Origin of the sequence: Bifidobacterium sp. ESL0704 (assembly GCF_029392075.1) — a bacterium.
Classification (GTDB): domain Bacteria; phylum Actinomycetota; class Actinomycetes; order Actinomycetales; family Bifidobacteriaceae; genus Bifidobacterium.
On record NZ_CP113929.1, the window covers coordinates 634385 to 692055 of the forward strand.

General features: G+C 57.5%; 35 protein-coding genes and 1 other RNA gene (2 of these 36 running past the window's edge). 26 read left to right on the forward strand and 10 right to left on the reverse strand.

The genetic code is table 11. The features are described from left to right. Positions 1–44: the start of a UDP-galactopyranose mutase gene (gene glf, locus OZX64_RS02125; RefSeq protein ID WP_277173491.1), read on the reverse strand. The gene continues 1135 nt to the left of window position 1, outside the view; the window shows 44 of its 1179 coding nt (coding positions 1–44); the start codon lies at positions 42–44; the stop codon falls past the left edge of the window. 491 nt (positions 45–535) lie between these two features. On the opposite strand from glf, the gene ffs reads away from it, so the two are divergent. The 5 genes from ffs (at position 536) to OZX64_RS02150 (ending at position 12535) form a co-directional block, all read left to right on the forward strand. After that, positions 536–632, forward strand: an RNA gene (gene ffs / locus OZX64_RS02130) — signal recognition particle sRNA small type. Positions 633–668: 36 nt separating this feature from the next. Next, entirely contained in the window at positions 669–5387 is a 4719-nt protein-coding gene (locus OZX64_RS02135) for a PD-(D/E)XK nuclease family protein (RefSeq protein ID WP_277173493.1), read from the forward strand. Between the two features lie 58 nt (positions 5388–5445). After that, positions 5446–9924 (forward strand): UvrD-helicase domain-containing protein, encoded by a 4479-nt coding sequence (locus OZX64_RS02140; protein WP_277174934.1) that lies wholly within the window; start codon positions 5446–5448, stop codon positions 9922–9924. Positions 9925–10139: 215 nt separating this feature from the next. After that, positions 10140–10862: a GNAT family N-acetyltransferase gene (locus OZX64_RS02145; protein WP_277173495.1), complete on the forward strand. Its 723-nt coding sequence runs from the start codon at positions 10140–10142 to the stop codon at positions 10860–10862. A 323-nt stretch (positions 10863–11185) separates the two neighbouring features. Next, positions 11186–12535, forward strand: a complete 1350-nt coding sequence (locus OZX64_RS02150; RefSeq protein ID WP_348519413.1) for an MFS transporter — start codon at positions 11186–11188, stop codon at positions 12533–12535. Positions 12536–12901: 366 nt separating this feature from the next. Here OZX64_RS02150 and OZX64_RS02155 read toward each other — a convergent pair whose 3' ends face one another. Then, on the reverse strand, positions 12902–13879 hold the full coding sequence (locus OZX64_RS02155; RefSeq protein WP_277173497.1) for a hypothetical protein: 978 nt from the start codon (positions 13877–13879) through the stop codon (positions 12902–12904). A 357-nt stretch (positions 13880–14236) separates the two neighbouring features. On the opposite strand from OZX64_RS02155, the gene dapB reads away from it, so the two are divergent. The 4 genes from dapB (at position 14237) to OZX64_RS02175 (ending at position 19253) form a co-directional block, all read left to right on the forward strand. Continuing rightward, a complete protein-coding gene (gene dapB, locus OZX64_RS02160; protein ID WP_277173499.1) occupies positions 14237–14989 on the forward strand; it encodes a 4-hydroxy-tetrahydrodipicolinate reductase in 753 nt (250 codons plus the stop codon). A 44-nt stretch (positions 14990–15033) separates the two neighbouring features. Then, positions 15034–15945, forward strand: coding sequence for a 4-hydroxy-tetrahydrodipicolinate synthase (gene dapA / locus OZX64_RS02165; protein WP_277173501.1), 912 nt, complete (start codon positions 15034–15036; stop codon positions 15943–15945). A gap of 159 nt (positions 15946–16104) precedes the next feature. Continuing rightward, the gene (locus OZX64_RS02170) at positions 16105–18111 is read left to right on the forward strand and encodes a ribonuclease J (protein WP_277173503.1); all 2007 of its coding nucleotides are present in this window, start codon (positions 16105–16107) and stop codon (positions 18109–18111) included. A 299-nt stretch (positions 18112–18410) separates the two neighbouring features. Continuing rightward, complete coding sequence (locus tag OZX64_RS02175; RefSeq protein WP_277173505.1) at positions 18411–19253, forward strand: phosphatase PAP2 family protein; 843 nt, start codon at positions 18411–18413, stop codon at positions 19251–19253. A 319-nt stretch (positions 19254–19572) separates the two neighbouring features. Here OZX64_RS02175 and OZX64_RS02180 read toward each other — a convergent pair whose 3' ends face one another. Next, on the reverse strand, positions 19573–19857 hold the full coding sequence (locus OZX64_RS02180) for a hypothetical protein (protein ID WP_277156278.1): 285 nt from the start codon (positions 19855–19857) through the stop codon (positions 19573–19575). Further along, complete coding sequence (locus OZX64_RS02185) at positions 19848–20291, reverse strand: hypothetical protein (protein ID WP_277173507.1); 444 nt, start codon at positions 20289–20291, stop codon at positions 19848–19850. The genes OZX64_RS02180 and OZX64_RS02185 overlap by 10 nt, the downstream gene beginning before the upstream one ends. A 200-nt stretch (positions 20292–20491) precedes the next feature. Between OZX64_RS02185 and pepN the strand changes: the two genes are divergently transcribed. The 3 genes from pepN (at position 20492) to OZX64_RS02200 (ending at position 25676) form a co-directional block, all read left to right on the forward strand. Then, entirely contained in the window at positions 20492–23104 is a 2613-nt protein-coding gene (pepN, locus tag OZX64_RS02190) for an aminopeptidase N (protein ID WP_277173509.1), read from the forward strand. A gap of 443 nt (positions 23105–23547) precedes the next feature. Further along, on the forward strand, positions 23548–24936 hold the full coding sequence (gene glmM, locus OZX64_RS02195) for a phosphoglucosamine mutase (RefSeq protein ID WP_277145636.1): 1389 nt from the start codon (positions 23548–23550) through the stop codon (positions 24934–24936). Continuing rightward, positions 24936–25676 carry a peptide deformylase gene (locus OZX64_RS02200; protein WP_277173511.1) on the forward strand — a complete coding sequence of 247 codons (741 nt, stop codon included), beginning with the start codon at positions 24936–24938 and terminating at the stop codon, positions 25674–25676. The genes glmM and OZX64_RS02200 overlap by 1 nt, the downstream gene beginning before the upstream one ends. A gap of 319 nt (positions 25677–25995) precedes the next feature. Here the strand turns inward: OZX64_RS02200 and OZX64_RS02205 are convergent, their stop codons facing one another. Next, positions 25996–26997 carry a response regulator transcription factor gene (locus tag OZX64_RS02205; RefSeq protein ID WP_277173512.1) on the reverse strand — a complete coding sequence of 334 codons (1002 nt, stop codon included), beginning with the start codon at positions 26995–26997 and terminating at the stop codon, positions 25996–25998. A gap of 621 nt (positions 26998–27618) precedes the next feature. On the opposite strand from OZX64_RS02205, the gene OZX64_RS02210 reads away from it, so the two are divergent. Both OZX64_RS02210 and araA read left to right on the forward strand, forming a co-directional pair. Next, the gene (locus tag OZX64_RS02210) at positions 27619–29253 is read left to right on the forward strand and encodes an FGGY-family carbohydrate kinase (protein ID WP_277156267.1); all 1635 of its coding nucleotides are present in this window, start codon (positions 27619–27621) and stop codon (positions 29251–29253) included. Positions 29254–29356: 103 nt separating this feature from the next. Further along, positions 29357–30874, forward strand: coding sequence for an L-arabinose isomerase (gene araA / locus OZX64_RS02215; protein WP_277157461.1), 1518 nt, complete (start codon positions 29357–29359; stop codon positions 30872–30874). Positions 30875–31052: 178 nt separating this feature from the next. On the opposite strand, the gene OZX64_RS02220 is transcribed toward araA, so the two are convergent. After that, positions 31053–34214: a family 43 glycosylhydrolase gene (locus OZX64_RS02220; protein WP_277173514.1), complete on the reverse strand. Its 3162-nt coding sequence runs from the start codon at positions 34212–34214 to the stop codon at positions 31053–31055. Positions 34215–34685: 471 nt separating this feature from the next. Between OZX64_RS02220 and OZX64_RS02225 the strand changes: the two genes are divergently transcribed. The 8 genes from OZX64_RS02225 to OZX64_RS02260 all read left to right on the forward strand — a co-directional run bounded on the left by OZX64_RS02225 (position 34686) and on the right by OZX64_RS02260 (position 48055). Beyond that, positions 34686–36029 (forward strand): extracellular solute-binding protein, encoded by a 1344-nt coding sequence (locus OZX64_RS02225; protein ID WP_277173515.1) that lies wholly within the window; start codon positions 34686–34688, stop codon positions 36027–36029. Positions 36030–36223: 194 nt separating this feature from the next. After that, a complete protein-coding gene (locus OZX64_RS02230; protein ID WP_277173517.1) occupies positions 36224–38524 on the forward strand; it encodes a beta-galactosidase in 2301 nt (766 codons plus the stop codon). Between the two features lie 11 nt (positions 38525–38535). Further along, positions 38536–39597: a LacI family DNA-binding transcriptional regulator gene (locus OZX64_RS02235; RefSeq protein ID WP_277174936.1), complete on the forward strand. Its 1062-nt coding sequence runs from the start codon at positions 38536–38538 to the stop codon at positions 39595–39597. 216 nt (positions 39598–39813) lie between these two features. Beyond that, positions 39814–43869: an ATP-binding cassette domain-containing protein gene (locus tag OZX64_RS02240; protein ID WP_277173519.1), complete on the forward strand. Its 4056-nt coding sequence runs from the start codon at positions 39814–39816 to the stop codon at positions 43867–43869. A 255-nt stretch (positions 43870–44124) separates the two neighbouring features. Continuing rightward, positions 44125–45000, forward strand: a complete 876-nt coding sequence (locus OZX64_RS02245; protein WP_277173521.1) for an aldo/keto reductase — start codon at positions 44125–44127, stop codon at positions 44998–45000. 58 nt (positions 45001–45058) lie between these two features. Continuing rightward, positions 45059–45352 carry a hypothetical protein gene (locus OZX64_RS02250; protein ID WP_277173523.1) on the forward strand — a complete coding sequence of 98 codons (294 nt, stop codon included), beginning with the start codon at positions 45059–45061 and terminating at the stop codon, positions 45350–45352. Between the two features lie 40 nt (positions 45353–45392). After that, a complete protein-coding gene (locus OZX64_RS02255) occupies positions 45393–46508 on the forward strand; it encodes a Zn-dependent alcohol dehydrogenase (RefSeq protein ID WP_277173525.1) in 1116 nt (371 codons plus the stop codon). A 431-nt stretch (positions 46509–46939) separates the two neighbouring features. Then, a complete protein-coding gene (locus OZX64_RS02260; protein WP_277173527.1) occupies positions 46940–48055 on the forward strand; it encodes a Zn-dependent alcohol dehydrogenase in 1116 nt (371 codons plus the stop codon). 65 nt (positions 48056–48120) lie between these two features. On the opposite strand, the gene OZX64_RS02265 is transcribed toward OZX64_RS02260, so the two are convergent. Continuing rightward, complete coding sequence (locus OZX64_RS02265) at positions 48121–50022, reverse strand: DUF262 domain-containing protein (RefSeq protein ID WP_277173529.1); 1902 nt, start codon at positions 50020–50022, stop codon at positions 48121–48123. 137 nt (positions 50023–50159) lie between these two features. Here OZX64_RS02265 and dcm point away from each other — a divergent pair, with 137 nt between their 5' ends. From dcm to OZX64_RS02280, 3 genes are read left to right on the forward strand one after another with little or no spacing between them, the layout of a single operon-like run. Beyond that, positions 50160–50882, forward strand: coding sequence for a DNA (cytosine-5-)-methyltransferase (gene dcm / locus OZX64_RS02270; RefSeq protein WP_277173531.1), 723 nt, complete (start codon positions 50160–50162; stop codon positions 50880–50882). After that, entirely contained in the window at positions 50860–51459 is a 600-nt protein-coding gene (locus tag OZX64_RS02275; RefSeq protein WP_277173533.1) for a DNA cytosine methyltransferase, read from the forward strand. Before dcm ends, OZX64_RS02275 begins: the two co-directional genes overlap by 23 nt. Beyond that, positions 51456–52931 carry a Sau3AI family type II restriction endonuclease gene (locus OZX64_RS02280; protein ID WP_277173535.1) on the forward strand — a complete coding sequence of 492 codons (1476 nt, stop codon included), beginning with the start codon at positions 51456–51458 and terminating at the stop codon, positions 52929–52931. Before OZX64_RS02275 ends, OZX64_RS02280 begins: the two co-directional genes overlap by 4 nt. A gap of 185 nt (positions 52932–53116) precedes the next feature. Here OZX64_RS02280 and OZX64_RS02285 read toward each other — a convergent pair whose 3' ends face one another. Further along, positions 53117–54172 (reverse strand): Gfo/Idh/MocA family oxidoreductase, encoded by a 1056-nt coding sequence (locus tag OZX64_RS02285; protein WP_277173537.1) that lies wholly within the window; start codon positions 54170–54172, stop codon positions 53117–53119. Positions 54173–54580: 408 nt separating this feature from the next. Further along, positions 54581–55594 (reverse strand): bile acid:sodium symporter family protein, encoded by a 1014-nt coding sequence (locus OZX64_RS02290; RefSeq protein ID WP_277173539.1) that lies wholly within the window; start codon positions 55592–55594, stop codon positions 54581–54583. Between the two features lie 273 nt (positions 55595–55867). Here OZX64_RS02290 and vsr point away from each other — a divergent pair, with 273 nt between their 5' ends. Next, a complete protein-coding gene (gene vsr / locus OZX64_RS02295) occupies positions 55868–56320 on the forward strand; it encodes a DNA mismatch endonuclease Vsr (protein ID WP_277173541.1) in 453 nt (150 codons plus the stop codon). A gap of 647 nt (positions 56321–56967) precedes the next feature. On the opposite strand, the gene OZX64_RS02300 is transcribed toward vsr, so the two are convergent. After that, a protein-coding gene (locus tag OZX64_RS02300; RefSeq protein WP_277173543.1) for a DUF4391 domain-containing protein crosses the window boundary here: on the reverse strand, positions 56968–57671 show its 3' portion. The gene runs 52 nt beyond the window's last position; 704 of the gene's 756 nt are visible here — the last part of the coding sequence; its start codon lies beyond the right edge, outside the window; its stop codon occupies positions 56968–56970.

Genomic DNA, 57671 nt, shown 5'->3' on the forward strand with positions numbered 1-57671 from the left:
ACCACCAGATCGGGTAGTTGCGTATTGTTCTCGTTGCTGGCCATTCCGTGTCCTTTCAGCCTCTGCGGTCCATCGGCAAGGCGGTTCGTTGATTCATGCTGCGGCACTGTTGTGGCGCATATCGTCTCCATAGTACAAGCCGGTGGGTCCCCAGAACGGTGACTGTTTGGTGAGAACCGGCGGTTGATGCTTTCCATGCGGTTCGGCTGTTGGTCGGCAAGGCGACCAGGCATCACTAAACGTACGTGTTTTGGCAATATTCTCAGACTGATGACAGTTGAAGGCGCTAAATGTACCTGTTTCTGGAATATTCTTGGAATAATGACAGGTAGAGGACGCTAATGGGTTTGTTTGTGCAATATTCTCAAGCTGGTGACAGTTGGCGCCGCTAGATGGACGTGTTTTGGCAATATTCGCAGCATCGTGACAGTTGGAGGGCCGGCCTGTTGCGCCCAAGTGGGCCAAGAGGTTTCCAAGTGGGCCAAGAGGCTTCTTGAACAGGTGCGCGGTGTCGGTCCCGGCATGGGGTATACTGGTTAAGCCTTCACGTGGCGTTATGTCACCCAATCCCCCCAGGGCAGGAATGCAGCAAGGGTAAGTGGCCTCTGTCGGGTGCGTGAAGGTTTTCTTATACCCGCGCGACCATACCGGCCTTTAGACTTTGAACCATGGTTATGAGCGGGAACGATACGTTGGATTTCAGTGGTTACGTCGCAATGGATGCGGCGAAAACGATGCTGGATGATGCCTCCGAAACCCATGCCCGCACGCTTCTGGTGGCGGGCGCGCCGTGCTCGGGGAAAACCGGGTTCGCGCTGGCGGCAACGCTGGAAGGTATCTTGCGATTCGGTGACGGCAAGGTTTCCATGGCCGTTTCAGGCAGACAGGCGGCCGACAGGCTTTCCGACCGAATCATTCGTACCGTCAGCTCCACTTCCACCGCCCGGCCAGTGACCACGCTATCGGCCATCGCTTTCCGTCTGCTTTCGGCATGGAGGGAGGGCGGCCGTCAACCCCTGCCGAAACTCTTGAACGGGGCGGAGCAGGATGCCTTGTTGCGCCAAGTGGTTGCGGTGCATGTCGGCCATGCCAGAAGCGGGGAGTTGTGCGACACCTGCGAACTCATGCGCCAGTATTTCGCTGCGGATGACTGGGTCGATACCGTCTATGGCGAACGTGCGGGCGAGAGCGCCGATCGGCTGCATGGGGCTGGCTCTGGCAGGCAAGGCGCGAAGGCGGGTGGTGCGCAGGGGCTGCCTCGCTCGGTTTCGCAAGGTGCCGGTTCCAGCGATGTCCTGTTCGCGCGCGGGGTCAACGATGCGTTTGTCATGCAATTGCGTGATATGCTGGCCCGCATGGACGAGCTGGGCCTGGGGGCCTCGCGTGAGGACGAGGTCCTCCGCTCGCTGACGGACTTACAGGATGTCGAGGGCGAATACCGCCTGCGCGATGAGCGGCTTGGCGTCCAGTGGCGGTTGGCGTTCGCCTTGCGTCGTGAATACGTGCAGGCGGTGGTCGACGGCTATCCGGGCCAGTTCCGGCTTGATTCCTCCCGGCTGTTGGTTGAAGGTGCGCAGGCGGCCGCACAGGTCCCTGATGCCGTGCTGCCGGAATTTGTGGTAATTGACGACTTTCAGGATCTGACGCTGGCCGGGCTGTCGTTCCTGGAGGCGTTGGCACGACGTGGCGTGAGGCTGCTGTTGGTGGGCAATCCCGACGAAGCCGTACAGACCTTCCGTGGTTCCTACCCTGAGTATCTGTTCATGCGTGCGCAGCAGCCCCTGCTTTCGGCCGAATTGCTGACCTTGCCTGTGCGAAGGATCTGTCAGACCACGAGCGTTCCGGAAGGTTCTTGCGAATCGCAGGACGGGGGAAGCGGCGATGGTCCGCTGGATTCGACGGATGACAACGGCATCGCGGCAGCCGGCGTCTCCGGGGTCGTGGGGCACCGCAATGATGGCGAACCGGCTTTGCGCGATGATGCTGCCGCTTCGTCGTCATATCTTGATCTGCTTGCCTCGCGCGTTTCGCTTTCCATCGCCGCAAACGAGGATACTTCCGTTGCATTGCCCGACCGGCCGGGGAAATTGCCGCGTGTCTCGGCAAGTCTGCCCATCGAGACCTTGGAGGCGAACGATTCGAGGCCGGAGGACGGCAGCGTAGAGACCCTGCTGTACCGCAACCCGCGTGAGGAGCTGGACGACGTCGTCTGGCGCATCAAGGAAGCCCATCTTTCTTCCGGTTGTCAGTGGAACGATTTCGCGGTGATCGCCCACGACAACGATACGGTACGCGCGTTCGGCGAGCGGCTGCGAGGCGACGGGGTGCCGGTGCGTTATTCGGCGGTCACCAGGCCGCTGAAGGACGATCCGAGCGTGCAGGGCTTGTTCGCGTTGCTGGAATTGGCGAGGTTGCGCCACGACGGCATTGACGCTTCCGGCATGTCGTTGACGCAAACGGCGAGATATGTGCGCAGTCGCGTGCAGACGTTGTTGGAAAGCCCGTTGGTCTCTCTCCGTTCGTCTTCGGCGGCTTACACCTCGTCCCTTCCCGCGCGTCTGTCTCCGGTGGAATCGGTGATGAAGGCCGTCGCCTCGTTGGCACAGGTGGTCGGCGTGGAGGCGAACGGGGACAACGGTTCGTCGGATGGCGAGGAAATCGGGCAGTCTGTGGACGTCACCGCGCAACTGCCACATCTGCAAGCCGCTTGGAAGACGTTGCGAGATCGGCTGGTCGTGCAACGCAAGGAAGGCGATATCGAGGTCGATGACAGTCTTCTTGAAGGTGAAACCCGACAGGACGAGGCCGACATGCCTTTCGGCTTGGACGCGATGTATATCATGTTGGCATTCGATGAGCCAGAAAAGGACTCCGGAAAGAATGCCGTTGCCGACGAGCAGGAGGGCGACGACGCAATGGCGCACGCCGAAGCCGATGACACCGGCGATGCCTCAGCGGTTTTGGATTTGATCGGCAAGGTGGGCGGTGACCTCTATTCCCGTGCCTTCGCCCACGTCTGGGATTTGGTGGCTGCCGTCGAGCAGGGGTTGCGGGCCTTGCCCAGCAGTGAGCCCCAGTATGCGCTCGGGCTGGCTTGGGAGGCTTGCCACGTGGCCGAAGCTTGGCAGTGTCAGGCGCTCGCGAACAACGCCGATGGCCGCGCCGCCAACGACCGGCTCGACGTGATGATGCGGCTTTTCGCCTACGCGTCCGGAACGGGAGCGGAGCAAAGCGTCGGAGATTTCATTTCCAGCGTCCGTTCGATGCGCATTGAGGCTGATTCGTTGGCCAAGGTCGCGCCCGTCGACCAGGCGGTCACGCTCACCACGCCGGCCGGTGCGGCAGGTAGTCATTGGCGCTTCGTGTTCATCGCGGCAATCCAGCAGGATGTCTGGCCGAACCTTGCCGCGCGCAACACCATGTTCGGCGGCGAGAATCTTGCCGACATCGTCTTGCACGGCGGTATGCGAGACGAGCATGAGCCGGGCAGGGCAGGGGGCGATCCCGAACTCGCCCAGGTGCTTTCGGCCGAGCAGAAAAGCTTCCTGGTGGCGCTGACGAGGGCGGGCGAACGGGTGACGTTGAGCGCGGTGCTGAGCGACGATACCGTGCCTTCCGATTTCCTGTATACCTATGTGCCCGAACGCTTTGACCGCGTGCTTGATGCCGATCCGACGACCCGGGATTACACGCCGCTTGCGGATTCCGGACGCTTCGCCGGCCTTGACGCCGATCCTCGTGGGCTCGTGGCCGCCTCACGTATCGAGCTGATGCGTCAGAGCGATGCCATTGCAAACGAGAAGGGCAAGGGCGCCGATTCGCCTGACTTTGCGGCCGGGCCGTCGCCATCGGGCGCCATGCCCGATGCCGTGTCTTCGGCGCGCGTTCGGGATGCCGCCGTGTCGCTGGCACTGCTTGACGATGCCGGGCTTGAAGCGGCCGATCCCGAAAGCTGGCCGTATACCTTCGATACGCAAGACGAAACGAGTGTGCGTTCAGAGGCCGTGCAGCAAACGAATGTCCGGAAATCATCGCAATCCGATCAGCCTGTTTCATCCTCGGCCTCACAGGCTGTCCGGCCTCCACGCCATGCGTCGAACAATAATGATTCATCGTCTTTGGCTCCTACGGTGACGCTTTCCCCCTCGCAGGTCGACCGCATCTGGGCTTGCCCGGTCTGCTGGATGCTGGAAAGCCAGTTCGCCGGCCCGCGGCCGTCCAATGCGGCCACGAGTTTCGGCACCCTGATCCACAAGGTCGCCCAACTTGCCAGCGAAGCCGGCTTGGATGCCCCCGATTTTTTGGCACAAAAGCCCGAAAACGAACGTATCGAGGCGATTACGGCTCGCTTGATGGATATGTATCGTGAGCTTGCCGACGACCTGGGTGCCATCGATGACCCTGAGCAGCGCTATCGCGCGGAAAGCAAGGATGAGGGCGCGCGGCAGACGCTTGCCGATATCGCGACCTACTTTGTGACTTCAAACGACAAGGATTATCCCTACGCCAATCTCAAGAACTTCACTGTTGGCCGTCTGCAGCGGGCGGATAGCGAGTACGAGTTCGCGGCAAAGTTCGGGCTGGATGATATCTGTGCGGCCTATAACGCCATCGAGGGCATCGAGCCGATTGGTGTTGATGACCTGGCGGGCATTATGGGCGTGCTCAACGGCGGCTGGCCCGAGGCCATGAGCCTGGATCTGCAGGTGCGCCTGACCGGACGCATCGACCGTATGGAATGGCGGGATCTGGGCGACGGCAAAGAGCATATACGTCTGATTGATTGGAAAACCGGGCACAAGCATACAGCCAAGCAGATGTTCAACGATCTGCAGCTGGTCTGCTACCAACTCGGCCTGGCGTTCCCCGAGGCGAATCGTTCGCAGAACCACGGGGAAGGCGCGACTTCGACGGCTCTGCCCAACGCAGGATTGCATGGTGCCGAGGCGCTCAAGGCCATGCCCGACATCACCCAAAGCGCCTTGTTCGACGTCGATGAGGCCACGGCTCCGGCCTTGAGCTATCGAACCCCCGAAACGCTTTTCCAACCCCCGCTTTTCCATGGCGGAGCGTTGAACGGCACGGGTTTCACACCGCGCAGCCATTATTCCGACTTGCAAAAACTGGCGGATATTCCCGATTTGCCATCCGAGGCTCCACAAGGTGTGAGTGGGCATGCCTGGCAGGGGTTCCTCTCGTTGCGCGGTACCCAGGCGGTATGGGCGCTGACCATGATCTCGCGTATTTTCTATGCTGCGGCGGCCTCGCGTTCGAGTGTGTTGGTCGCCCGTCCTCAGCCCGACCACGTGGCTTGGTGCCATATGAAAACGGTGTGCCCGGCCTGTGCCGGTGAGGTGGATACGATCTATGAAGTCAGGAGGGGCTGAGATGACGGAAGAGGAGAACCTGAGCCGGTTCAACGACATCGACGGTGTGCATGTCGGTATGAAGCCGTCCGACGGCAATAACCGTGACGATGCGGGCCATGGGCCCACAGTCGCCGCGACCAATACCGACAGTCCCGAGCAGTCCGCGGTCATCAACGCGCCCGAGGACGCCGACGTACTCGTGGTCGCCGGTGCCGGGTCCGGCAAGACCTACACCATGACCCGCCGCATCATCAACCTGATCGAGGTCGGCGTGCCGCCCGAGAAGATCCTCGGCCTCACGTTCACGCGCAAGGCCGCCTCCGAGCTGCTGGGCCGCGTTTCGGGCGCCGTGGCCGAAAACGCCAGGACGGGCGAGGCTGCGGCGGCCGCTGCCGGCGCTTCGCACCGTGCCAACGTGTTCCTCAAACCCCAGGTCTCCACCTACGATGCCTTCTTCCAGTCCATTGTGCGTCAATACGGCCTTCTGGTCGGCTTTGACCAGAACACCCAGCCATTGAGCGAGGCCGGAGCCCACCAGCTTGCCGTCACCGTCATCGATGAGAACATGGACATCCTGCGCGGGCAGGGTTTCGGCGGTTTTTCCGATATCGTCACCAAGGTGCTGGGGCTTTCCAACGCCATCAGCGGTTCGATGATCGGCGAGCATTGCGTGAGCGTTCCCGATGCCATCGCCCGTATACGTGCGTGGGACCAGGCGTTCATCGCGCAAATGGACACCGCCATCGGCGATGAGGTGGTGCCGCAGGACGAACCGAAGCCCGGCAAACCCCCGAAGCGCAGGAAAAAGGACAGCGACGAGCGATTCGCCGAACGTATCGCCGAGTATCGTGCCACCTACCATGCCCTGGCCGTTTTCCGCAGTGCCGGAGCACGTGCCGTCGCGCAGAAACGTGAGATCCTGTTGACCTTGGTCGAGCGTTACCACGAGCGCAAACAGCAGCTCAATATGGCGGAATTCAACGATTTCACCGTCGCCGCCTATGCATTGATCACCCGTTTCCCCTCGATAGGCGAGCGTCTGCGTCATCGCTATACCCATGTCCTGCTTGACGAATATCAGGACACGTCCACCACCCAGGCTGCGCTGATTGCCGCCTTGTTCCATCCTTATGGTTCTGCATCGCGGTCAGGCTGTTCCGCGGTCAACGCCGTCGGCGATCCCTTCCAGTCCATCTATGCCTGGAGAGGTGCAAGCCCCGGAGCGTTCCGCATGTTCCAACGTGATTTCGGCATGGATGAGGCCGCCAGGCCGTTTTCGTTGAGCGTCACCCGACGCAATGCCAGAGTGGTTCTCGAGGCGGCCAACGACTTGACCCAACCGCTGCGTACGCCCCAGGCGATGCCGTCGAGCTCGCCGATGCATGAGGTGGCGGTGCCGGCGCTGACCACCATTGACGGGGCCAAGGAAGGCACGCTGGGTGTGCTTGGTTTCGATACGCTTGGCCAGGAAATCGACGCCGTCGCGCGTTTCGCCAAAACCTCCATCGCTAGGCACACGCCCAAAGATCCGGGCCGCAAGGACGTCCGCCCGCATGTGGCCGTCCTGTTTAGAGGCAAGAGCACCATGCCGCAATTCGCCGAAGGGCTGCGTAAAGCGGGACTGACGACGCTGACCGTCGGCTATTCGGCGCTCCTGGACCGTCCCGAAATCCGTGATGTGCTGGCCTTGCTGCATGTCATCGCCGATCACACGGACTCAGGTGCCCTGATGCGTCTTTTGGCAACGCCGCGCTTCGGGCTGGGCAGCCATGACCTGAACGCTTTGGCCAGGCTCGCCAGCCGTCGCAACGACGAATACCGGTTCCGTGCACTGGCCCAGGCCGGGCTGGTGCCGGCCGATGCCAAACCGGACCAGAGGGCGAAACTGGTCGCCGAGCATCGCGATCAGGTGCCCAACATGGTCTTTCTTGCCGATACTCTGAGCGACGACAAGCTTGTGGCGACCTTGGATTCGCCTCGTGTCGCCTCGCTTTTCAGCGCGTCCGGACTTGCCGCCATCCGTCATGCGGCGGGAGTTTTGCGGCAGGTCAATGCCGTTGTCAACCACGGTCTGGTCGAAATCATCGAAACCGCCGTCGAAGCGCTCGATCTCGATATCGACACGGTCGTGGCGCTTGCGCTTGAGGAATCTGGGAGCCGGGTCGAGCCCGCTTTGGCGCGTTCGCCGATGAACGCCCTGGTGGACTTGGTCAACACCTATACACGGGAAATCACGGAGGGGGCAACGCCTACGCTGCGCGGGTTCGTTTCCTGGGTGGATTCGCTCAAGACCATCCCCGACGAAACCGCGGCGGTTCCGGGCGACCCGGTCGACGTGGTGCTGATGACCATCCACCAGTCCAAGGGTCTCGAATGGGATTCCGTGGCCATTGTCGGCATGAAGGCCACGAGTTTCCCGTCCAATCAGGGCGACAAACTCAAGGTCGAATTGGATGAGAATCATATCGGCGGTTTGAAAGACGGCGTCTGGCAAGCCCCGCAATATCGTGAGACGGCCAATACCTGGCTTGATGACCCGGCGGCCGTGCCTGTGCCGGTACGTGCCGATGCCAATATCCTTCCCCGATTCCCGCACGATGCAGGTGTCGGCGACGATCCACTTGCGGCCCTGCAGGAGCTTTCCAGCGTGGAGACGATGGGCAACGAGTCCGAGGGGCTGATGCGGGTCTTCGACACGATTGATGAGGAAGACAATGCTTTTGGGACGGATGGAACCTCTGGAGCCGGCGGTAAGCCGTACCTTTCCCAACAGGAGGAATACGGCCGGCGGCTGCATGCCGACGAACGCCGGCTGGCCTACGTCGCCTTGACGCGTGCCCGCGAGGAGGTGCTGATGACCTACAGCCGTCACGCCGAACTCTCGCGAGATCCCGGTGCGGCCGGCACGGGTCACGATTCCAAACCGTCGAATTTCCTTACCGAGGTGCATGACGCTTTGGCATATAGGGATGATGTGGCCGTGGTCGAAGCCGAAACACAAACCTCCGCTGGCGATAATGACGATTTGACCGACATCGAAAGTGCGGATGCCGCGGATATATTGCAAAACGACAATCCGTCGATCGCTCATGTCGGCGATGCCGAAGCCGGGAATACGATCGGTGCCGATTCGTCGGTTCTCCGCACGTTATCGGAATTGAACGCGCCCAAGCCAGACGGCCTCTTCGTCGGCTCCCATGCCAAGGAATACGAACAGGCCGTTGTCGAGGAAGCTTGGCAAACGCCTCTTGACCGGGATGGGGAGCAAGCGGATGAGACGTTGCCGTGGCCTGCATCGTTGAGTGAGGGGATGGCGGCTCGGCTGCGTCGTTCGGCCGCGGTGGCCCGGCAGGCGCACGAGCGTCTTGTTGCGCAAGTCGAGGACGGCAAAGCCGGTAAGGATGGCAAAGCCGGTAAGGACGGCAAAGCCGGTAAGGACGGCAAAGCCGGTAAGGACGGCAAAGCAGGCAAAGCCGGTGATAACGCTAAGCGTGCCGTTGCGGGCGAAACTTGCGAAACTCCGACCGGCTCTGCAACCCGATCCGTCACGCAAGACGGGAACGATGCCGTCGCGCTTGCGGTTGACCGCATAGCCGCTGAGCTGCCCGAAGGCCAATCACTTGCCGAACGTACGCGTATGCTGTTAGCCGACAACGATCTGATGCCATCGATGCAAATCGTGCAAAACGGTGGCGATGGTGCTTTCGCGGCGGGAACCGAACGCTCTGGTGCCAAAGGTGGCGTCTGCGAAAACGTGAATGCTCTGGATGTCGAGGTGCGTCGTCGCGGCGAGCGTATTCTTGCCGGCCGTCGGCAGAATGTCACCTCGTTGCAGGCCAGTGCAGGCAATATGAGCAAGAAGGAGAGCCGGAATTATTGGCGCGCTCTTGTGCGTCCGATTCCCCGTGTCGCGTCGCCTGCCGCCGAAGCCGGTACGCGATTGCACGCATGGGCGCAACGCTTCGTCGATGCGTTCGGGGCCGATGAGGTTGCCGAGACACCCGCAGACGATGGCGTTTCGGCAATCGCCATCGGTGGCGTCAGTGAGACCCGTGCCTCGCTGATCGCCGATCTCGTCCAGGCCGAAACGCATCCGCAAGCCGGCCAAAGCGCGACGGACCGCAAAATCCTGACATGGCAGCGCCGACTGGTCGAAAGCCGTTGGGCGTCCCGGCGTCCGTATGCGGCCGAAGAGCAGATTGTCGTCGCGATTGCCGAACTCGGCGACCGCATTGTCAACGGCAAGCTCGACGCGGTGTTCTACGGCGGACTTGATGTCGACGACCCGACGAAACGGTTCACCATCGTCGATTGGAAAACCGGTAAGAGGCCGATGACGCAGGAGGATATCGACCGGAAACTGGCGCAGCTCGACATGTACCGGCTGATGTTTTCGCAAATGAAGAACATTCCGTTGGACAGCATCGACGCCACATTGTATTATCTTGACGTGGCCCGCGAGGATCGTCGTGAGGAGCATGCCAAGCCAAAATCCAAGCTTGAGATTTTGAGGGAGCTGAACGCCGGAATCCCGGTGGCCAGTGACGAAGATTAGGCATTTATGTCGACGATGTATGCCACCTGGTGATATATTGTGCGTTGTTTATGGCCGGTAGGGTTTACGTTCGTCAATACGGCGGATATGGCTCGTAGCGTAACACAATATGGGTATGATGTAGTGGTTTTGATTTTTGATTTGTCTCTTGAATGAGGCTTTTGCCCGGAATACGGGTTCTGTGTCGGTAGGGGCCGGCAGGTGACGGAGTATAGATGATTATGGAGGAACACGGACGTATGGAACATGTTGAGCAAGGCGATGCCGGAATCGGAGTGGTCTATTCCCCGATGATCTGGAGTGATGTAGAGGCCATCACCCGGCAGTTCGATGAGACCTGGGGCCATTATGCGCTGCTGGGTGACAATCAAAAGCTTTCGCTGCTTCTTTCCTACCATTTTGTGTTGCATTATATCGAGCCGGCGACGCGAGGCGAAATCGCGCACAAAAACGGCCAATTCATGGGGGTCGTGCTTTCGCGGGTCTCCGGCCAGCCGGTGATGTTCGGCAACGTTGCGCAGGAAATGGCGAAAATCGACGAACGGCTCAACTCGATTCCGGCTGGGCGCAAGGCGCTGATGGATACGGAACTGGGCTTCGAGATCGAGCGGCGTATGGAACGCCAGACCGGTATCAACGACAAGGCGCCCGCCGAAGTCGAGCTTTTCCTGGTGTCCTCGGCCTCCCGCGGCCAAGGCGTCGGCGGCCAGCTGTGGAGCCGCACCATGGAGTATTTCGAGCGCGCGCACGAGCCGATGTTCTACCTGCATACCGATTCGGATTGCGACGTGAGCTTCTACGATCGTCACGGGATGAAGCGCATCGCCGAACGGGAGGAACAACGCCATCCCGATGATGGCCGCGACCGCGGGATGGCCCCGACCAAGATGTTCATCTATGCCGGCGTTCCCGCAAAGGTCAAGCAGACCGTTTCATAAAGTCTGGCGGGGCGGCAGGTGTTGCTGTCGGTGTGATGCGGCAGCGGTTGCGTGCTGGCGGTTTGGCGTTCGACGGATTTCGGAAAGCGGCTTTGTGCCGCTTTCTGCGTATTGTGCAGGCGCACTGAGACGGCGTTTCGCACGGGAACCTCGGAGTTACGCTGCAGGCTTTCGTCCAATCGGGTTGGATAGACTGGATGTATACATTAACGGTATTGAATGATGTTTGACATGTCTTGCGATGATGTGATGGTTCCGGCATCGGAGAAACTGCGATTCTGATGCCTTCCTCATCCCGACTTGTCGGAAAGGGTTGATGGGCAGTGAGCAATACGGGTCGTAGCGTTCCGAGCCAGCGTCACCGGTCGCCGTATGGACGGCTTTTCGCCATTCCCGGTGCCAAGGCGTTCTGTATTTCCGGGGCGGTGGCCAGACTTCCGATTTCGATGATGAGCCTGGGAATCGTGCTTGCCCTGAACCACATGTACAACAACTGGACGATCGCCGGCACGATGAGTGCGGTCTACATCCTCGCCGTCGCCGTGGTCACGCCGTTCTATGCGAGGCTTTTCGACCGGTTCGGCCAACGCAAGGTGGGCTGGCCCGCGCTGGTCGTCTCCGTGCTGTTCATGCTGGTTTTCGCCTTTGCCGCTTGGGCCCGTGTCTCGATTCCGGTTCTGTTCGTGTTGGCCATCGCGATGGGCCTGACCCAGTTCGCATTCGGCGCCTTGGTGCGTACCCGCTGGGCATACGCCTTGCGCGATCCGAAAGATAGCGACTTGTTGGACACCGCCTATGCGCTCGAGGCCGGCATCGATGAAATGGTGTTTATTTTAGGGCCTATTCTTGCGGCAGGCCTGGCGACTTCCGTGAGTCCGGTTTCCCAGCTGTTCGTGCCTACCATCGCCTGCGCGATCGGGGGAGCGGTCTTCTTCTCGTTGAAAGACACCCAGCCTCCCGTCATCGAAAGCGTGACGGTCGCCGCCGCGCCTGAGACGGATGCCGATGTCAAGGCGGCTTCGGCCAACCACGGTGGCGAACTCGGGCTGCGCCTCGACGAGGACGGGGTGAGCCTCAAGCAGCTGCATACCCACGCCCCGAAACCCAAGAGCGTGTTGCTCTACGGCGGTGTCATCCCGCTGCTGGTCGTGTTCGTGGTCTTCAACATGAGCTTCAACGAGTTCGATGTCTCGGTCACCGCGATGATGAAGGCCATCGGCCGCAGCCAGTTCCTGGGCGTGCAGCTGGCCATGTTCGCTGTCGGCTCCTGCATCGGCGCGTTCATCTTCGGCTCGCACAAGCCCAAGGGCTCCAACTGGAAGCATATGGTAGTCTATCTGGCACTGCTCACCTGTGGCTACGTGCTGTGCCGTCTTTCTATGGACAACCTCATCCTGCTGGGTGTTTTTTCGGTGCTTTCCGGCCTGTGTGTCTCACCGCTCTTCGCCACCGGCAATCTCATTATCAAGGACATCGTCCCTCCCGCCAGCCTGACCGAGGGGCTCTCTTGGGTCACCACCGCCGGCACCGTCGGCACGTCCTTCGGTTCCTCGCTGGCCGGCATGGTGCTTGATGTCTCCAGCCCGCATGTCGGTCTGCTCCTGCCGATTGCCACCACGTTCATCGCCGTGCCCCTGGCCGTCCTTGGCTGGGCTTTGGCGCGTAGACGCTGAGACGTAGTGATATCCCGAGTTGCTGATGGCGATATGTGGTGTTCGGCGTCAGGGATACACGTTTCGTGTCCCAATGCTGCCGTTGTAAAGTCGCATTCGACGCAAGCCGCGGCCCACAATGTTCATTTCGCCTCATTTTCGTGTTGTTGGTGCCACCAAGTCCCCGTTTTTTGCCACATATAAGACCATATTTATTAAAAAGCCTCTGCTTGGTGCACCAAGCAGGCCAAAATTGAGTGAATTCACACTCATTCTTATATAATTCGGGGTCTTGGTGGCACCAAGACCCCGAAAACGAGTGTGAATTCGTTATAAAAGAAAAAATCGAGAATTGCATGATCCCGTGTATCGGTGATTTGCCGCTTTTTATCCGGTTTTTGTGGTTTTGTTGCCAGACGCTGCGAGACTGCTGCATCTCCTGTATCGTCGGCGAAGGAGAAGGTTGTCGCCATGCCTGATCATCTTTGCATCAGTGAATGGTTCATGTGCCAATACTCGTTTGCCTGATGCCTGTTGCAACGCGGAGATGATGGTTTTGAAGATATCCGAATACGTGCCGAATTCGACAAGATCATAGAAGTCTTGGGCGTAGACGGTGATGATCTTCCATCCCGCTTTTCTGAGTCGTTGCCTTTTATGTGTATCCGAGATTACCTGTGCCTTGTCGAAATGGTATTGTCCGTCATATTCAATTCCGATATGGTGTTTCGGCCATGCAAGATCAATCGACCAGTTATGTCCTTCTTCAGGATCGGCAACCTGGGCATTTACTTTCAAACCGCCTAATCCCAGTCTCGCCAGCTGTATCCGTAGACGACTTTCCATTGATGAATCCGTATTCTCTCGCATAAAACTCAATGAGGTCGCGCATTTCTTCAATTGTGGCGTATTCGGGTGCAGCTTGTCCATAAACATTTGAAAATCGCTGAGTGAAAGACGTCGAATGGCATGGTTCCCGCGCATCATGCTATCGCCAAGAACGATAAGCTCCGTCCAGTCGAGATAAGCGGCCATCTGCCACCAAACGAATACGGGCGGAACCGCTGAGATTGCTTCGTCGACATCAATGGGTTCAAAATGGATTCTTGATGTATGGCAGGAGATGAGTTCGGCATTGGGCAATCGGTCGGTGTTGCTCCTGTCGGTGAGGATATGGATCTTATCCTGGTTGATGCGGGAATGTGAGGGCAGCTCAATGCGTAACAATTTGAGTGCCGTGGTGTGACAGGCGATTATCCCTTTGCCGAATATTGTTGTTAGGCCGTGAAGGGAGTCTGCAGTTTCATTGCGGATGGCATCGAGCTGTTGGTAAGCGATGCTTTGTGTGTCATAAATGTTTGTCATGCATTCAAGCGTAAATGCTATTGCTTTCCGAGTGAAGCTAAAACGGGTACTGTGGTCGAATGCTCGGAGTTATCCACATTTCGGCGTGTCGTTCGATTCTAAATGTGAAAAGTGCAATTTTTGGGTGGTCTTGGTGCACCAAGCGCATCGATATCATATAAATCGGCATCAATTCTTTAAAAATAGGCCATCTTGGTGCACCAAGATGACGTTATTCTGGTAAATGACTCCTAAATCTGTTGAATTCCGCTCACTTGGTGGCACCAACATATACAAAATAACGGAAATGCGGGGAAGCGCGAGATTGTCGTTGTACGATTGACGATGAATTGATTTTTAGGCTGGAAGGTAGGAGTGATGATCAGAGTTTCAGTGGTCGGTGCGCAGGGACGCATGGGCGGCAGCGTGGTCGAGGCGGTCAACTCCGCAGATGATATGCAAATCGTCAATCAGGTCGGCGAGCATGACGATATCGCCGCCATCACGCCGGACAATACGGACGTGGCGGTGGAGTTCACCGTGCCGAGTGCCTCGCTAGGCAATGTCCTGAAACTTGTGGCCCAGGGCGTCGACGTCGTGGTGGGCACCACCGGTTGGACCGATGAGAAGCTCGATCAGGTCAAGACCGCGCTCGCCAAAGCCCCGCGCCGCGATCAGGCCGTCTTCATCGCCCCGAACTTTGCCATTTCCGCGGTCCTGGCCGACAAGTTCGCCGCGCAGGCCGCCAAATACTTCACTTCCGCCGAGGTCATCGAATTGCATCACCCCGACAAGGTCGACGCCCCTTCCGGCACCGCCATCCACACCGCCCAGGCGATTGCGCAGGCCCGCCAGCAGGCTGGTTGCGCCCCGATGCCCGACGGCACGCAGGGCGAGGCGGCTTCCCGCGGCCAGATCGTCGACGGCGTACACGTCCACGCGGTGCGTCTTCAGGGCCTCAATGCCCACGAGGAAGTGCTGCTGGGCAACACCGGCGAGCAGCTGGTCATCCGCGCCGACAGCTTCGACCGCGCCTCCTTCATGCCCGGCGTCCTGCTGGCGGTGCGCAATATCGCCTCCGGCTCCCATCCCGGCCTGACCGTCGGCCTCGACGCGTTCCTCGACCTTTAAGGTAGGGGCGTTAAGCGTCCCGCCCGCCAAGTAGCGTTAAAGCTATGAGTGAGTCTTCAATGCATCTACTTGATTCGGCGCCGTTTGGCCGTGTTATCCCCGCCATGGTGACGCCGATGCACGATGATGGTTCCATCGATTTTCAGTCTTCCGCGGCACTGGCCAAGCATTTGGTCGCCTCTGGTGCCGATGGCCTGTTGGTCAATGGCACGACCGGTGAATCCCCGGTCACCCACATGGATGAGAAGGTCAAGCTCGTTGAAGTGGTCAAGGAAGCCGTCGACGTGCCGGTGATTTCCGGCGCAGGTTCCAACGACACCGCCCATACGGTACGTATGGTCGAGCAGACGCAGGAGGCCGGCGCAGACGCGGTGCTGGTGGTCGCTCCTTATTATTCCCGTCCTTCGCAAGAGGGCATTTTCCGCCATTATCAGGCGGTCAACGAGTCGGCGGACAAGCCGATCATCGTTTACGACGTTCCCGGACGAACCGGTGTGCATCTTGAGCTTGAAACGTATCGTCGTCTCGCCGGGCTTGACCATATCAAGGCGGTCAAGGATGCCACGGGAGACATCGCAGGAGCCGTGCGCAAGCGTATGGAAACCGGTCTGACTTGGTATTCCGGTGATGACGCGCTCTTCCTGCCGTTCCTTTCCATCGGCGCCGTCGGTATTATTTCGGTAATTGCGCATGTCGCGTCGAACCCGATGCGTCAGCTTGCCGATGCTTTCGATCGCGGTGACATCCACGAAGCCCAGCGTCTTGCCGTCCGTCTGGCTCCGCTGGTCGACGCCATCAACGGCACCGGATTCCAGGGTGTGCTTGCCAAGGCCGCGCTGCACGAGCGTGGATGGCTTGACGAGACCACGATGCGCCTGCCGAATGTCGGTCCGGGCCAGCCGGAATTTGAGCGCGCCCATCAGGGTATGGTCGCTGCCGGTATCCTGGATGCCTAGGTTTTAAGAAGGTTTTGACGATACAGCAAGGCAAAAGCATCACTCATTGCAGCGGGGGAGTCGACGGCGCGTAAGCGTTCGCGGGCTTTCGTCCGCTGTTTTTATACCTCGTCCACACACAGGTGCGGACACTAAGAAAACAGAAAACAGTTAAAGAATATGACAGAAACAAAAGAAAAAACTACCGCCACGCATCGCCGTGGCAGCGCCAACAAGGCACGCGCTCGCAAAAGCGAAGAAGTTGCCCAGAATTCCGAGAAGCGCACGAGTGCCAAGAGCGGTGAGAAACGCACAAGCAGCAAGCGTAGCGAATCCCGTAGCTCCTCCCGTTCGGGTGGACGTCGTTCGGGCGGCTCGAATTCTTCGCGGAACACCCGTGGCGGAAGCCGTTCGGGCAGCCGCCGTTCCAACCCGCGCTCTGTTTCGCGCACTCCCGGCACCTCGCCCAACCAGGACGCCGTGCTGATTGCTCCACCGAAGTACCGCAAGGGCTCCATGCGTATCGTCCCGCTCGGAGGCTTGGGCGAAATCGGCCGCAACATGAACGTGGTCGAATACAACGGCCATCTGCTGTTGGTTGATTGCGGCGTGCTCTTCCCCGACGAGGCGCAGCCCGGCGTCGATCTCATCCTCCCTGATTTCAGCTATATCAAGGACAGGCTCGACGACGTCGAGGCGCTCGTATTGACCCACGGCCACGAAGACCATATCGGCGGTGTGCCCTACCTGCTGAATCTGCGTCCGGACATCCCGCTGATCGGCTCGAAGCTCACGCTCGCCTTTGTCAAGGCCAAGTGCGAGGAACACCATCAGAACCCGCGCTGCGTCGAGGTCAATGGCCGCGACAAGCTCAAGGTCGGCCCGTTCAACCTCGAATTCGTCGCCGTCACCCACTCCATTCCGGATGCCTTGGCTGTGTGCATCAGCACGCCTGCCGGCACCGTCATCGACACCGGCGATTTCAAGCTCGATCAGCTGCCGATCGACCACCGCATCACCGACTTGGTGGAATTCGGCAAGCTCGGCGAGAAGGGCGTCGACCTGGTGATGGTCGATTCCACCAACGCCGAGGTATCCGGCTTTGTTCGCCCGGAAAGCACCATCGGCCCCGAGCTCGAGCGTGCCTTCAGCGAGGCCACCCGCAAGATCATCGTCGCCTCCTTCTCCAGCCATGTCCACCGCGTCCAGCAGGTCGTCGACGCCGCGCACAAGGTTGGCCGCAAGGTCGTCTTCGTCGGCCGTTCGATGGTACGCAACATGTCCATCGCCGCCGATCTCGGCTATCTGCATATTCCCGAAGGCACCGTGGTCGATCTGAAGCAGGCCAAGGACATCCAGGACAACAAGCTTGTCTATATGTGCACTGGTTCGCAGGGCGAGCCGATGGCCGCGCTCGGCCGCATCGCCGACGGCACCCACCGTGACATCACCATCAACGAGTTCGACACCGTGGTGATGGCCAGCTCCCTGATTCCCGGCAACGAGAACGAGGTCTATGGCATGATCAACAAGCTCGTGCAGAAAGGCGCGCGCGTGGTCAACCGCGACAACGCGAAGATCCACGTCTCCGGCCACTCCAACGAAGGCGAGCTCACCTACTTCTACAACATCCTCAAGCCCAAGTGCGTCATGCCGATTCACGGCGAGAACCGCCACCTGGTCGCCAACGGCCTCGTCGCCGTCAAGACCGGCGTCGATCCGAAGAACGTCGTGCTTGCCGAGGACGGCGATGTCGTCGATCTTTATCACGGCCAGGCCGCGGTCGTCGGATCCGTGCCATGCGCCTACGTCTACGTCGATGGAGACACCGTCGGCGAGCTGACCGACGAGGAGCTCGAGAAGCGCAAGATTCTCGGCACCGAAGGCTTCGTCTCCATCTTCGCCGTGGTCGACACCGACGCCAAGAACGTCATCTCGGGCCCGAAGGTCTACATGAACGCAATCCCCGATGACGAGAGCGATCTCGACAAGGTGCGTCGCCAGATCGTCGGCCAGCTCGAGGACGCGATGATGCAGGGCACCCACGACACCCACAAGCTCCAGCAGATCATGCGCCGCACCATCGGCGGCTGGGTCTCCCGTCAGCTTCATCGCAAGCCGATGATCGTCCCGGTCATCGCCGATGTCGCCCACGACGTCATCGACGGCACTCCGTCTGGCAGGTGAGGCTGAGCTGAGCATCGGCCGCTTGCGGTGTGAGGTCGGTATGATGCCAAGCATCGTCGCTCAATGATTATCGCATTTCCCCGACAGGTTCCGGCCTGCCGGGGAAATTGCTATGTGAACGTTTCTCGAACCTCTGGCTGGCCGGCGTCGTGCTGGGCTTTTGACGGCATAGAGTATTGAGTCGTTGTACGGCCTGACTTGGTTTCAGATGGCCGAGGCTGTCGCGGTATATGCTTGAGGCATGTGATACGGCAGTGGTCTGAACAAGAACAATGATATGGACCACAAGGAATGAACGTATGAAAAAGATATTTCCTGTCACGGCGATCGGCGCTTTGGTGTTGTTGATCATCGGCACATTCGCTGACCTGCGCATCGACCAGACGCTCTATATGCCCGGCAACGGTTTCTCGGCCTTCTTCGAGCGGCTGGCACCGCTGATTGGCGCGACCGTGCTGATGATCGGTGCAGCGTTGCTTTTCTGGACCTACGAATTCACGCGAGAAAACCTTGTGAAACTCGTGGTTTCCGGTGTTGTCTATCTCGGTTCGACACTGGTGGGGCTCATATTATGCTACAAATACTGCCATCTGTTCGGGATGGCATACGGTGTCATTGTGGCTGTGCTGATTGCCTGTATCGTCTACAAGATACCCGACGAGCTAAAGCAGCGCTATCGTTGGGCAGGCATCGCGATAGTGGCGGTGTTCCTGTGTTCGATTGGTGTGCTGGAAGTCGCCAAGGTCATCTGGGGCCGTGTCCGTTTCCGCGCGATGCAAGGTGACCTCGACCTGTTCACGCCTTGGTATCATCCGAACGGCAAGCACTACCTCTCCGCCGTCACGGTGCGCGACAATATCAAGTCCTTCCCCTCCGGCCATTCGCAATTCGCCGGTGTGACCCTTTCGCTTTGCCTGCTTGCTTTGGTCAACCCGCGTTGGAAGAACAGGGAGAGTATGGTCTACGGCGTCGCCCTGGCCTATGCGCTTATCGTCATGTTCAGCCGCATGATGCAGGGCGCCCATTTCCTCTCTGACGTCACCGTCGGCTTCGCCCTGCCGATGCTCGCGCTCTGGCTGGCCCATCATCTGCTGCTCAAGCAGCTTGCGCAGCGCTATCCGCAAGAATACGAGCTCGCATGATTGTGTTGAGATGAGACTAGTACGAGCGGTAGCTACCAGATTTGGTGGTTGCCGCTCGTCGATTCAAAAAACTTGTGTGGGCCACCCGCCGAAGCCAACGACCCACACAAATCCATGTAACAAGCAGTACGGAGGAATAATAGCGCTCTGTCGATGGAGTCCAACGGAGCGAAGCGTTGAAGACCCGGGCCATTGCCCCGAAGCGAACCGGCTCAAACCGACATTTCTGTCGTATTACAATGGCGTTCGGTTCTCCAATTTTCTCAATGCTTCTTGATTTCGGCGGTGGAGTAATCTGCCGCCGATTTTGATATCGGGGTTATTTCACCGCGGAAACGTAGACCTTGTGGCTGCGGGGGAATTCGCGCTTGAACGCCTGTTTGATGGCGTGCTTGCATTCGTGGGCGTCGTGCTTGTCCGAGGTGAAGGCCGTGCTTTCTTCGCGGTAACCCTGTTCGTGCAGGATCAGGCCGTTTTCGTCGTGTTCAAGGCACAGCGAACGGTCTTTTTTCGCGGTCCAGAAGCTGAGTTTTTTATATTCCGATTTTGCCGGCGTCGCGTTCTCCATCATGCTCAGCGCTTGTTTCACGGGAATCAGTCGCATAGTCCGGCCTCCTTCAGGTCGCGTTCGAGCATATGGGTGAATTCGTCCTTCTGCAGCACCGAGGAGATGAACAGCACGTTGATGTCGTTGTCGCTTTTATGTTTATCGTCGGTATCGCCGTGGGTCTTACTGTTGTTGTCTCCATTCGTAGCGTCCGGTATATGGACGACGAACGCGACGCGTGCGGAACCGGTGCGCTTGAGGTTGATGCGGCATTCGTAGACGCACTGCCCGCCGACCCGCGCCGACACCGCGCGCTTGACCTTCGACATCCCGGTTTCCAGCTGTAGTCCCAACGCTTTTTCGATGCAGGACTTGATGGTTTTCTCGTCGTCGCGATGCTTCTTGAAAAACTGCTTGCACCCGGAACGCTCATACGTAACATTCATACCGACGCGGCTTTCCTGATGGTTCCCCTTGATGCTTTCAAGCATAAAGCCGCGCCAGACATCATCGGTGGTTGTGTTGCGCGTTTCGGTTGGTCTGCCGATCCCGTGCCTGCTTTCTCGCAATCGGATATCGACCCGTGAATTCATGCGATTGATTACGGTTTTCGCGCAAAGCGCTGTCCGGTGACGGCTCCGGCTGGCATAATGGAAGCATCGTATTATTTCCCAATCTCAAAAGGAGCGAAATGCCAGGAGCGAATCTCACACGCGTCGAAGCCGAAGAACGTAAGTCAGTCATTACCGGACCGGTTAGCTATCATGTCGATCTCGATCTGACGCAGGGGCCGAAGAGCTTCCCGTCGGTATCCGTCATCACGTTTGATGCGAAGGCAGGATCGTCCAGTTTTGCCGATCTCATCGCCGACGAGGTCAGCACTATCGAGCTCAACGGCGAAACGCTCGATCCGACGAAGTATTACGTCGATAATCGTATCGAACTTCCGGCCTTGAAGGAACATAACACCCTGAAGGTTGTCTCCTCATGCCAGTATTCCACCACGGGCGAGGGCCTGCACCGCTCGGTTGACCCGGCTGACGGCAACGTCTATCTCTATTCCCAGTTCGAGGTGCCGGACGCTCGTCGCGTCTACGCCGTCTTCGACCAGCCCGACATCAAGGCAACCTTCGATTTCGAGGTAGCTGCTCCGGCTTCCTGGCTGGTCACCTCCAACATGCCGGTCAAATCCACGACCGATCTCGACGCGATGACTGCCGAGGGCACTCTGGGAACGCATCCCGCCGAGTCGACCAAGCGTTGGGTGTTCGAGACCACGCCGAAGATGAGCTCCTACCTGACCGCCATCTGCGCCGGCCCATACGCCGAGTGGCACACGACCTACGCCAACGAGGACGGTCGCACCGTGCCGATGGCCCAGTACTGCCGCCAGTCGCTCAAGGACGATTTCGCACGTGACGCCGACTACCTCTTCGACATCACCAAGAAGGGCTTCGCCTTCTATGCCAAGACCTGGGGCGTGCCCTACCCGTACGCCAAGTTCGACCAGATCTACGTGCCGGAATACAACGCGGGCGCCATGGAGAACATCGGCATGGTCACCATCCGCGATTCCTACGTCTTCGGCTCCAAGGTCACCGACGCGCTGGCCGAGCGCCGCGTGGTCACCGTCCTGCACGAGCTGGCGCACATGTGGTTCGGCGACCTGGTGACGATGAAGTGGTGGAACGATCTGTGGCTCAACGAATCCTTCGCCGAGTTCATGTCGAGTCTTTCGACCGCCGAAGCCACCGATTGGACGGATTCGTGGGCCACGTTCACCTCCGGCGAGAAGAGCTGGGCCCTGAACCAGGACCAGCTGCCGACCACCCACCCGATCACCGCGCCGATCAATGACCTGCACGACACCGAGGTCAACTTCGACGGCATCACCTACGCCAAGGGCGGTTCCGTATTGAAGCAGCTGGTGGCCTACGTGGGCCGGGAGAAGTTCTTCAAGGGCATCAACAGCTACTTGAACAAGCACCAGTACGACAACGCGACCTTGAAGGACCTGCTGGTCGAGCTCGAGGCCGCTTCCGGCCGTGATTTGAAGACCTGGAGCAAGCAGTGGCTCGAGGAATCCGGCATCAACACCATTGCGGCCGACGTCGAGGAAAACGGCGATGGCACCATCAAGTCGCTCACGCTGACGCAGACCGCGCCAGCCGAGCATCCCGTGCTGCGCGCGCACCGCATGGCCATCGGCTTCTACAACCGTGACGCGGCGACCGGCAAGATTGTGCGCACTGACCGTATCGAGCTCGACGTCACCGGCGAGACCACCGTGGCCACCGAGGCCGCAGGCAAGGCTCGCCCCGACTTCATCATGCTCAACGACGACGACCTGACCTACACCAAACTGCGTTTTGACGCCAAATCCCGCGACTTCGCCGCCGAACACCTCTTCGAGTTCGACGATGCCCTGGCTCGTGCCGTGGTGTGGCTGGCTTTCTGGGACATGACCCGTGATGCCGAATTCCCGGCCGAACGCTTCCTTGACCTGAGCCTGAAGATGCTCTCCACCGAGCATGAATCCACCACCTTCCGTTATGCACTGCGCTGCCTGAAGGTCACTGCCACGCAATATGTCGCTCCGGCACGTCGCGAGGCCGTCCGCCAGCACGTGGCCGAAGGTCTGTGGGACCTGGCCAATGTGTCCGAGGCCGGCAGCGACGAACAGTTCCAGCTGGTGAGCGCCTACTTGGACTACGGTGCGCAGGGCGATGCTCCGTTCATTTCCAACGTCAAGGGCCTGCTTTCCGGAACGCTGAAGCTCAAGGGCCTCGAGATCGACAACAACATGCGTTGGGCGCTGACCAAGGCGCTCGCCGCCGTGGGCGAGATGGACAACGAGGCAATTGACGCGGAACTGAAGCTGCGCGACACCACCGACAACCGCGAGTTTGCTTACGGCGCCAAGGCTTCCGTGCCGAGTGCCGAGGCCAAGGCATGGGCCTGGGATGCCTCGATTCACGACCTGAGCCTTACCAACTCCCAGCTTGAAGCCGCCGCGCTCGGTTTCTCCGGCAATCTGAGCGGCAAGCTCGCCGAGCCCTACGCTGCCAAGTACTTCGAGACCGCCGACTGGATCTGGGAGAACCGCACCTTCCATATGGCCGAGTCGCTGCTCGACGATCTCTACCCGGTGTATGCCGATGCCGCCGAGCTGGTCCGTCTGGGCGACGAATGGCTCGCCTCCCACACCGACGCCGCCCGTGCCCTGCGCAACATCATCATCGGCAACGTCGAGTCTTCCCGTCGTGCCGTGAAGGTCAGCGCCTACAACGCCGGCCTGAAATAAGCGGTATCGCCGCGGAACGTGATGGTGTTTCGCCGGCTCTCTGACGGTGAGGGGCAGGACCCAAGAGGTTCCTGCCCCTCACCGTATTTGCGTCTGCCTCCTTCTGCTTTCGTGCGTTCTCAGCCGTCATGTTTTCATCCATTGTCCTGCCTGTTCCTGTCTGCTTTCGTCCGGCTCTGTCTTGTGTTAGGGGCAGTGTCAGTGGGTTTCTGCCTCTAAGAGGTGTGTAGGTGTCTGTTTTTTCCTTGTTAGGGGCAGTATCTGTGAGTTTCTGCCTCTAACGGGTGCAGGAGGGGTGCGGGAAGAAAGAAGAAGAGAGGCAAGGTCGTCTGGCGGCTCAAATGCGACGAAATCGGGCAGTGTTGGGTCTGGCGCGGCATACGTGAAATCTCTTGAGTAAGATGAGGCTCAGTAACATTTGTGCAAACGGAGGATGTGGCGGCATGCCTAATATGTTTGGAACCGATGGAGTTCGCGGACTGGCGAACAGGGATTTGACCGCAAGGCTGGCGCTCGACTTGGGCGATGCGGCAGTGCGTGTGCTTGGCGATTCGTCCGGAACCGAGGAGGAGCACAAGGAGGGTCGTCGCCGTGCGTTGATCGGCCGTGATACCCGTGTTTCCGGCGATTTCCTTGCTTCTGCGCTCGCGGCGGGCATGAGCGCGGGCGGGTTCGACGTCATCGATGCAGGCATTATCCCGACTCCCGGCGTGGCCTATCTGACCAGCGAGCTCAACGTCGAAATGGGTGCTGTCATTTCCGCCTCGCACAACCCGATGCCGGACAATGGCATCAAATTCTTCGCCCGCGGCGGCTTCAAGCTTCCGGACAAGAAGGAAGACGAGATCGAAGCGGTGCTTGGCAAGGATTGGGATCGTCCGACCGGTGCCGGCGTAGGCCGCGTAAGCCACGACATCAATACCGCCACCAATATGTATATCGACCATCTGGTTTCGGCCATCGCCCCGATTGCGCCCGACAAGACCCAGCCCAAGCCGCTCAAGGGGCTGAAGATCGTGGCAGATTGCGCCAATGGCGCCACTTCCGTGGTCGCGCCTGAAGCGTTGCGCCGCGCCGGCGCTGAGGTGCTGGTCATCAACGCTTCGCCTGACGGCTACAACATCAACAAGAAGGCCGGTTCCACCCACCCCGAGCAGCTGCAGGCGATGGTCAAGGCCTCCGGCGCCGCGATGGGCGTGGCCTTCGACGGTGACGCGGACCGCTGCCTGGCTGTGGACGAAGACGGCAACATGGTCAACGGCGATCAGGAGATGGGCATCCTCGCGCGTGCCAAGAAGCGCGAAGGCAAGCTTAACCACAATACGCTGGTGGTCACGGTGATGAGCAACCTCGGTCTCAAGCTGGCGCTGAAAGACATGGGTATCTCGACGGTGCAGACCAACGTCGGCGACCGCTACGTGCTCGAGGAAATGCTCAAGGGCGATTATTCCATCGGCGGCGAGCAGTCCGGCCATGTCATTAACCGTGAGTTCGCCACCACCGGCGACGGCACGCTGACCGCGCTCACCCTGTGCAACGAAGTCGTCAAGTCCGGCAAGTCCTTGAAGGAACTCGCCGCCGACTTCCCGCAGCTGCCGCAGCAGCTGATCAACGTTCCCAAGGTCGACAAGAAGGCCGCACCCACCAACGCCAAGGTGCAGGACGCCGTGGCGCGCGAGGAGAAACTGCTTGGCAATACCGGCCGCGTGCTGCTGCGCCCCAGCGGCACCGAGCCGTTGGTCCGTGTGATGGTCGAGGCCGAAACTCAGCAGCAGGCCGATGAGGTCTGCCAGCGTTTGGCCGCCGTGGTCGCACAGGAGTTGGCAATCTGATGTTCTCCCATAATTCGAAAGTCGATATCGAACTCAACCGTGCCGTCGAGCAGCTCATCAAAACCGGCGGCAAGGAGAAGATTCTTCCCATCGTGCAGATGGGGGAGCCGGTGCTGCGCCAGAATGCCGCAGAGTATGACGGCCAGCTGAGTAAACGTACGTTGTCCAAGCTCATCGAAGCCATGCATGTCACGATGCTCGAGGCACCCGGCGTTGGACTGGCAGCCCCGCAGATCGGTCTTGGACTGCGTATTGCCGTGGTGGAAGACCATGTGCGTGCCGGCGGCAGGGGAGTCGATGACAATCCTGAAGGCCACGTCGGCAGCGAAGACGGTCAGAAAAATGACGATGAGAGCGTCATCGACGATACGAACGATCCGCGCGAAATCGCCGAATTCCCGTTCCGTGCCATTATCAATCCGACATACGAACCCATCGGTACGCAGCAACGCAGCTTCTACGAAGGCTGCCTGAGCTTCTCGGGCTATCAAGCCGTTCGTCGGCGTTGGCTCGACATCATTGCCCGTTGGCAGGATGAGAACGGCAACAAGCACGAGGAACGACTGCACGGTTGGCCCGCACGCATTTTCCAGCATGAAACCGATCATCTGAATGGAGAGGTCTATATCGACCGGGCCGAGATCCGCTCCCTGGCCACCGATGAGAACCTCGAGGATTATTGGTGTGAAGATCCGGTTCCGACGCAGGCAGCCGAGGAGCTGGGATTCAAGCTCGCCTAGCGTCGCCTGTGTTTCTGTGTAACCGTTTTCGCCAACGCGGTGGAATTCGGGATTTGGTTTTATCGCGTTGGTGTTAGTGACCCGCGTGTTTTGTTTTTGCAGACGGCGGGCCGTTCAAGATACGGCTGTCCGCAAATCGTTGATGAGCTGATGCTGACTTGTGCCGAAAGCCGTTCGCGGATGGATTGCTGGTGAGCAACGCCGTATATGCGGTGGATGAAACATGCTTAACAGCTCGATTGTCGTCGAGACGCCAATGGCCGCCATCGTTTCGGACTGTGGTGTACGGGGCATTCGTTCGATGGTTTGTTTCGGCACCTTATGCGGTTCCGTTCCTCTTTCTCTGCTCATAAATGGTGAGTGCCTCGTGCCAGGAATGCGTATGGTATTTGCCCATGATATGGCTTCGATGCGAATAAACAGTGTTGGAAGAAATGCTCAGATGATCGGCGACCTCATCTGTTTGCATTCCTTGCGAGCACAAATTGATGACGCGCAGTTCGGCCGGTGAGAGGCGTAAAGCTTTTTGCGGGAAATGCAGAGCAGCAGTCATGGCTTCTTGCGTTGTTGCAAGGTGAGTACCGTAAGGGCTGTTGTTGCGAAGATTGCCGGAAATCGAACGAATACGGTCATGAGGATGATCACTGATGGCCTGTCTTCGAATCTCTGTGTTCGCTTTGGTTGCTGGCTTTGTCTGCTCAACTAGGCGAACATGACGGTAAGCCGCATCATTGTGGATGGCCGTTGTGCGTTGTCTTTGGTGACTGCCGTCGTCGGCTGACGAACAATGAGGGTCGCGGGATTTGCGGTCCCGTTGCTTTCGGCGTTGCGTCGTTTGCCGATTCGTGCAATGGGAGGGAGGGATGGTTCTTTTCGGCTCCAGCGGCTTCGTAGGGGACTGCGATGTCTTTTCGTGGTAGATCGCCTTGAGCTTTCTAGGAAGTTCTTGGTTGAGTTTGGCTTTGTCGATAATACAGCGAAGACACTGTCGGGGCGCTGCCGAATCGATGTAACTGTCGAGGTGCGCGGTGATGCCGATGAGGATGATATCGGGTCGGGAATCCCTGATTCTTTTCACGATGGGCTCGATGATGCCATTGTTCATGGATAAATCGATGATGACCACATCAGGGTGACGAAGAGAGTACAGGCATCGGTGAATCCCTGCATCGAGTTTTGTCGTGGGCCATATTTTGATATGGCAGCCGTCGCGATTCTGTACACGACTGGCGATGCTGGCTTCGTGTTCCAATGCGCAGGGGTCATCGTCGATGATGATAATGCGCAGTTCGCGTCTTAGCGATGTTTCTTGCTCTTTCATGGCTCAATTCTATACAATGTATTGCAAAATACCAATTTTCGGATGAACATTCAAGATTTCTTGATTTTCCGCCACTTGACTTGACTTTTGCGAATATCGTGCAAGTCAAGGTTTTACCCGTTAGCCAATCGCCTTGCGCGCTGGCGGGAGAGGCCCGGGCCTGACCGATTCGTCTCAAGGCGAGGCCGGCCTGCTGCCATCCTTTCGTGGCTTTCCGGTGCTTCACGGTTTGGACGAACGGACCCATGGACCAAGTCAAAAACAACTGCTGCGGCCGAGCGCTTCGAGCGATTGGAATCCCGGACATGCCGCAGCCAGACCGTCCATATTCGTCAACAAGCCAGAACGATGCGGGCGGTGGTTTGTCTGTTTGCGTCCGGTTGTGTCTGACGCGGAGTGTTGGCAATGTTGTGATTGCCGTCGGTTGCGTGTAAAATAAGAGAAAGTAGATGTGAGCGCTCACATTACGGTGGGCTGTGTAGCCGTTACCGGTGATGCGGGACTCGCAAACCGGCGAAATGCCGTTGGCCGCGATTGGTAAGGCATGGGCTTTATCAAGGAGGGGCCGGCAGTTCGCGTCAATGTAGTGATTAGGACGAAAGTAAAGGAGCTTAGATCGCGATGGCAGTAGAGAAAAACACCACAGAACACGTAGCGCAGATAGCGGAGAAGATACGCGCGGGCAAGACTTCGCTGGGTATCGAGTTCGGCTCGACCCGTATCAAGGCCGTGCTGATCGACGATACGTATGCCACCATCGCCGCCGGCGACCACGGCTGGGAAAACCATCTTGAGAACGGATTGTGGACCTATTCGCTTGACGAGGTGTGGTCGGGCCTGCAGGCGGCGTATGCGGCGCTTGCCTACGACGTGGAGAACGCTTACGGCGAGAAGCTCACCAAGATTGGTACGATGGGCTTCTCCGCGATGATGCACGGTTACCTCGCCTTCGATAAGGACGGCAAGCTGCTCGTCCCGTTCCGTACGTGGCGCAATTCCAACACGCATGAGGCACACGAAAAGCTCTCCGAACTCTTCCAATACAACATTCCAGAGCGTTGGTCGATCGCCCATCTCTATCAGTGCATCCTCAATAAAGAAGACCATGTTCCTTCAGTTGCGTTCTTCACCACGCTCGCCGGCTATGTCCATTGGAAACTGACCGGTCGTAAGGTTCTCGGCGTCGATGACGCCTCAGGAATGTTCCCGATCGATCCGGAGACCCACGGCTTCAACAAGCACATGCTTGAGCAGTTCTCGGCGCTGCCCGAGGTGGCCGCACAACCGTGGAAGATCGAGGATCTGTTGCCGACGCCACTGGTGGCCGGAAGCGACGCGGGAACGCTCACGGCCGAGGGCGCGAAACTGCTTGATCCGACCGGTACGTTGCAGTCCGGCACGCCGTTGGCCCCTCCGGAAGGCGATTCGGGCACCGGCATGGTCGCCACGAATTCCGTTCGCGTCGGCACGGGCAACGTTTCCGCCGGCACCTCGATTTTCGCTTCCGTCGTGCTCGACCATCCGCTTGAGCGCCTCCATCCTGAGGTCGATCTGGTCTCGACCCCGGCCGGCGACCCGTGCGGCATGAGCCACGCCAACAACTTCACCTCCGACTTGAATGCGTGGATCAAGGTCTTCAGCGAATTCGCCAAGGCCATCGGCACGCCACTTGATGCCGGAACCCTTTATGGCACGCTGTTCCGTGCGGCCATCGGTGAGGATGCCGACGACAACGCGGGCGGGCTCATCAACTACTGCTTCTATTCCGGCGAATTCCTGGCTGGGCTGGAAGAGGGGCGGCCCGTCTTCGCGCGCGGTCCGGAAAGCCGGATGAACCTCGCCAACTTCATGCGCGCCCAGCTTTTCGGCGCATTCTCGCCGGTTAAGATCGGTATGGACGTGATGACCAAGGACGAGCATGTCAAGGTCGATTCGATGGTTGGTCATGGCGGCATCTTCACCACTCCCAAGGTGGCGCAGAAGATTCTTGCCGCGGCTTTCGATACGCCGATCAAGGTGATGTCGACGGCGGCGGAAGGCGGTGCCTGGGGCATGGCCGTACTCGCCGATTATCTGTGGCACAAGGACACCCCGCTGGATGTGTATCTCGACGAGCGTGTGTTCGCCGATGTCCAATCGACCACCGAGGAGCCCGATCCGAAGGACGTCGCCGGTTTCGAGGACTTCTTCGCCAGGTTCACCCGCGCGCTGCCGATTGAAAAGACGGCCATCGAGACCATCGACCTGGAAAGCTAGTTGTTTTGGTTTCCGCCATATTCAGGCCGCTAGGAAGCACAGTGGCTTATTGACGGCGGAAACCCGAGCTGTGTATTTATAACACCAACAAAAGGAAGTAATGATGACATTCGAAAACCCATTCGAAGGCAAGACCATCTGGTTCGGCGTCGGTTCGCAGGACCTCTACGGCGAGGAAGCGCTGCGTCAGGTCGCCGAGCAGTCCACCAAGATCGTCGATGCGTTGAACGCCACCGGCAAGATCCCCGTTCGTCTGGTCCTCAAGCCCACGCTGAAGTCCTCCGACGGTGTCAAGGAATTCATGACAGAGGCCAGCGCCGACCCCAGCTGCATCGGCGTGATCGCCTGGATGCACACGTTCTCGCCGGCCAAGATGTGGATCCGCGGCCTGCAGGTGCTGACCAAGCCGCTGCTGCAGCTCAACACCCAGTTCCACAAGGAGATTCCGTGGGACACCATCGACATGGACTTCATGAACCTCAACCAGTCCGCCCACGGTGACCGTGAATTCGGCTACATCCTCACGCGTCTGGGCATCCCGCGCAAGATCGTCGTCGGCCATTACACCGACCCCGAGGTCGCCGAGCGCATCGCCACCTGGGTACGCGCCTGCGCCGGTTGGAACGAGGCCCAGAACATGCGCGTGATGCGTTGGGGCGACAACATGCGCAACGTCGCGGTCACCGAGGGCGACAAGACCGAGGTCGAGCGCGTCTTCGGCACGCAGGTCAACACCTGGGCCGTCAACGAGCTGTGCGGCTACTACGACAAGGTGAAGGACGATCAGGTCAAGGCCATCATCGAGGACTACAAAGCCAAGTACGACGTGGCCCCCGAGCTGCTTGATTCGCGTTACGACGAGCTCACGATCGCGGCGCGCGAAGAGGCCGCGATGGTCAACATGATGAAGGACAACGGCGCCACCGCCGCGGTCGACAACTTCGAGGACCTCGGCACCCTGCCGCAGCTGCCGGGCGTGGGCGCCCAGCGCCTGCCCAGCGAGTACGGCTACGGCTTCTCCGCCGAAGGTGACTGGAAGACCTCGGTGCTGGTGCGTATCGCCAGCGTCATGGGCTATGGCCTTGAAGGCGGATCGAGCCTGATGGAAGACTATTCCTACAACTTCGTCGAGGGCCATGAGATGGACATGGGCTCGCACATGCTCGAGGTCTCGCCCTCGGTCGGCACGATTGCCAAGCCGAAGCTGGAGATCCACCCGCTCGGCATCGGCAACAAGTCCGACCCGGTGCGCCTGGTCTTCACTGTCGCCCCGCACAAGGCCGCCACGGTCATCTCCATGGCCGACATGCGTGAACGCTTCCGTCTGCTGATGGACGTGGTCGACGTGGTCGAGCCGGAAGGTTCCTTGAAGGCCCTGCCGTGCGCACGCGGTCTCTGGCAGCCCCGTCCGTCGCTCAAGAGTGCAGCCGAGTGCTGGCTGCGCGCCGGCGGCTCGCACCACACCTGCATGACCACCTCCTTCGGCCGTGAAGGCTGGGAGGACTTCGCCCGCATCGCAGGCGTCGAGCTGGCGACGATCGACGAGAACACCACGCCGCGTCAGTTCGAGCGCGACCTTGAGATCTCCGAGATGTACCACCGTCTCGACAATCACTGCTGAACGGTAAAAGGTTGGCTTAAGCCGGGCGCTTGACGTAGAGCAAACCTACGCCAAGCGCCCGGGCTTGTTCAACGCGGGCCATTCGCAATGGTTTCTGATGCGCCGGGGCCGCCTGCTGTGATAGTCGATCAGACAGCTATCGCAAGCAGACGGCCCCGGCGCATGCCATAAAGAAGGTTTATCGCTTGTCCTTCTTCTTCAGTTTCAATGCGGTTTCCAGCATTGACGGCATGGCAATGACGAACAAAACGATCGCCGTGATCACCATAGAGGTAACGGATGAACCGGTACCTGCAAGGACTGCAGTGCCGTAGCCTGCATGCTTTGTTGCGTTTTTGCTTTTCGCGTGATTTTTCTTGGGGGCGTGTGTTGCGTTCGAAGGCTGTTTGCCTTCCGGTTTGTTGCCGGTGAAACCGTTGTCGCCGGCGGGCTTGCCGTTGTCTGAGGACCCGTTATTGCCGGTGGAACCGTTGTCTGAGGACCCGTTGTTGCCGGTGGACCCATTGCCGTTGGAATTGCCGTCGCCGGGATTGCTGTCGCCCGGCTTTGTTCCCTCGGCAGGCGGAGTCGTGGGGCCGACTTTCTTGAGATTCTCTATCGCCGTCTGAAGCCCCTTGGTCGCGTTGTCGACGGTTTCCTGGGTGGCGTTGTCATCGGCGTTGACGCTGCGGGCCGTGGTGAGCGCGGTCTGCATCGCCGTCCAGGATTCCGGCGTGTAGTCGGCCTGGTTCAATGCGGTTGCGGCGGCGATCTGCCGCAACAACAGAGTCTTGTCGGAAAGCGACTGCAGCATGAAATCGTCAAACGCAAACCACGCGCCCGCAGGAGCCTGTACCGAAAGCACGGTTGTCAGTGGCAGGGTGTCATCTCCGGATTGGGTGGGTGTCGCGTGAAGGGTTCCCGTTACTGTCACCTTCTTCCAGATGCTGTCGGCGTCCAGTTCGATCGGTGTGGTGGCCAGTATAGTATCGCCTGATTTGAGGCTGAGGCTGAGTTTTGCGTTCGGATTTCTGTTTCCTTCAACCCATGTCGAGAATGAATACAGCCCGGCGCTGGCCATCACTGTTTGGGAGAGTGTGTAGTCCTGAGCCTTATTCGACCATGAATTCCACGAGTACTTTCCGGTATGGGCATTCTCATTCTTGACTCGAACCGGGGAAACGTTGGCCGGATTGGTCACCCATCCTCCGTCAAGCTGTCCGCTCTCGAATCCAGGATTGGACTCCAGATTCAGCGGTTTCAGTGCGTTCATCGCATCGGTCAACGCTGAAGTGGCGTCATCGACCTGCTGCTGTGTGGCTTGTGCGTTGTCCAGAACCTGTTGCGCGTCGGTTTTCGCATCCGTGAACAGCTTCCAGGAGATGGTCGTGTAATCCGCCTGTGCCTTGGCGGACGCATCTGTCAGTGCCTTCTCGAGTTTCGTCGTATCGACATATTCTGGATTCTTCACCAGCGCGTCGATTGCGGTTTGCAAGGCCGTCTCGGCGTTGTCGATATCATCCTGCGATGCTTCGGCGTTGTTGAAAACAGCGGTTGCGTTCGCCAGAGCCGTCTGGAACTTGGTCCAGGAATCGTTGGTGTATTGCGGCTCTTTGAGCTGCTTGGCCTTCGTCATCAGCTTGTCGAGGTTCGTGCGGTCCGCTGCGGGCGCATCCGACACGCGTTTCAACGAGATGTCGTCGACGCGCAGCAGGTCTCCTGCGGCGCCGTTCACCGCCACCCCTACCTTGACGCTTCCGCCGGACACGGTCACATTGGTCGAAGCCTCCTTCCATTTCCCCTTCGTCGTCGCTGCCAAATCGGCTTCGTAATGGTTGCTGCCGGAATCGGCGTACAGCTTTGCGTCTGCAAGATCCCTGACGCTCATATGCACCGCGCTGAGCGTATAGTCGCCGTCTGGCAGCTGGAAGGATGTCGGTGCGATGGTCTGCTCGATTTTCGCCTGATAGGCTTGAGCTGACTTGAACTCCAGATTGTAGTCGCCGACCCGGTTCGCCTTGTCGTTATCGTTATACACGGCTGCGGGATTCGTTCGTGTCCAACCTGCCAGATCGGGTATGGTCTTACCGTCTTTGTCCTTATAGCCGTTTGGACCCACCTTGACACGGTCGGCCTCAAAACCGCCATTGAGTACGTAGTCGTTCTGCGCTCCTACCTTCCATTGACCGGTGGCTGCGTTGAGCTGCCATTGGTTCATGGAGACGAAGTGCGGTGTGCCATCCTCGTCGATGGTGACGGGGTTCCACTGGTTATAGCCCAGTCCGTTGCCGGCAAAATCGGCCCAACGGTCACCCATGTGAATCACGGTGTCCTGCTTGGTGCCATGCACGGTGTAATAGAACCCGGTCTGAGTGATGTGGGCGAAATCCTGATTGCTGCCGTCCATGATGTTCATGGAATTCGTTGGAGTGTAGGGACCGGTGATGTTGTCGGAAACCAGATAGTGGATACGTGAGGAATCCCAGCCGAACAGATCCGATGCCGCGGCATAATACCTGCCGTCCGCCTTGAACATGGTATTGCCTTCGCGTCCTTGGCCTTGATAGATCTTTGTGGGATTCAGCAGATCCAGTTTGCCGTCTTTGGCTCCGATTCGAGCCACCCACATGGAAATACGTCCTTTGCCATAGGAGTAGACCAAGTAACCGGTTCCGTCATCGTCCTGGAATACGCTTTGATCACCGGTGTTGGTGGTGCCGAGTCCGTAGTCCTTCATGCTGATGCGCCGGTCTGCTGTGAAGGGGCCGGTAGGGGAGTCCGAGGTGGCGATCAGCACTTCCTTGTCGAAATTCTTGCCGGTGTTGTCGGTGGGCATCTCGTGTTGCACCAAGAGCGCGTAGCGGTTCAGGTCTTTGACATATGCGACGCCCATGCGCCCGACCCATCCGACGTCTCGGTTGCCGAACTGGCTGGAAAAGGCGTTTGCCTGTCCATAATCGAGCGCCACGCCCTCATTTTTCCAATTGACCAGATCGGTTGAGCTGTAAACATCTATGGACTTGAAATGATTGTTGGCTGAAGGGGCTATTGGATTTGCCGCGTAAGTTTCGGCTTCCTGATAGTGCACGCCGTACCAGTAATGCATGGCCTTGCCGGTTTTGGGGTCGGTGAAGTCGAAGATGCCGCCGCCCTGCGAAAAGATCTTGTTGCCATCGGTATCCGTGTAGAAACGGTCGTTGGTGATGGTCCGATAGGAGTCCGGCGCTTCCACCTTGGGTTTTGTCGATTTCAACGTGGATATGCTGGATTGCGTTGTGGCTTGAATGGCGGGTTGGGCCAACGCTGCCGGAATAGGGGCGACGAATGCTGCGATGGTCGCGGTCGCGATCATGAATCCCATGCACTTTCCGATTTTGCCGATACTTCGATGTAGGCGAACGGTCATGATTGTCCTCTTATCTTCGATGATGTTGCAAATCATTTGGTACAACTGTGTACCATTTCATTATATCACGCAGTCATCATCGTGCAAGTGGTGTGATGAAGTGCGGTGGTCTTAAGCGGGGAAATCGTGACCAAGGCGGTGTCGGCTTGCAGTTGCCGCTTTGAGTGCGATCGCCGTTTCTGCGTGTTCCTTCGTTGATTCGTGCTCGTTCGCTTGGCAAATGGGTGAGATGGCGGATGTATAGCGATATGATCTTGAGCGTGTTGTGATTTGACATGCTGATACAACGGAGTATCGTGAAAATTGTCATTGATACACAGCTGTACCAACGTACAGCATTACAACAGTATTGAAGAATTCGACAATCGATGGGGTTGTTGCGTGCAGTCCTAAGTCGAATCGTTCAATTGAGGTAAAGGAGCCAAGATGAGTAATGTGAAGAGAGTTGTTGCGGTTGTGGCTGCGGCAGCGACGATGATTGGTCTCGCTGGCTGCGGAGCGAGCAACTCGAGCAACAAGGGATCGGAATCCAAGGCTGACTTGGTCTTCTGGGGCTGGGATACCGGCAATTCGATGAAGAAGATCATCGCGAACTTCGAAAAGGCCAACCCCGGTGTGAAGGTGAAGTTCAACAATACCGGCACCGCGGAAAAGACTTCGACGGCGCTGACCAACGCGGTTGCCGCGAAGAAGGGTATCCCGGATGTGGTGATGCTCGAGGATCCGACGGTCACGCAATTCGCGGTCACCGGCGACCTTGCCGATTTGAGCCAGTTCGGTGCCGACAAGCTGGCGGATGATTTTACCGCCGGTCCATGGAACAAGCTGCAATACAATGCCAAGCCCTATGCGCTGCCCATCGATGCTGGTCCTGAGATGTTCTTCTACAACAAGGCCGTTTTCGATAAGGCCGGCGTCGATGGCGAATCGATCAAGACCTGGGACGATTACTATGCCGCAGCCAAGAAGATCAAGGCCGCCGGTTCCTACATCACCAACAGCTCAGGTGCTTCGGGCGATTATCAGCCGTTCACCGCGCAGGCATGGCAGGCCGGCGCCAAGCCTTGGAAGGTCGACGGTGAGAAGATCACCATCGATATGACCAAGGACCCGGGCATGAAGAAGTACATCGAGTTCCGTCAGAAGCTGATAGACGAGGACCTTATCGATACCAAGACCGCGAACTGGTCGGACGAATGGAACCGAGAGCTGAACGACGGCACCCTCGCCTCACTGACCATCGGTGCATGGATGCCGGTCAATCTCATGAGCGGTGCTCCCGACCAGAAGGGCAACTGGCGCGTCGGCTCGCTGCCCCAGTGGGAAACCGGCAAGCAGGTATCCGCAGAAGACGGCGGTTCTGCTCTTGCCGTGCCCAAGGCCGGCAAGTCGCAGGCCGCGGCCTACAAGTTCGTGAAGTACATGACCCACGACGCCGGTGCCCGGCAGATGGCCGATACCGGTACGTTCAGCAGTTTGAAGAAGATCCTCAATTCGAGCTCCTTCACCGACCCGAACAGTGCGGCCAACAAGAAGGTCAACGACTACTTCGGCGGACAGAACGTCAACAAGATTCTGGCCGAAGGTGCACAACGTCCGACGGAGAAGTTCCAGTATCTGCCGTACAACCCGTTTGCCCAGACCGCTTATGGCGATGAGATCTCCAAGGCTTACAGCAAGGACGTCACCCTTGAGAAGGCCATGCAGAACTATGCCCAGAAGCTCGCCGACCACGGCAAGCAGGAAGGCTACACCGTAACCGTCAAGTAATGTCGGTCGGCAACCTGGGCAATCCCAGGTGAGCAAACCGATGGTGGTTGGTGTGCTCAACGTGCCAGCCACCATCGCGCCGACGGTTCCGTAGCTTTCAAGTACCGACAGTCCGGCTCGTTCGCAGGAACCGTCGAAGAACGACGGCCGGTCACGGCCTATCTGTCCCAGCTGTCAATAAGGAACGATCCAACATGTCAGTCTCTCATATCTCGCTGCCAGGTCGATCTGGTCTTGGTCGCCGTCGCACATTTCGCTGGCCGAATCTGCTGACACCTGACGGACGCGGCATCGCTTATGGCGGCGACTACAACCCCGAGCAGTGGCCGGAGGAGACCTGGGATGATGATATTCGCCTGATGAAAAAGGCCGGAGTCAACGTCGTGGCTTTGGCCATTTTCAGCTGGGGTCGCCTCCAACCCGATCCGCAGGCCTGGGACTTCGATTGGCTTGACCGTATCGTCGGCAAGCTCGGACGTGCCGGCATCGCCGTGGATATGTCCTCGGCTACGGCGACCGCCCCGATGTGGCTGTATCAGGCACATCCCGAGGTGCTGCCTGTCGAATCCGACGGCACAATCGTCCATCCCGGTTCTCGGCAGTCATGGAGTCCGTCGAGTCCGGTTTTCCGCAAGTATGCCCTTGCGGTGTGCCGCAAAATGGCCGAACATTATAAGGACAACCCCTATGTGGTCTCGTGGCATGTCGGCAACGAATACGGATGGAACAATCGACACGATTATTCGCCGGATTCCCGGCGCGCCTTCCAGAAGTGGTGCGAGATACGCTACGGCACCATCGAGGCCGTCAACAGGGCCTGGGGCACCTCGTTCTGGTCCCAACAGTTGGGCTCGTTCGACCAGATCGCATTGCCGATGCATCCCGGCGATGACGTGATGATCAATCCGGGGCTTCAACTGGATTTCGAGCGTTTCGGTTCCGATGCCCTGAAGGATTTCTTCGCCGCCGAGCGCGATGTCATCGCCGAAATTTGCCCGGACAAGCCGGTGACCACAAATTTCATGGTCGCCGCCGACCAATGCGTGATGGATTATGCCGATTGGAGCGACGAGGTCGATTTCGTCTCCAACGACCAGTATTTTGAACCCGGTAGCAGGCATCTCGATACCCTCTTGTGCGGTGATGCCTTGCTTGACTCGATTTCGCGGCGTTTGCCGTGGTACCTGATGGAGCATTCGACCTCCGCCGTACAGTGGAAGCCAGTCAATGCCAGAAAGCGCGGCGGCGAACTGGTGCGTGATGCGCTGGCACATGTGGCCATGGGAGCCGATGCCGTCAATTTCTTCCAGTGGCGAGCGTCCGAGGCCGGTTCGGAAGCCTTCCATTCCGCCATGGTTTCCCATGCCGGGGAGTCGACCAAAATCTTCCGTGAAGTCTGCGAGCTGGGCCAGGCCTTGAAAACGCTTTCGAAAGCCGGTGTGCAGGGCAGCGAGGTCGAACAGGCGGATACGGCCATTCTTTTCGACGCCGAATCCGAATGGGCGACCCAATGCAAGACGCTGCCGACCAGGAAACTCAGCCATCTCGACGATGTCAGTGCTTGGTACAGTGCTTTTCTGGACGCGGGGCACCGTGCCGACGTCGTGCCGTTGCACGGAGATTTCAGCGGGTATGCCACGATTGTGCTGCCTGCTGTTTTGTCGCTTTCCGACGAAGACACGCAACGAATCGAACGGTTCGTTGCCGACGGCGGAACGCTGATCGTCGATTATGCCACAGGGCTTGTCGACGAGCACTTCCATGTGGGTCTTGGCGGCTATCCGGGAGCCGGGGACGGGCTGTTGCGCAAGGTACTCGGGGTGTCGGGCGAAGAGTTCAATATCCTGGGCGACATCGATGGAGAATACGATTCCGTGCGTCTTTCGAACGGTGGCGTTTCAAGACTCTGGCAGACGGTTATCGGCTCGCTCGCCGATGGCGCCACGGTGCTTGCCGACTACCGAGGAGACGAAGCAAAGGATTGGGAGCTGGAAGGCATCCCGGCGATTACCTGCAATCCGTACGGCAACGGGCGGGCCTATTACATCGGCTGCGATATGGATCGAGAATCGTTGGTGTCATTCCTGCGGCGATACCTGGATTGCGGGGTTTCGCACGAGCATGTTGAAGGCATCGTCGACAAGACCACGCCGATGGTCGGACCGGCCGGCAACCTTGCCGATCCGGATGGATCGAATACAGGCGCCGACATCGTCCATATCCGTCGCCGGGGGGAGAGCGTGGCCTTTGATTTTTATTTTGCGCGTGGCCGTAAGCCGGTTCGCGTGGGACATCTCGATGGGGAGGTCATCTTCCTGTATAGGGGTTATATTGAGGAGGCTGAAGGGAATCGGCATCTGGCCGATGACGGTGCAAGCGGTTGGGACGAGATCGAAGACGCCAGTGGTGTCATCGAGCGGAACGGAATATTGATCACTCGACGAATGCGTGGTGACGCCATGTCGATGCATGTGGCAAAGGAGACCAGACAATGACTGAAGGTGCGATTCAGGATGACTTGAACGCCGATCGCAAGCATGTCACGTTGAGAGACGTCGCCCAAGCCGCTGGAGTTTCGCTCAAGACGGCATCCAACGTCATCAACGGCACGGGGCGCATGACCGATGCCACCAGGCTTCGTGTCAAATCGGTGATCGCGGAGCTCGGTTACCGTGTCAATGTCGCCGCACGGAACCTCAACCGCGGGCTCACCGGGTTCATCACGCTTGCCGTGCCGTCACTGACTCCTCCTTATCTTGCGGAATTGGCGAACCGGGTGATCGATGAGGCTCGCAAGCGCGATTATTCGGTCTATGTCACCACCTATGCGGAAGGGTCTGCCAAAGGTGCACGGGATGTATTGCAGACATTCAATCCGACGGTCTCGGATGGCGTTATTCTTTCGATGAGCGAGCTGGAGGATATTTCGCCTGAGGATTTCGACGTTGATTACCCGCTTGTGGTGGTGGGCTCGCGTACCACGTGGGGGCGTGTGGACCATGTGACTCCCGACGATGTTCAGGCAGCGGCGAAGGCTGCGCGATATCTGTTCGAGCATGGCAGCTCGCACCTTGCCGTCATCGGTGCTCGCAAGCCGTTTGATGAGCGGGCGCTGCTGAATGCCGTAGAAGGCAATGACCAGCTGCGTCTGAAAGGCATCGTCGAGGAATGTGGCCAGCGTGGTGTGCGACTTGATCCCGCGCTTGTCAGCATCACTTCGCAGGATTGGTCCATAGGCGCCGGTGCGCGTGCCACCCAGCGACTGGTCGATGGCGATGTGGCGTTCGACGGGCTGATCGCCCTCAATGACCAACTTGCGATAGGCGCGCTTTCGGTGCTTGCGACGAATGGTGTCAAGGTCCCCGACCAGGTGCAGGTCATCGGGTTCGACAATATCGAGGAGTCTGCGTATTTGCAGACGCCGCTGACCACGATGGATTCGTGTCTGAATTGGACGGCTCCCACGGCTGTGGAACGTATCATCGCCAGAATCCAGGGGAGTATCTTGACTCCTGAACTGCTTAGCGTGGATTCCAGGGTTATCGCGCGAGCAACGACAAGGCGGTAACGAAGGCAGGATACCGATATGTCGGGTGTTTCAACGGTGAAGCGCCTGAATTGTCAAAGTGTCGCAAACCTCATAAATTTAGTGCTTTTGTAATGAATCCCACTTCAAGATGGCATCGTATTCGGCCTACAGTATTGTGTAGTAGGTATTCTGTGGCATGCGTTGCATGAGCGAGCCTGCCGTAACCGTCAGGATTGCCGCTGGAAAGGTGTTTTTATGTTCGACCGTCGGCTTTTCACCCTCGTTGACCGCAGTGGCGTATTCGTCGTTGCGAAAGTGCTGAGCCTTTGGGTCTCGCTGCTATCTGATATCGGATTCGCGTTCATCGCGGTCGGTCTGCTCGGCAATCTTTTTCCGGTGCTCACCATCGCCCACGAGAATGTCAAACCGTCCATTGTCAAAAAGCTGCTGAACGATTTTCAGGCGGTGCCGCAAGGGTATTCGGCCTTCATCTTCGCGCTGGTGGTTGTCGCGATTATCAAATACATGGCCATTCGCGCCTCGCATTTCTTCGGTACCGAAGCCTCGGAACGCGTCAAGATCTCTTTGCGGGAGCGTCTGTATAACAAGATGCTTGACCTGGGCCCTACCTATTCCGAGCACGTGAAAACCGCCGATGTCGTGCAATCGTTGGGCGAAGGCGTCGACCGTATACAGAGTTTTTTTGAAGGGTATCTGCCGCAGTTGATTTTCGCCGTTCTTGGTCCTTTGACGCTGTTCGTGGCGATTCTGCCGTTGAACGCGCCGACGGCAGGCCTGCTGCTGGTCTGTGTCCCTATCGTGGTCGGCATCGTCTGGTGGGTGTCGGTGGCCACATCGCGCGCATTCGACAAATATTGGGACGCATACACGGATATGGGTGCCGCCTTTCTCGACAACGTTCAGGGATTGGAAACGCTGAAGACCTTCGACGCCGACGAGGCCGCCGCCCGGCGTATGGATCAGAAATCGGAAGATTTCCGAAAAACCTCCATGAAGGTCCTTCATCTCGAACTTCGCGCGCGTCTTGCCTTGGATCTGGTTTCCTACGGCGGTACTGCAGGCGGCATCGCCATCATCATCGCGCAGGTGACGAGCGGGCATCTGAAGCTTCCCGCGGCATTGGTCGCCATACTGCTTTGCGGCAGTTTCTTCGTCCCATTGCGCCGGCTGGCGACATGTTCCGATACGGCCTTGAACGGGCTGGCTTCGATCAAACGGATCTCTGCGATGCTCGATGTCCCGGTGGTCGGCGACGGGCAGGCGGCATTGCCACAAGGCGTAGAGGATTGTTCGATCACCTTTCGCAACGTTGATTACCTCTATAAGCCCATCGATTCCGCTCGCGATGTCGCCACGTCCTCCGACAACGCTGCCATCGATAATGACACTGCTTTAAAGAGCGCGGCCGCACGCAAACACGACGATGACTCCACGCCTCACAAAGCCTTGGACGGCGTCAGCTTCAGCGCCCGTGCCAACGGTTTCACCGCCATCGTCGGGGTGAGCGGTTCAGGCAAATCCACCATCGGCGCACTGATCGCCGGCACCCGCAACGATTATCGTGGTTCGATCCGACTGGGTTACCGCGTGTTGGGAAGCGTGGGCAGCTGCGAATTGCACAGCCTGAAAAACCGTTCGCTGTGCGATGCGGTCACACTCGTCGATTCCCGCAGTCACCTCTTTACCGGTTCCTTGCGCGAAAACCTTCTGATGGCCAAGCCCGATGCCACGGCCAACGAAATGTGGCTCGCGCTCGAAGGCGCCCACATCGACGATTTCGTCTATTCTCAGCCGCAGCGTCTCGACATGCGTATCGAACCGGATGCCGACAATCTTTCAGGCGGGCAACGCCAGCGTCTCGCCATCGCCAGGGCATTGCTGCGTGACAGCCCGATTTACGTGTTCGACGAAGCCACCAGTAGTGTCGATGCCGAAAGCGAGGAACTGATCGATGTGGCGATCCGCGATCTGGCCCATACGCATACGGTCATCGTCATCACCCATCGCCTCACTCAGGCCAGGGATGCCAGCAATATCGTCGTTCTGGACGGCGGGCATGTGGTGGAAAGCGGCACCCACGACGAGCTTATGGCCGCTCAAGGCCGTTACGCTACGATGTTTGAGACTCAGGAGTCGATCGAGCATGTCGCGCATCGTAACAGCTGGGGGAGCGCCTACGCCAAGCCTCGTTCCGCCAAAACCGAGGTGCGCAGGCTGTTTGATTTCTCGTTGCTTGATTACCAGGATCATGACGATGTTGACGATTTCGGCAACCGTCCCGAGACCCGGGATTCCGAGCGGGCGAAAGCGAGCACCAAGCAGACGCATCATCTTTCGGATGCCGTTGCCGCGGCCGGGCATCGGGTAAAAACCGAGGCCGCTCGCGTGCATGCCGCAACGGGCAAAGCCGCAACGGGCTCCACAAAGCGTCCTGAATCCGCAGCAGGCCAGGCCTCGCCGAAGAAGTCCGGGGCCGCGGCCGGCTCGCTTGGTTCGGCTTCAGCTACGGCCGTAAGCCGCCATTTCGATGGCAAGCGGCGTGATGAACCTGTAAAACGAGGCGATGAGACGGATGCGATACTTGATGTCGCCAATCGCCCTCGTACGCCAAACAAGCAGATGGGGACCTTCCATCTGACGCTGAGACTGCTTGGCTGCGTCGGCCGCCTGACCCCGTTCATCGTGGGCGCAAGCCTGTGCGGGACCATCGAGCGCCTTTCCGAGACGTTCATGCCTGTTTTCGGTGTGCTGGCATTGATGGCGTTCTTCGGCTATCCGGTTTGGGGCGTGGACGTCTCCCTCGCCCTCATCGCCGTCGCGGTCTGCGCCATCCTCAAAAGTTTCATGCATTATGCCGAAGAATATATGAACCATGAGATGAGTTTCCGCGTGGTTTCGTTGTTCCGTTCCAAGGCTTTCGCCGCTCTTCGTCGTCTCGCCCCGGCAAGACTCGCTGGTCGGGGCAAAGGCGCATTGACCACGTTGGCAACAACCGACATCGAGTTGCTTGAGACCTTCTTCGCCCACGCCATTTCGCCGGTGGTCATCGCGCTGGCCACCTCGGTGGTGTTCGCCGTGGCGCTGTTCACGCTCGACCCGTCCTTCGCCCTGCTGCTGATTGTCGCCCACCTGTTTGTAGGCGTCGTCCTGCCTCGCTTTTACGCCGGCAACGTGCGCGGAATCGGCGCGAGGATCCGCAACGATTCCGCCAAACTCGGCGACAGGCTTGTCGATGACATGCACGGCATGGACGAGATCATCAGATTCAACCAGGGCCGCCGCCGTCTGGCCGATATCATTGCACAGGGCAAGAGCCTCTGGCTTTTCGAGAGCAGGCTGAGCCGCAAGAATGGCGTGTTCGCAGGTCTGGGTGCGGTTTGTGTCGTGGCCGCCACGTTTGTCGCGGTGAGGATCATGTTCGGCATCGTCCAGGCCGATCCCGTTTCGATGGCCATGTATGTGGTCGCGGTGATGCTTATTTTCAGTTCGTTCGGTCCGACTCTGGCTCTGAGCGATTTGCCCGGTAGCCTCAACCAGCCGTTGGCTGCCGCAAGGCGCATGTTCGATTTGTTCGATGAGGTGCCTGCGGTTGAAGAAAAGGGGAACGACAAGCCGAAATTCGAAACCGTTCGCTTGAAAGACGTCACTTTCGGCTACCCGCTTTCTTCAGCCAGCTCGACTTCTGTTCCTGCTTCCGCGCTGGTGTTGAAGGACTTCAACCTCACGACGCTGCATTCGGGAATACTCGGCGTGCAAGGCCAGTCCGGACACGGCAAGTCCACGATTCTGAAACTCATGATGCGCTATTGGGACCCTCAGGTCGGGGCCGTCGACTTCTCCGGGGAGCCTTTGCCGAATATCGAGGCGCATTATCGCCGCCGTGTGGAGACGATGATGGATCAGGACACGTATCTTTTCGACGGCACGATTCGTGACAATCTTCTGATCGCCGACCAGCGTGCGACGGATTCGGATATGCATCAGGCGCTTCAACGCGCTTCGATCGACACCCTTATCGAGTCGTTGCCGGACGGTCTGAACACCCAGGTAGGTGAGCTTGGTTCGAGGCTGTCCGAAGGCGAACGCCAGCGCATCAGCCTGGCGAGGATCTTCCTTACCGGCGCTTCGCTGGTGCTGTTTGACGAGCCTACGAGTCGTGTCGACGCTTTGAACGAGTCGGTGATTCTTCATTCCATCAACACGCTGGCCAACGAGCGCCCGGTCTCCATCGTGTTGGTCTCCCATCGCGCTTCCACCATGCAGATTGCCGACCGCGTCATCACGCTTTAGATTTGAGCATTTGGTTGCGGCGGTTTCTCTCGCTGCTCGCCGAGCGCAAAAGCGGCTGTTGGAGGCCGTTTCCGGCATCGATGGTGATGAATGCAGGGAAACGTTCATTGAGTATTGGCCAGTGAACGTTTTTCTGCATGAGCGTTTCGGGTTGCGGGGCAACATTCGCTGTCCATAGAGCTGTATGTCGTGGTTTTGCTGGACAGGGTCGGCTAGTAGTGTGGTTGTTGGTTCATGAGAGAAGGAGCAAGTGCGATGAGTGCTGAAAAAACCGTTGGAGGAGTGCAGGGCATTGCCGATATCACGTTAAGCGACGGCAACAGGATCCCGCAGGTCGGGCTTGGCGTGCTGCGTATCGGCGATGATGAGGTGACCGACGTTGTCAAGTCCGGGCTTGTTGCCGGATATCGCCATATCGACGCTGCCGCGGGGTACAACAACGAACCGGGTGTCGGCCGTGCGCTCGCACAAACCGGCTTCAATAGCGGGCAGGCGCGTAAAACGCTGTGGGTCACCACGAAACTCAAGGACTCCGAGCAAGGTTACGACAACGCGCTCAGGGCTTTTGACCGGCAGCTTGGCGATCTGCGCCTCGATTACGTCGACATGTATATGCTGCATTGGCCCACCCCGTTCAACTGGCGTTCCGGTGAGACGTGGAAGGCGCTGATGAAGCTGCGTGACGAGGGGCGTATACGCACACTGGGTGTCTGCAATTTCCTGCCCGAGCATCTCGAACGCCTGCACCGTGAAACCGGGGAATGGCCGACGGTCGATCAGATTGAGCTGCACCCGACCTGGCAGCAGCGTGAAGTGGTCGCGTTCTGTCGCGAGCATGGGATCGCCGTCGAAGCGTATTCACCGATGGCCCGCGGAGCCGATCTCAATGCCGGAGACGGGACCATCGCCCGCATCGCCGCAGCCCACGGTGTCTCGCCGGCCCAGGTCATCCTGCGCTGGCATATCGAAAACGGGACCATCATCATTCCCAAGTCGGTTCACGTCGATCGTCAGCGCGAGAACCTCGATCTCTTCGGCTTTGCTCTGACTCAGGGCGAGCACGCGCAGATCGATGCGTTGGATGGGCCGACCCGTGCCGGCCACGACCCGATGACCTTTACCTATGCGTGACGGTGAATAAAATATAGGGGTTTTCGTTTTCCGGGCAGGGTAAACTACGTTCCTGCATATGGGATATGCCGATACTTTGCGTTTTCGACATATCCCATTTCTATGCGTGGCTTTTCTGCGTGGCTGGGGGGTTTGTTGCTGGAATGCGTTATGGAACGTGATCCGTGAACTCAGGGTTGCAGTACAAGCATCAGGACGAGCGCAACGTGATAAAAATCACTCGTTAAGAATAGTCGGAAATGATAGAAAAAGATACAATATAACTATTGTTATTGACTCTTCAATCGGATTGATGGGGACAATGGTTGTTCCGCCGATTGATTTTGAAGTCTTGACAGTAATTGACGGATGACAAGGTGTCATCTGGAAAAAATCGCAAAGGAGCGTGTATTATGCCGCAAACGATTAAGGCATCGGTTGCCTATGGTATTGGCAAGGGTTTTGCTCAGCCTGAGGAGATTGTTATCGATGATCCGATTGGCGCCGAGGTGCTGGTGGATGTTCAGGCCAGCGGCCTGTGCCATTCCGACCTGCATCTGGTCGAGGACGATGATCAGTTCTTCCCGTTCCCGGCGGTCATTGGTCACGAGGTCGCTGGCGTTGTCGAGGCGGTTGGCCCGGAGGTTCAGGGTATCAAGGTCGGCGACCACGTAGTGGCGTCGCTCGAGCAGGTGTGCGGCCATTGCGCCAACTGCCTGAACGGGCATCCGCAGTCCTGCAGCCAGCAGCAGGAGTGCGTGCGCAAGCCCGGCGAGAAGCCGCGCTTGTCCTTCCCGGACGGCCGTCCGATTACGCAGGCCTTCGGCACTGGCGGTTTTGCCGAGAAGGCGCTGATCCATGAGAACCAGCTTGCCGTGGTCAACGATCAGGTGCCATGGGATGAGGCCGCGCTTATTGGTTGCGCAACGATTACCGGCGCGGGTGCTGCGATCAACACCGCGCACGTTCGTCCCGGCGACACGGTTGCCGTGGTCGGCACCGGTGGTATCGGTTTGAACATCATTTCCGGCGCGCGTATCTGCGGGGCGAAGAAGATCATCGCCATCGACGTCTTCGACAACAAGCTCGAGTTCGCTCGTAAGTTCGGTGCAACGGATGTGATTAATTCCAAGAAGGAGGATCCGGTCGCCAAGGTGCGTGAGCTGACAAATGGCGGAGTGGATGAGGCGTTCGAGGCCATTGGATTCCCCGCGACCATGAAGCAGTGCTGGGATATGTTGGCAGTCGGCGGAAATGCCTATTGCATCGGCCTGGCCAAGCCCGACGCGACGATCAACCTTGAGATTAATCCGGCCGATCTGCTGGTTCACCAGCGCGGATTCAAGGGCGTGTGGATGGGTTCGACCAACATCAAGCATGACATCCCCATGTACGCCGATCTGGCGGTGGATGGCAGACTGGATGTTCATGATCTGGTCAGCCAGCACATCAACCTGAGCCAGATCGACGAGGCGTACCAGCAGTTGATGCGAGGCGAGGTCATCCGCTCGGTTATTACTGAGTTCTGATTGCTTCGACGTCTATAGATAGGGGCAAGTGGCATTCATGATATGGCTGCTTGCCCCTTGTGCGTGAGGTGGGCGAATTTGATATCGAAGCCGTTCGGAGTTGCCGTTGTGACGGGAGAGGTGGATGGTTGTGAAACGCGGAAAGGCGAGATGCAAAGGATCTGGTTTACTTGGCAATAGACAAGTTGATAGGGGATGTGAAGGGCATAAAGCGGTGTTTGTGTGAGGAGAAGTTCGAGAAATTTAAAAATTGATTAATTTTGTGTGTATTTGTTTGTAAATATTTGATTTTTGCGTATTAAATGAGTGTTTCGGCAATGTAGATGTTCGAAAATGTTCAAGAAACGCGACGGTTCGAAAATAGTTGCACGACCCGATTTCGATGTTGTAATGTGATGTACGTTACATTATAACTATTGAGGAGCGTAACCATGCCACAGAAGATTAAGGCATCGATAGCGTATGGCGTCGGCAAGGGATTTGCTCAGCCCGAAGAAATCATCATCGACGACCCGATTGGCGCCGAGGTATTGGTGGATGTTCAGGCCAGCGGCCTGTGCCATTCAGATCTGCATCTGGTTGAGGACGATGATCAGTTCTTCCCGTTCCCGGCCGTGATTGGCCACGAGGTCGCTGGCGTTGTTGAGGCGGTTGGCCCGGAGGTTCAGGGTATCAAGGTCGGCGACCATGTCGTCGCCTCGCTCGAGCAGGTGTGCGGCCATTGCGCCAACTGCCTGAACGGCCATCCGCAGTCCTGCAGCCAGCAGCAGGAGTGCGTACGTAAGCCGGGCGAGAAGCCGCGCCTGTCCTTCCCGGACGGCCGTCCGATCACGCAGGCTTTCGGCACCGGCGGTTTTGCCGAGAAGGCGCTGATCCATGAGAACCAGCTCGCCGTGGTCAACAACGAGGTGAAATGGGACGAGGCCGCCTGCATCGGCTGCGCCACCATCACCGGCGCGGGTGCTGCCATCAACACCGCGCACGTTCGTCCCGGCGACACCGTGGCCGTCGTGGGCACCGGTGGCATCGGTCTGAACATCATCTCCGGCGCTCGCATCTGCGGGGCGAAGAAGATCATCGCCATCGATCTCTTGGATAACAAGCTCGAGTTCGCGAAGAAGTTCGGCGCCACCGACGTGGTCAACTCCTCCAAGGAGGATCCGGTCGCCAAGGTGCGTGAGCTCACCAACGGCGGTGTTGACGAGGCGTTCGAGGCCATCGGCTTCGAGTCGACGATGAAGCAGTGCTGGGATATGCTCGGCGTTGACGGCACCGCGTACTGCATCGGCCTGGCCAAGCCCGACGCAACCATCAACCTCGAGATTAACCCGGCCGATCTGCTGGTGCACCAGCGCGGCTTCAAGGGTGTCTGGATGGGCTCGACCAACATCAAGCACGACATCCCGATGTACGCCGACCTTGCCGTCGACGGCAGGCTCAACATGCACGACATCGTCAGCCAGCACATCAACCTCAGCCAGATCGACGAGGCCTACGTCCAGCTCAAGCAAGGCAAGGTCATCCGCTCCGTCATCACCGAGTTCTGATCGCTCGGTTTCGATGTGAATAAATGGGGATTGAACCTTTTTTGGAGGTTCAATCCCCATTGTTGTTAGCGTAAGTTGTCAAAATCGTAATAGTTGACAATGAAATCGGTCAATATCTTTGTGCGACGCTCAATATCGGCAATCGTCCATTGCGTTTTGGTTTCTATGGTTTCAATGGATTCATCGGGGATACTGGCATTGAGCCGCATCGGCTGTCGAAGACCGACAAAATGTCCATTATCGCTGAAATCGCGTTTCGACTTTTTATATGACAGAGTTCCCGTGGTGTAAGGTTCCTCAGTGTTGACGAATGGTAATTGACCGAGGTCGGCATTATAAGGCGTCAGGGTAAGATTGCCGAGTTTATGAGTATGCTCATCTTGGATTTTGTCAGCGTCTTTGGGGGAGTCTGGACTGATTGCGTCCTTCCAATAATCCGGCAAGGTCCCTTCAGGCAAGATATGTTCGATGGTCCATTTGGGTTTCCCGTTGTCGTCTTGTAGTGAGTCGAGATCCTCTTCGCGGCCTTTGTCGAAAATCGTAGGTCCGGAAAGGTTTCTTTCCAATGATGTCAGTAAGAAACGTGTTGTTCTAGGATTCTTTTCATAAATGTCGGCGGAAAGCAGAGAGTTTCTGAATTCCTCGGTGCCTACGCTAAGATTTTTTAGTCGTTGAATAATGAATTGAATGAGGTCAGAACCTTTAAGCTGCTGGTTGTTAATTGACCGTACAATATCCAACATTGTTGAACGAATGCCTGATGCCTTCGGCAGCAGAGTGACATTTCTGCGTACATAAAAATAAATAAGTGCATCTATGACAGTGCTGAGTTGTGCCTCATCGAGATGTAATTCCTCATAACGATATAAGACAAAGAGTAATAGGGGATACGCCTGTGAGGGCTCGAGCCGGTGGAGTGATTGTAGTTTCTTACCGATACGAGAGCCATCGTCTGGTGCACTGGGCATGCAGGCTATTTGCGAGAAGAGGGAAGCACGGTCAATGAGTTGTTTAAGATAATCGATGCCTTGCTCATAGCGGGGTCGGATGATTCGTTGATATTGTCCCAGCGCTTTGCTCTTGGTTGTTGATGTCGTGTTGGTACCTTCAAAAGCATCGTAATTATTCAGCAGGAATTGAGTGGCTGAACCGATGTTCACGTCATTGTTCTTGTCATGGAAGAAACTCGTGAGCAGATTCCATTTGCTTAATGTCTCATTGATGTCATCCCCATGGTTTTTCGCGGCTCCAAGGAACTCTCCTTTAAGCAAGTCGACCAACGTTAGAGGAAGTCCCTTTGAATTAAGCGATGAGAACACCATGAACGCGTCAGATAAGGAAATAACTTTGATTTGTAATATTTTAATATTGAGTAATTTGTCGTAAAACTCTTTTATCTCCGACGTGGTACTGAGCTCATCGGCAATGAGTGAACGGATAAAGTTATAACGTTTGGTAAATCGAAGCCGTCCGGATGCTTGAGGCTTATGGCCATTTAAAGCGCTGAGGAGATCATCGTAGATTTGTCTGTCGCTATCCAATGGAACGATTCGGGATGAATCGGAGTTCCCAGTGAGGAGCATGCGACGGATGTCGCCTCTCATCTCACCTATGGAAAGAAGGTCTGAGCGAGTTAAGACATCAGATTCCTTATCCTCGTCATCTGACCATTCCGTTAGTTGTTGCCATATAGCAAGAAGCAGTAAAGATAAGGTAATTAGACGTTGCTGTCCGTCTATTACATCCAGATTGTTTTCTTCGCTGTTGGGTTGAGGCTCTTGATGTTGTGTAACTAAGAGATTGCCTACATAATATCCAGAAGGTTCGTTGTTGATATCTAGGAATAGTTGACGAATTTGCTCATCGTTCCAAGAATAATTACGTTGGTAGTCCGGAATGAAATAACGAACTCCTTCGGTAATGGGTAACAGCTTGTACAGCTCTTCCGGATGTGAATCGATATCCATAGCGTAGACCTTTCTGCGACTATTGAGGTATGGCTATCTTTATGATCTCTCGAATTTATGATCAAAACGCCGAATTGTTCAAAATGTCATTCATCTCCTGTTTCAGATCGTCTGGGCGATAGATCATTATCGAATCTATGTCGAAGCGAACCACGAATGATACCCATGAGCGGATTACGGTAGCCGAGCTGTTCGCCGGAGTCGGCGGTTTTCGGCTTGGTCTCGAGGGATATCCGGACACTGATGAACTCGGCAAGGGCTTGCCTGCGGCAGGGCCATACCAAACGATTTGGGCGAATCAGTGGGAACCGCAGGGCAGCGTAGCCAAGCAGTTCGCATGGCGCTGCTATGAGCGACGTTTCGGCGAGGGCAGCTGTGTCAACGAAGACATTGAAAAAGTGCTTGACCAATATGAGGCTGGAACTCTTGATATTCCTGACTGCGACATGGTGGTGGGCGGGTTCCCGTGCCAGGATTATTCCGTGGCGAAACCACTGTCGAAAGCGGGAGGCATCGAAGGCAAGAAAGGCGTGCTCTGGTGGCAGATCTATCGTTTTCTGCAATTGAAGAGTCCGCGCTATGTCATGTTCGAGAACGTGGACCGGCTGCTGAAGTCGCCGGCTTCCCAGCGTGGGCGTGATTTTGCCATTATCCTTTCTTGCCTGAATGCCCGTGGATATTCGGTTGAATGGCGCGTGATTAATGCGGCCGATTATGGGATGCCACAACGTCGCCGGCGTGTGTATATCTATGGCCAGTTGAATGCCGATAATTGGGATTTGTCTGAACGGGTCAGTGCGTCAGGTGTGATGGCGCGGGCGTTCCCTATCGACGAAAATGAAGCGGGGGGGGGGGTATAGAAGCCTGGCTTCTGACCCATACGTTGTCAGTCAGGAATTCGGCATTGGCGACAAGACCTCGTTCTTCGCCAATGCGGGCGCAATGCAGGCCGGACGGGTGTTTACCTGTGCAGTAACGCCTGCATATGACGGACCGTATCAGACTCTTGCCAACATTCGCGTGGATGATGACGAAGTGCCTGACCAATACTTCATCGATCCAAAAAGCCTCGATAAGTGGGAGTATCTTAAGGGCGCCAAAAAAGAACAGCGCACTTCTTCTTCCGGGTACCAATATGTCTATTCCGAAGGTGGCATGGCGTTCCCGGATAGCATCGACAAGCCCGCGAGAACGATTCTGACCAGTGAAGGTGGCTCCGGGGCCAATCGAATGAAGCATGTCATTCGTGCGCAGGATGGTCGGTTGCGACGCTTGGTGCCCGACGAACTCGACCAGATTCAGATGTTTCCCAAAGGCTGGACGAACACTGGTATGACAGACGGGCATCGGGCGTTTTGCATGGGCAACGCCTTGGTGGTCGGTATTCCACACCGCATAGGTGAGGTCATCGCGCAGGATATTCGGAGCATGCGATGAGTGTTGTCACGTACGATGATGTACGGCAGAGTGACTCGGTCGATCACGCGTTTGCCAGTATCGATCAGGTTTTAAGCCTGCTCAATAACGTGCAGGGAAGAAGTTTTCGCCAAATTGATATCACCGGGCGTGGCGCTGCGTCCGGCAACAAGGGCTCGCTGGGCCAGATCGTCGAGGAATCGGTATTGGGGTACGCTATCAATTCCGATCCGAATCCGGACATCGTGGCCGGTGGCAAAAGCTACGAACTCAAAGTGACACCGTTGCGCCATTCCAAAAGACGAGATGAACGGGTGGTGGCCAAGGAACGGTTGGTGCTCGACATCATCAATTACATGCGGTTGCCGGAAGAGACATTTGGAACATCGAGGTTCTGGAACAAGTCACGTCGTATCGTCATCATCTATTATTTTGACGATAGAACCGATAAGAAGAATCAGTCTCGTTTGGACTGCAAACTGTATTGTTCGGTGCTTTTGGACTATGAGGCCAAGGATTTCCTGACCATCAAAGCCGATTGGCAGACCATCCACGACAAAGTCACCGAAGGCCATGCCGATACGTTGAGTGAGGCGGACACCAATTATTTGGCGGCATGTACGAAAGGTGCCAGTGCCGCTACCGTTCGAGATGCACCAGCTCCGGATGGGGCATGCGACCCAACCATCAAAGCCAAGCAACGCGCGTTCAGTTACAAAGCCTCATATATGAGCACCGTAGCCGAGAAGATTCTTGATAAGGGCGCCATGCCAACTCTACCAATGTCGGCCGAGCAGACACTGGAGCAGTACATCGGTGAAAGTTTCGACCATTATGTCGCACATCCGGTTTCTTCGATTGCTGAAGAATTGGCGATGCCGCAGGATGCTAGCAAGGCCAAGCAGTTCACTTCGATGCTGACGCTAAGAATGTTGGGTTCCGGAGGCCACTCTATTGAGCAGGTAGAGCAGTTTCGTAAGGCCCATGTCAATCAAGTGAAAACGGCCACGTTATATGAGCAGGGTCGCCCGAAAGAGCACATGTCCTTTCGGCAAATCTCACAAGAGGAGTGGAACCAGCTTGCTGACCCCTCAGTAGAATTCCATGATTCGTTCCTCTATCGTTTTTTTGAGGAGAACAGGTTTCTGTTTTCGGTGTTTCAGGCGAGTGGTGCGAAACGGCAGGATTCTTCGCGACTTACTGACGTTTTTGAAGGAGGTTTTCTGTGGAACATGCCCGAGGCCGATATAGAACGCTATGTATATCCGGCTTGGGCTGTGGTACATCGACTTTTAGTCAACGGCGAATCGATTCACTATGGCAGGGGAACGAATTTACTGCCGGGAGCCTCATTCAATCATGTGTTCCATTTCCGATCCAAGGCTCGTAACGGTAAGGACCAAGTGACACTGCCTAATGGAGAATCCATTACCAAACAGACGTTCTGGTTGGATCGGGACTATGTCGCTAAAATCATTGAGCTGAAGCTGTGACGTTTGTATTGGCTGATGCATAAAAGCCTTCAGAAGCCGAACGTAGATTTCCATGTAAAATTTTGACTTAGCGTAAAATTGACGTAAGTTGAAAAATACTTTTTAACTTGGTAGAAAAATGCGGTAAGTTAAAAAATGATTTTCAACTTACCGCGACTTATTGCACTGATGTCAACCGGGCCTATTTACTCGAACGGGTACTTGAGGCCCCACTTGCTACGAATCTGGTCCATGAGCTTCATGATGCGTAGGGTGTCGGCGTGCGGCATTTCCTCGCATTCGGTTTTGCCGTCGAGGATGGCGTTGGCGGCGCTCGCGACCTCGTACTCGTAGCCGGTCAGTTCGGCGGGCACATCGACGTGGCGGGTGGGCTTGTGGTCGAGGTCGTAGAGGTCGATGCCCTCGATGTTGTTGATGTTCTGGCAGACCATGTAGCCCTTCGTACCCCAGATGGCCCCTGAGCGATCGGAGGCGCACATCATCGAGGCGGTGGCCGTGGCCATCACCCCGTCGTCATAGTGCAAGGCGATGGAATCGGTGGCGTCCACGCCGGTTTCGTAAGCAACCATGGAAGTGTCGATGTCGGCAACAGTGCGCTCGCTGGTGTCCGCGCCTAGCGCCATGTCGAAGAAGTTCAGCGGATAGACCCCGACATCGAGCAGCGCGCCGCCGGCCATGGCCGGGTCGGTCATGCGGGCCTTGTGCGTGGTGGGGTAGCAGAGGTTGGCCGTGGCGGCCTTGACCTCGCCGATCTCGCCGGACTTGATGATGTCGGCCACGAGTGCGCGCGAAGGCATGTAGCGAGTCCAAATAGCCTCGGTGCAGAGCAGTCCGGTCTCCTTGGCGGTCTCAAGCAGTTCCTGCGCCTGTGTTGTATTGGCGGTGAATGATTTTTCCACCAGAATATTCTTACCGGCCTTGAGGCACGCGATGCCCTGTTCGGCATGCAGCGCGTGCGGTGTGGCGATATAGACGAGGTCGACCTTCGGGTCGGCCAACAGCTCGTCGTAGGAACCGTAGGAGACATCGAACCCATACTTCTGCGCGAAATCAGCGGCACGGTCCGCGTCGCGCGCGGCGACCGCGTAAGGCTCGACCAATGTGCTGTAGCGCGGGTCGCCGGCCATCTGAACCAGCGTGTCGGCCATGGAGTGTGCGATTCTGCCAGCTCCCAGAATCGCGACGTTGACCTTGAGTCCTTTTTCTTCCGCTTCGGCGCGGTTACCGTTCAATCTGCTCATGGGAGTCCTCTCGTACATGGAATTGATAGGTGATGTCCCTATTCTAGAGCCAGGTGCTCCGTAACGCTCAATTGGGCGATGATGCCGGAAGCGGGATTCGTCAAAAGTATCTGAAGGTGAGGCAATGGTTTTTGTCGAATTCTCGATTCAGGAGTTGGCGCCGTTCGTAGCGGTTTACGGCAATGAAGCCGTACAGAGTACTGCAGAATAACGATATTGCGGAGTAATAATATTACGGAATAGTCGTATTGCAACGTAAGTTATTAGAACCGACGTATCGCGTATCGGTATATAGAAAATTCGCGGTACGCCGCATCAATCAGAATCGATTGAGATGTGGCGTACCGCGAATGGATATATGCGATGGCGTAAATCTATTGTGCCATCAACAGCGATACGACAGGGCTTTCACTGAGCGTCGGCGACAGTCGCTTCAGTCTCGGTATCGTCGGCCGCAACCAGACCTTTCTTCTCATCGTGGCGGCGCCACCAGGAGGAGAGCACCGAGCCGGAGATGTTGTGCCAGACGCTGAAGAACGTCGACGGAATCGCGGTGATCGGGGCGGTGGCGAACGAGGTCAGCGCCAGCGTGGCGCCAAGGCCGGAGTCCTGCATGCCGACTTCGAAGGTGATGGCCTTTTGCTGCGCGTAGCCGAAGCCTTTCGGATAGATCTTGTACATGACCTTGGAGAAGCCGAAGCCGAGCCCATAGCCGCAAAGGTTGTGCAGGATGACCACCGGGATGGCCAGCGCGGTGGCCGTGCTGAAGAGGCCGGCGTGGTTGGCTGCGACGACGATGCCGATGATCAAGAGGATCGCGGTCTGCGAGATGATCGGTAGCACGTCGGTGACCTTGGAGATCTTGTCCTTGAAGATGGTGTGGCAGATGACGCCGAGCGCGACGGGGATGAGCACCACCTTGACGGCGGTCAGGAAAAGCGACTGCCAGGGAATCGCCACATACTTCGAGGCGAGCAGCTGCATCAGCAGCGGAATCATGAACGGCGCGAGCAGGGTGGAAAGCAGGCCGATGGAGACGTCGAGTGCTACGTCGCCGCGGGCGAGGAAGCTCATCACGTTCGACGAGGTTCCCGACGGGCAGCAGCCCACGAGGATGACGCCGACAGCGAGCGGTCCGTCGAGGTGGAAGATGGCGCAAAGGGCGACGGCGATAAGCGGCATGATGACGTAATGAGCCACGGTGCCCACGATGACCATCAGCGGCTGCCTCAGAATTCGTGCGAAATCCTCAAGCGAAAGCGTCAGGCCCATGCCGAACAGCACGATGCCTAAGAGCCAGCTGGTATCATGCTTGGCCCATTCGCTGGTCTGCGGGACGAAGTAGTTGAACACCGCCCAGACAATGACGATCAGCGTGAACCATTTGGTGATCCAATCCGCTACCTTTTTTACCTTTTCCATCTTCTTTCAACCTCTTTCCCTGTTTTCGGGTATGCGAGCCATGCTAGGGAGAAGTTTTCTGGATTGGCCGATTCGTCTCAAAAATAAGGATTACTGTTTCATATACTGGTCATCCGATTGGGCAATAGCGATACTATCGTCTGAATAATTGAAAGTTCATCGGTCGGCTGTCGCTGTCGGATAGTCTTGTTCGCTGATTGGCGAGTAAACGTCGGTAACGATTCATTGTCGATTTTCGGATGAATTGTCTCGTATTGAAAGTGAAATGGAGGGGTGACGCGTCAATCGAAAGTTCCGGAAAAATACGAGCGAGGCACCCGCAGCTATACGATGTCGCATATCCGCGGCAAAAACACGAAAATCGAAGTGCTGGTCCGCTCCTATCTCTTCCGTCGTGGGTTGCGTTTCCGCAAGAACGACAAGCGTTATCCGGGTCATCCGGATGTGGTGCTGCCCAAGTGGCATACGATCGTCTTCGTCAACGGCTGCTTCTGGCATATGCATTCCGGCTGCACGAAATTCTCGATGCCGAAGTCCAATGTCGAGTTCTGGACGGCGAAGCTGGTGCGCAATCACGACCGTGACATCCGCCAGCGCGCCGAGCTTGAGGCGGCCGGCTGGAAGGTTCTCGTTGTCTGGGAATGTGAGCTGACGAAGGCACGCCGTGAGGAGACGCTGGAGCGTTTGTACCTTGAGATAGTCGGCGGAGATGCGCCCGCCCGCTGAGCGCGTTGCCCTGAGTCTGATATGGCTGTGATGCTTGTCGAAATGCGTCATATGCGTGGGCAAGCTTCCGCTCAACTGGAGAAGTGGAGGCTTGTGGAGTTCCAGTTCGCCATTTGTGTCTCGATTCCTCCAGTAAAGGTGATTGCTGGAGGTTTTGTGACGCTGGTTCGGTTGTTTGTGTCTCGATTCCTCCAGTAAAGGTGGTTGCTGGAGCTTTTGTGACGCTGGTTCGGTTGTTTGTGTCTCGATTCCTCCAGTAAAGGTGGTTGCTGGAGGTTTTGTGACGGTTGAAGGTGTGTTTGCGTCGTGATTGCTCCAGAAGCAGCGGTTGCTGGAGGTTTTGTGACGTAAAGTGGCGCGTTTGTGTCTCGATTCCTCCATTAAAGGTGGTAGCTGGAGCTTTTGTGACGTAAAGTGGCGCGTTTGCGTCGTGATTGTTCCAGTAAAGGTGATTGCTGGAGGTTTTGTGACGCTGGTTCTGTTGTTTGTGTCGCGATTTCTCCATTAAAGGTGGTAGCTGGAGCTTTTGTGACGTAAAGTGGCGTGTTTGCGTCGTGATTGCTCTAAAAGTGGCGATTGCTGGAGCAATCACGACGCGTATTGCCGGGATTCAGGCCAGTCTCGTCGACTCTTTGTCGCTATTGTCGCTATTGTCGCAATGCTTCCAACTGTTTGCGTGCCTTATGCAGGTTCGCGAAGATCTCGTTGCGTCTGGTGCTGTCCTTTGCGCGGGCGTGGTCGCCCTCCAGCTTGGTGATCTGGGCGGTGAGTTCGGCGATTGCCGCCTGTTTGGCCAGGCGCGTATCGAGATTGCTGCCGTCGCTGTCGTGGAAAATGACCTGTGCGCACAGGCTTTGCCAGACATCGTCCAAGGTGTCGCCGTTCATTTCAAGCTTCACTTTCGTGCCGTTCTGCCAGGCGCTGAGGTACGTTTGTGTTTGTGCCTCGCCCTGATGCCCGGCTCGAACCGGCAGAATGCGTTGCAGCGCGAGGGCGCATTGGAATCGGCCGGTGCCGCCGGGTGCCGAATCGGAACGCTCGTCGTTGATGTCGTCAAGGTTGGCGTCGCGCACGCAGACAAAGAGGATGTTCGACGCCGAACGCAACTTCGCGATATGCTCCATTACCTCTACGGGAGCGTTCTTGCAATTCTGCTCAATGCCTATCACCAGAATCTCGCGCGTTTTTCTGCCGGCGGCCACATTGACGGTGTTGGGCCGCAACAGCGCAAGCATGGTGATGGATTCGACGTCGCCGACGAACCGTTGCTTGAGACGTGCCGAAACCGGCGGCTTCACATAGAACATCTGCTTGGGTAGTGTGCCCTTCGCCTCGGGGATCGCGCAGGTTG

Bases quoted from the DNA above. Each gene is read 5' to 3' on its own strand.
- OZX64_RS02135 (WP_277173493.1), top strand. From the start codon at position 669: ATGGTTATGAGCGGGAACGATACGTTGGATTTCAGTGGTTACGTCGCA.
- OZX64_RS02140 (WP_277174934.1), top strand. From the start codon at position 5,446: ATGAAGCCGTCCGACGGCAATAACCGTGACGATGCGGGCCATGGGCCC.
- OZX64_RS02145 (WP_277173495.1), top strand. From the start codon at position 10,140: ATGATTATGGAGGAACACGGACGTATGGAACATGTTGAGCAAGGCGAT.
- OZX64_RS02155 (WP_277173497.1), bottom strand. From the start codon at position 13,879: ATGACAAACATTTATGACACACAAAGCATCGCTTACCAACAGCTCGAT.
- dapB (WP_277173499.1), top strand. From the start codon at position 14,237: ATGATCAGAGTTTCAGTGGTCGGTGCGCAGGGACGCATGGGCGGCAGC.
- dapA (WP_277173501.1), top strand. From the start codon at position 15,034: ATGAGTGAGTCTTCAATGCATCTACTTGATTCGGCGCCGTTTGGCCGT.
- OZX64_RS02170 (WP_277173503.1), top strand. From the start codon at position 16,105: ATGACAGAAACAAAAGAAAAAACTACCGCCACGCATCGCCGTGGCAGC.
- OZX64_RS02175 (WP_277173505.1), top strand. From the start codon at position 18,411: ATGAAAAAGATATTTCCTGTCACGGCGATCGGCGCTTTGGTGTTGTTG.
- OZX64_RS02180 (WP_277156278.1), bottom strand. From the start codon at position 19,857: ATGCGACTGATTCCCGTGAAACAAGCGCTGAGCATGATGGAGAACGCG.
- OZX64_RS02185 (WP_277173507.1), bottom strand. From the start codon at position 20,291: ATGCTTGAAAGCATCAAGGGGAACCATCAGGAAAGCCGCGTCGGTATG.
- pepN (WP_277173509.1), top strand. From the start codon at position 20,492: ATGCCAGGAGCGAATCTCACACGCGTCGAAGCCGAAGAACGTAAGTCA.
- glmM (WP_277145636.1), top strand. From the start codon at position 23,548: ATGCCTAATATGTTTGGAACCGATGGAGTTCGCGGACTGGCGAACAGG.
- OZX64_RS02200 (WP_277173511.1), top strand. From the start codon at position 24,936: ATGTTCTCCCATAATTCGAAAGTCGATATCGAACTCAACCGTGCCGTC.
- OZX64_RS02205 (WP_277173512.1), bottom strand. From the start codon at position 26,997: ATGAAAGAGCAAGAAACATCGCTAAGACGCGAACTGCGCATTATCATC.
- OZX64_RS02210 (WP_277156267.1), top strand. From the start codon at position 27,619: ATGGCAGTAGAGAAAAACACCACAGAACACGTAGCGCAGATAGCGGAG.
- araA (WP_277157461.1), top strand. From the start codon at position 29,357: ATGACATTCGAAAACCCATTCGAAGGCAAGACCATCTGGTTCGGCGTC.
- OZX64_RS02220 (WP_277173514.1), bottom strand. From the start codon at position 34,214: ATGGGATTCATGATCGCGACCGCGACCATCGCAGCATTCGTCGCCCCT.
- OZX64_RS02225 (WP_277173515.1), top strand. From the start codon at position 34,686: ATGAGTAATGTGAAGAGAGTTGTTGCGGTTGTGGCTGCGGCAGCGACG.
- OZX64_RS02230 (WP_277173517.1), top strand. From the start codon at position 36,224: ATGTCAGTCTCTCATATCTCGCTGCCAGGTCGATCTGGTCTTGGTCGC.
- OZX64_RS02240 (WP_277173519.1), top strand. From the start codon at position 39,814: ATGTTCGACCGTCGGCTTTTCACCCTCGTTGACCGCAGTGGCGTATTC.
- OZX64_RS02245 (WP_277173521.1), top strand. From the start codon at position 44,125: ATGAGTGCTGAAAAAACCGTTGGAGGAGTGCAGGGCATTGCCGATATC.
- OZX64_RS02250 (WP_277173523.1), top strand. From the start codon at position 45,059: ATGGGATATGCCGATACTTTGCGTTTTCGACATATCCCATTTCTATGC.
- OZX64_RS02255 (WP_277173525.1), top strand. From the start codon at position 45,393: ATGCCGCAAACGATTAAGGCATCGGTTGCCTATGGTATTGGCAAGGGT.
- OZX64_RS02260 (WP_277173527.1), top strand. From the start codon at position 46,940: ATGCCACAGAAGATTAAGGCATCGATAGCGTATGGCGTCGGCAAGGGA.
- OZX64_RS02265 (WP_277173529.1), bottom strand. From the start codon at position 50,022: ATGGATATCGATTCACATCCGGAAGAGCTGTACAAGCTGTTACCCATT.
- dcm (WP_277173531.1), top strand. From the start codon at position 50,160: ATGTCGAAGCGAACCACGAATGATACCCATGAGCGGATTACGGTAGCC.
- OZX64_RS02275 (WP_277173533.1), top strand. From the start codon at position 50,860: ATGAAGCGGGGGGGGGGGTATAGAAGCCTGGCTTCTGACCCATACGTT.
- OZX64_RS02280 (WP_277173535.1), top strand. From the start codon at position 51,456: ATGAGTGTTGTCACGTACGATGATGTACGGCAGAGTGACTCGGTCGAT.
- OZX64_RS02285 (WP_277173537.1), bottom strand. From the start codon at position 54,172: ATGAGCAGATTGAACGGTAACCGCGCCGAAGCGGAAGAAAAAGGACTC.
- OZX64_RS02290 (WP_277173539.1), bottom strand. From the start codon at position 55,594: ATGGAAAAGGTAAAAAAGGTAGCGGATTGGATCACCAAATGGTTCACG.